Source organism: Chryseobacterium jejuense, assembly GCF_900100075.1.
Lineage (GTDB): Bacteria > Bacteroidota > Bacteroidia > Flavobacteriales > Weeksellaceae > Chryseobacterium > Chryseobacterium jejuense.
On sequence record NZ_FNEG01000010.1, the window covers coordinates 1 to 57,671 of the forward strand.

Below are 57,671 nucleotides of genomic sequence, written 5' to 3' on the forward strand. Positions count from 1 at the left end.
AGTAGGCCGCCGCCAGTTTTTATTTTATTTTTAAAAATCCTTTATCATTACGATAAAGGATTTTTTTTTGCGTTATACCCAACGAATAAAGCAGACCTAATCCACAACTCAAGGATAACTCATCCAATAAGTAATCAGTAATGAGCAATGAGCAATGGGTAATAACAGGGATATTCTCAAACGATACTCATAGACATTTATTCTTAAGTTTTGGCTAAAGCCATTGGATTATTTTTTTATTTGAACGGGCTAAAGCCCGTCCCTATTGAATCCTGAATATGTAAAATAGCAATAGACTTATTTTTATATTCAATTTACCACTCTATCTTTATTCTATTTATAAGAGTTATTCCTTGGTATCATTATGTCTGATAGCCTTACTGCTTTTGTCATTCACTATGTCTAATCTTCGATTTCTGTAAGGATCCAACCCTCGCTATCAAAACTTATTACAACGAAACGGTGAAAAAGCTGAAACGACCGACAATTATTAAAAGCAACCTTTCAACCGTCTAGATTCCTACGGAATGAGAAGAGTAGGGTTATTACAGACTAAGGTATCATACAAATATTCACCATCATTATAGATTATTTATTGCTCATTACTCATTGCTAATAATAGGTCCTTCACTAAATAAATAAATTCCCATCATTCATCAATTATCACTGATCATTCATCATTCATACTCCTTCTAGCCCCGATAGTAACGGTTACCCCACAGCATAGGTTGGTGAGCGGGGCTAAGCTAGGGGAACACTGGCGCGAGGAGTATGAGTGGATAGCGGGATCAAGCTTCTGAAAATATTTTGAGGTAGTATTGCTGCTTTAGGATACTTTATCATTTGAATTAATTTATTATAAACTTTATTCAAATCATTACTTTTTTTTGTTTTTCTAATGGGTAAATTGTGTAACTTAGTCATATTATAATGATTACGAATCTAAAATATACATTCTATGAAAAAACATTTATTCCCTCTATTTTTACTGTTGCTAGGTGTGAATGCACATGCTCAACAAGATTTTTATGCAATTACAGGAAAGGATACTCAGGCTATTCATTTTAATGATTTCCGTGTAATAGATGCAACAAATGGTACTTCAGGTGAGAAGGTTTTTACTGCTGATTCATCTTCAAAGATTATTTCGCAAACCAGAAGAGGATTAGTTGCTGAGGATAAAAATTCTTTTAATAATGCTCAAGCTACGACGATAGCAGCATTGGCATATGATTCATCCAATAACAATTTGGTGTACATACCTATGTTTTCTTCTAATATTTATATTTTAAATCCTCAGACTAAGGAAATTACTTTAGTAGAAAATAATGTTGTGCGGGTAACATCTTGTGATATTAATTCTCATATTACTAGAATGGCGACAGGCTATGATGGGAATATCTATGCGGTTAATAATTCCGGAACACAGCTTTTACAAATCAGTAAAAAGGGTGGACAATATGTGGTTAATGATCTAGGAATCATTAAGGATGATGCTTCAAATGGTAAAAACTCATTTACTACAATAGAAACAGGATTTGGAGGAGATATGGTTGCTGATGCTGATAATAACTTCTATATTTTTGCTGCTTCAGGAAATGTTTTTAAAGTATCTGCTAAAGAATTAAAAGCAAAATTTGTAGGTAAGATTGCCGGAATTCCTGATAACTATTCTGTGAACGGATCTGCTGTGAATGCACAAGGAAAGGTGGTGATTGCAAGTGCTAAAGGTGCTCCTTTATATGAAGTAGATCTTGCTACTTTACAAGCTAAACAACTTCCGGGAGAACAAAACCTGCATATTTATGATTTGGCTAGTAAATACTTTGTGAATGACAGAGTTTCTTCAAATAGTAATACATTAACTAATCTTGATATTTATCCAACCAGAGTTGATGAGCATTTTGTAAATGTTCATGTTAATAATACGAAAGTAAAAGGGAACATCAAATTGAATGTATTCGATATGTCCGGTAAAAATGTAATGAGTGAGACCTTGTCTGTTAAAGATGGTTCACTGGATCAGAAGGTTTATTTCAGAGGATTGATTAATGGTGCTTATATTGTAAGCATAGCAGATGAATCAGGAAAAGTAATACTGAATAAGAAAATTCTTATCACTAAATAATCAGACAAAAAGAGATCTATAAAATTAGAGTTATCATAAAAGCCTTTTCAATCTGATTGAGAAGGTTTTTTAATGATTATTTGATATTCAACAAGTTTTATTTTTCGATATTAAAATGTACTTTTATAAAAAAATATAGATGAAGCTATACTTTAATGTAGGATATATTGTAAAAGCCGGAGAAAATCTGCAGTTGGTGATTCGTGAAGAAGGCACTGCAGCCCATATCCATACGATGTTTTGTGCAGAGAATGGTTTGTGGAAATGTGAAGTAGATTATTTTTCCAGATCTATTTCCTATCAATACAGAGTGGTGAATGAAAAAGGAAATGTTTTAAGAGACGAGTTTGTTCAGCATCATCTTAATTTCCCGCATAACTATAAGGAGTTTATTATTTTTGATGAATGGAATAACAAAAACTTTCCAGAGAATTATTTAAATAATAAAATTCTTTACAACAAGCTACACGACTTTAGCCCGGAGAAATCAATAATTTTAAAAAAGCATACTCATCTATTCAGACTGGAAGCTCCTATTTATAATAAGGATTGGAGAATTGTATTGTTTGGAAATACTGCATCTTTAGGAAATTGGGATTATAACAGAGTAGTTCCTTTACATCAGACTGATTTTGGTCTTTGGGAAGTTTCTGTAGAAATTCCAGAAAATGAATATATCGAATTTAAATATTGTATTTACGATACTAAAGAGAACAGGGTTATAGACGTTGAAACCGGAGAAAACAGATTTACGGTTACTAATCCTTTGCCGGATGTATTACAGATTGTTTCCAATCATTATTTCAGATTTAAGGGGTATCAGATGTACCATGATGCCGGAGTTGCCGTTCCTGTATTTTCTTTAAGAAGTGAAGAAGGATTTGGAGTAGGAGAGTTCTCGGACCTAAAAAAACTGGCAGACTGGACAAAGGAAACGAACCTTGGAATTATCCAGATTCTGCCTATCAATGATACTACCGCTAATTATTCATGGACGGATTCTTATCCCTATGCAGCAGTATCTGTTTATGCTTTACATCCCCAATATATTTCATTAGAAAAACTTGATTTTTCTTTACCGAAGGAATTAGTTAAAGAGTATAAGACTGATAAAGAGGCTTTAAATACTCTTGATCTTATCGATTATGAAAAAATGATCGAAGGGAAATGGAAGTATCTGAAGGCTGTTTTCCATGCAGAAAAAGATAAAATCTATAAGGATAGAAACTTTAAAAAGTTCATTAAGGATAATGAATATTGGCTGGTTCCTTATTCGGCATTTTGTGTCTTAAGGGATAAATATAATACTCCTAATTTCAATGAGTGGAAAACTCATAAAAAATATATCGCAGGAAAGATCTCACAGTTTTTTACTACGAAAAGCAAAGATTATGATCTTTCAATGCTTCATGCCTGGGTGCAGTATCAGCTTCATGTACAATTGAAGGATGCCGTAGATTATACCCACAATCTTGGAGTTTCTTTAAAAGGAGACTTACCTATTGGAATCTACAGATATTCTGTTGAAGCCTGGACTGAACCGGAACTTTTCGGTATGGATTTTCAGGCTGGAGCACCACCGGATCAGTTTACAGAACTTGGTCAAAACTGGGAATTCCCTACCTATAACTGGGAAGCGATGAAGGCAGATGATTACAGATGGTGGAAAAACAGATTCAAAGCATTGGAACAGTATTTTGATGCCATGAGAATCGATCACATTTTAGGGTTCTTTAGAATATGGAGAATGCCTATCTCTGCCGTACAGGGTATTTTAGGGTATTTTTATCCTGCTGTTCCTATTGTTTCTGATGAATTTAAGGCTTGGCAAATTCCGTTTAAATTTGACAGGTATTGTAAGCCATTCATCAACAATGAGATTTTATGGAAATATTTTGCGGCAGATAGTGGAAAGGCTCTTGTATTTATGGACCGTAATGAAGATGGAACCTATTCCTTTAAAGAAGAATATAATACCCAAAGAAAACTGGTAGATTTCTTTAAGAAAAATCCATATGGCCCGCTTGAGGAAAAATTGATTTCCCTTTGTGCCAATGTTTTGTTTTTACCGGAAGAAAGAAACGGAGAAACGGTTTACCACCCAAGATTCAATGTTTATAATACAGAATCGTATCAATATTTACCGGAAGCTGAACAGAAAAGTATTTATGATCTGTACCACGATTATTTCTTTAAAAGACAGGATCATCTTTGGTATGAAAAAGCAATGGAAAAACTTCCGATGATTCTGAATGCCACGAAAATGCTGATTTGTGGAGAAGATTTGGGTATGGTTCCTGCCTGTGTACCGGTTGTAATGGATGAACTGGCTATTATTGCTCTGAAAGTTCAGCGTATGCCTGCAGAGAATATTCCATTCTATGATCCAAGATATGCCAATTATATGAATGTGGTTACTGCTTCTTCACATGACAGCTCAACACTGAGACAATGGTGGAAAGAAGAGCCTGCTTTAACACAGAAATACTTTAATCAACAATTGATTCAGTATGGAAAAGCTCCTGCAGAACTGACCCCTGATTTGGCGGAGATCATCATGAAGCAGCATTTATATAATGAATCTATGCTGGCCATTTTTCCGATTCAGGAATTCCTCGCTACCGATGCAAAACTTACCAATCCTAAAATGGATAATGAAAGGATTAATAACCCTGCTGTTTTCCCACATTATTGGCGTTATAGAATGCATATAAAACTGGAAGATCTTAAAGACCAGAAAGTTTTCAATAATAAAATTGCTCACTGGATAAAAGATAGCGGAAGGATATAAATTTAACATCTGATTATCAGTTGATTATAAATAATTTAAAAGAAGTTTAATCTTAGGATTTAACTTCTTTTTTTTATTTGTATCAAAAAGATAGAATTGAGATATTCTGCTATATATTAACCAATTAACGACTATAGAGATGAAAAAAATATTTTTGGGATTAGCTTTTGGGCTTGGCGTTTTGACGTCTGCTCAACAGTATCCGAATAATGGTTGGGGTGATGATGGTTATTATCAGAATGGAGCAGGCTATTATGGAGACGAGGATGACAGAAATTATTTCCCTGATGATTATTATTATAATTATCCTCAGGACTATTATCCAGGTGATTATTACCAAAGCTACTATAACGATTACAGAAATAGTGTTATCAATATTGATTGGAACGGGTTCTTTGTACAAAATAGATTAAGCCGTTGGCAGGTAGATCAGATCATGAGACTGAATAATCTGTATGCTAGTTTTTCAGCATGGGATAATTTCTACAGATATAATCCGGACAGATGGTATTACGATAGGTTCTACGCGCTAGAAAGAATTATGGGACCAAGAGTCTTTGTAGTGTTTCAAAATAATTATTATAGAGGATCAAGCCCTGTTGTATATTTCCAAAACTACAGAAGAACATATTATGCCCCAAGATATACTGTAATGCCGAGATATAGAAATATTAATATCAATATTTACAGAGTAGACCGTTCAAGGTTCAGAAGAACTGATAATCCTACTTTTGATATTGTAAGAGGCAGCAGCAGACCAGAAAATGGTTTTAGACAAAACAGCTCCGGTGGTTTTAGAGGAAACTCTGATAACAGTGGTTTTAGAGGGAATTCAGATAATGGAGGTTTCAGAAGTAATAATTCCGGTGGTTTTAGAGGAAACTCAGATAACAATGGATCTAGAGGGAATTCAGATAATGGAGGCTTCAGAAATAGTAATTCCGGAGGCTTTAGAGGAAGCTCGGATAATAATGGATCCCGCGGAAGCTCTGATAACGGAGGTTTTAGAAATAATAACGGCGGATTTAGAGGAAGTAATGAAGTAAGAAGAGAAGCGGCTCCTGCTCCATCAAGAGAAAGTAATGGTGGATTCAGAGGAAACAGTGATGGTTTCAGACAACAAAGATCTGAAAATTCTTCACCAAGTCGTGGTAATGGTGGAGGCTTTAGAGGAAGCTTGGTAAGGAATTAATTTTCATATATTATATTTAAGTGGTGTGAAGGACAGGTTTTTGTAATCTGTCCTTTTTTTTGCATTTTATTGATTTATTTTTATTAAAATTTAACATTATTTATGAATGTGTTAATTTAACCTATGATTTAATACTGAATCAAAAAGGTATAATAACAATTAATTAAATTTTAAAAAGATGAAAAAATTAGTTTTAGCAATAGCATTTATCGGAATGGGAAGTTTTGCCATGGCACAACAGACAACTCCACAGGACAAAGAAGCAAGAAGAGCAGAAATGCAGCAGAAAATGCAACAAAGAGAACAGGAGCATCTTGCACAGATGCAAAAAGATCTTAACCTTAATGCTTCACAGGTAGCACAGGTAAAAGCATTACATGAAACAAGAAAAGCCGAAATGAAAGCTGACTTCGCAAAAAATAAAGAAGTAAGACAAGCTAAAATGGAGGAAATGAAGGCCAAAAGAGCACAAATGGATGCTGATATGAAGAAGATCCTTACTCCTGAACAATATGATAAATGGCAGGTTGACAGAAAAGCTAAAATGGAACAGAAAAGGATGGCAATGAAGGATAGAAGAATGATGAAAAAGCCTATGAATACAGCTGCTCCTGAAGTAAAATAACCGTTTATAATTTTGATTTTTTAATGTGTAAAGGATGGGATTTTTTCCATCCTTTTTGTATTAATTTTCCGTAAAACTTTTGATTTCGGGCTTTTATTCCTTATTTTTGAATATAAATTCAATACTTATGGTTAGCGAAAAAATTGCAAAATTAATTAACGAACAAATTGCCCACGAACAATATGCTGCTCATTATTATCTTTCAATGTCTGCTTGGTTTTCAGGAAAAGACCTTGATGGAATTGCGAACTACTTCAGAGTACAGAGCAAAGAAGAATTAATGCACGCAGATAAAATGTTTGATTATCTGAATGACGTAGGCGGAGAAATCATCATTGGAGCAATTCCAAAGCCACCACACGAGTTCGAAAACGCTACAGATATTTTTGAAAAAGCATTGGCACATGAGAAAATTGTAACTAAAAGTATTTTCAATATTGTAAAGAATGCTAATGAAGAAGGAGATTTTGCGACAACATCGTTCATGCAGTGGTTCATCAACGAACAAGTAGAGGAAGAAGCAAGTGCTTCTCAGTATGTAACAAAAATCAAAATGGTTTGCGATAACCCATCTGCATTATACCTTTTTGACCAGGAATTATCTCAGAGAGTATTTACTCCTGATACAACTGCTTAAAACTCAAAAAGTTTTTAACAATATAAAACCGCTATTCCTTGGGATAGCGGTTTTTATTTTTTAGTTGGATTAAAGACATAGAAAAGCAGTTCTTATTGCATGGCTGCTATTGATGGTATATAATGAAAATACTGAAACGATGGACAGGAGATATAATACAAATAAAAAAAGCAGTTTTTTGTTACTTTCTTCCTTATGCCGGACAAAATAAACCTGTATTCCAAACAGGAGAGGATATATCAGAACAACAAATGTAAAGAAAACGAAAAACCAGGTCATCATTGAAGAAAATAGACTCTGGATAGTAAGTATTTCAGGATTTCTGTTGAAATAAACATGAGCTGTTTTATCCCAATAATAGATCCATGTTAAAATAATGAAAATACTGAAGCTTATCCATTGAATTTTGAATAAACTCTTCCAGTTTTTAATAATATAGTTTTTTAACATAATCTTTGGGCTCTGATGTGCCGGATGTTTATTTATTCTGTCTCAATCTTTGTATTCTGATTGCCGCAATAAAAGTGATGGCTCCTATGATAAGGCTTAAAAATGAAGCTTTTGCCAGACTTTCCGTAGGCATATACCTGTGACCATCCTTGGTTATAGGAGGATCAGTATAATCGAGAATATTAAATATGACAGTTCCGGATAAGGCGATCAAAAAGACGCTTATAAGAAATGAGATAAAATAAATTTTCATGGTTAGATCATTAATACTTGTGTTAGTTTTTAAGGGTAGCAATGATTTTACATTTTTCAGTAGTTTTTTTATGACGAAAGATACAATTTAATCTATTGTCTAAGGTGCTTCAATGCGTATTATATTTTGGTTAAGAAAAGTAATATCCTCATTTTGATGTAAGATGTTATATTTTTTGACCAAATAATAGCTCTTTCTGTGATATTGAAAAAATAAGGTCTAAAGATAAATAATCTGCGTTTTCAGAACTTTTTTGCCCAATCTTTCAAGAATATTTTTGTAACCCTGTACCTGTTCTTCATCCTTGCCTTTTTCCTCACCTGTTTTAAAGTCAACAATGATATAACCTTCTTCACTTTTCAGAATACGGTCAGGTCTTGAAATATGGCTTTCTCCATTTTCAGAGATCATAATATCCTTTTCATTGATAACTTCCCACTTTTCATCAAAGAATTCAGAATATGTTTTGACAATTTCCTGTAAAGTAATCTGGATTTCATTCTTTTCTTCCAATGTAATCTGACCTTCCAAAGCGTAGCCTTCCAGTACTTTGTTAATATCTTTTTCAGTATTGATCTTAGATAAGAGCTCGTGTACAAAAAGCCCGATTCTTACTTTCTCATTTCGTACCTGATAGTTTTTTGACGGAGTAGCAATCTTGATGGAAGTACTCTTTTCATTAACGTTTTTCAGATTCTGAATGTTCTTCGTTTTAAAAGATGAAGTCTTGGTTTTTGAATGTTTCTTCAACATTCCCGGTTGTACTTCATACAGATCAAATGAATCTGCATTTTCAGTGTTTTTGGTCTGAATAAATTCTAACAGCTCAAGATTATTCGAAGTTTTATTAGCCTTCTGAAGATAGAAAAATAGCTGTTCAACAGGCCTTGTCGTCGCTACATACTGCAAACATAATCTGTCAATCAGATTTTTATAAGAATTCTTTTTATTGAATTTCTGAATTTCCTCATCATAGACTTCAAGATTCTTACTGAATTGGTTGATGTTAACGGATTTTAAAGCATCACTTTCATTCGTCTCAAACCAGTTGGTAAACTCACTGTCTCTGTTTTTGTTCATCATAGGAATAAAAACAATAGGAAACTCCAATCCCTTAGACTTGTGAATGGTCATAATCTGAATGGCATCTATATTTTCCGAAGCCTGAATGGTATAGGAAGAAGCTTCTTCATCCCAATATTTTAAAAATTCTTTGGTACTTGCACCAGCATTTTGGGTGAAATTGAAAAGCATTTCCAAAAAGTTCAGCAGGAAGTCGGTTTCTTTGTTCTCTACTGAAAACTCATTGATATAATACTCAATAAAATTATAAAGGTTGAATCTCGGAAAGTGATCCTGCTTCAGTTGTAACGAATATTTCTGCTGTATAAACTGAAGAATCTCTTCATGGCCTTCAATATCCAGAATTTCCTTCATTTCCAACGTAAAATCTGCCATGTGAATTTTCCCTAAGGTATTCAGATAATACATCATCATGATAAGGCAAGGCTTATTCTTCGGATTAATTTCCCATCTTAAAAACTCAATAACTGCTTTTAAGGTGTTGGAAAGCTCCAGCGTAAGACCTTTATCAGAAATGGTTTTGATATTGGTTTCCTCGCCATGATAATTGACTTTCAAATTTCCCAGTTTTTGAGAATAGCTGAAAATATCAAAATTTCCACGGCATAGAATTGTAATATCTGAGAACTTAAATCCATTATCCAGACATTCCTGAATATCTTTTCGCATGCTCTCTGATGTATCATCATAAAACTCGTCATTCGTAAGATTTTCGATCAGGTTTACTTTTACACGTCCGTCAATCTTAGATTTAGGAGTCTGCTCAGCATCCGCCCCAAAAATATTTTTATGTTCCTCTTCCAGCTCCAGAGAATGATACTGATACAGCTCATTATTGAATTGTACAATATTTCTGGCACTTCTCCAGTTATCTTTAAGAACCAGAAGATCCGCTTCCTTAGGAGAAAATTCCTTTTTGTTGATGATATCCAGCATCAGTTTACTTTCCCCACCACGGAATCTGTAGATACTCTGTTTAGGATCTCCTACCAGAGTAAAAGAAGTATATTCAGTGGAAACACTATGATCTCTTAACGGAACAAAATTCTGCCACTGCAATTCTGATGTATCCTGAAACTCATCAAAGAAATAATGCTGAAACTGTGCCCCTACTTTTTCATAAATAAAAGCTGATGGCTCGTTTTTAAGATTTTCATTGATAAGAATATTAAATTTTGAAAGAAGAACAAGGTCATTCTCTTCCTCAATCTTCTTCAGCTCATCCTGAATATCCTTATTAACTTTTAAAGGAAGCAAGGCAGATAAAACTTTTTCTTTCTTCTGAGTTTCAATATACAGAAGAATAAGTTTCATTCTGTTTTCAATAAGCTGATCCAGAATTTCTAAAATTTCTGCTTCCTTATGTTTAGATTTTGAAGAAGCTCCTTTCCTGTAATTGTTGATGACAGATTCTTCCTGTGTAGTAGGAAAAGGAAAACCGGCTCTTTTCTGTTGGTAAAAATCAATAACTTTGGTAAAGAAACCTCCGATCCCGTTTTTTCCCTGAGCAAAATCTTCAATCTCAATATTTCTGGATTTGAATAATTCAATAGAAGCAGCAGCAAGTTCAGCAGCCTGTTTTTTATTCAGAACAATCTCTTTACGAAGCGTGTTCTTGATATTTTCATAATTGGCATCATCAAAACTATCATTGTTTTTCAGGTGCTCGTAATGAATATCTTTTACAAATTCCTTTGCCGAATCATAAAGGTTTTTATTAAGATTGATCCTTTCATTGTTTTCAAGGCTGTAATCCACATAATCCATGAAAGAATTAGAGATTGTATCATTTTCACCAATCTGGTCCAGCATTTTATCCACAGCCTCAATCAGAAACGGTTCAGCTTCAATTTCCAGATTGAAATTTTTTGCCAGTCCCAATTCGTAAGAAAAACTTCTCACCAATCTTGAATTAAAACGGTCAATCGTTCCGATATTTAAAGTAGAATAGTTATGAAGAATATAATCCAATAGTCTTTTAGACCGATGATGCAGCTCGTCAATAGTGATTTTTAATCCCTGTTCCTCAAAAGCCTTTTGAATATTTTTAAGGTCAGTATTCTCTGCATAATTACTGGCTGAGAAATTTCCAAGCCAGGACAAAATCCTTTCCTTCATCTCGTTGGCGGCCTTGTTCGTAAAGGTTAAAGCGAGAATATTCCTGATCGATTGCTGTTGATTAGGATAACGGAGACAGATCATCAGAAGTCGCTGAACCAGGGCATATGTTTTCCCGGATCCGGCAGAAGCATTGATAACTGTATAAGAATTTTGCATTGTAAAAAGAGAATTGAGACTGCAAGTTAGCTAAAATTTAAAAGAAAATTTAACAATTCAATCTGCCTATTTAACAGTTTCGGAAGCAAAAGATAGAAAGAAATATTAAAAGGCGTTAACGGTGGTTAAACTTATGCAACAATTTAAAAATAATTTTAGCTTTGCTCTATAAAAAATAACCTGTGAAATTCAAACTACTTCTTTTTCTATCTCTGATTTTCTTCATTCATTCCAATGCCCAAAGTTATATCTTCGGAACAGTGGTTTCTGAGAGTGGTGCTGAAATGCCGGAAGTTAGTGTAGTTAATATCCGGACTGATGAAATGGTACTTTCAAACGGAGATGGTCATTTTATGATTTCAGGAAAAGTAGGAGATGAATTACGATTTATAAAAGCTGGATATGATAGAGTTGTGAAAAAGGTATCTCAGGAAAATGTACAGTCACCTATGAATATCGGCCTTGTTCGGTCAACCATTCAGATTCCTGAAGTAGAAGTTAAGCAGGGACTCACTGGAAATCTGAAAATAGATTCAAAGATCTACAACAAACCTAAAAAGGTAGAAAAACTGTTGGCCGATCTAGGAAAGTATATGGTACAGAAGTCAGATCCGAGAATTCTAGCAGCAAAACCAGGTGAATTTGTACAGCCAATAGGAGAAGGATTTGTAGTTGGAGCTATAAAAGATAAATGGGATGATATTGATCTTATGAAATACATCAGAGCAAGTCTGGGAGACGATTATTTTACCGATCTTAAAATTGAAAAGCCATTGATAGATCATTTCATCTCCTATGTTTTTGCAGGTGGTTTTGAAAGAAAGAAGATTTTAAAATATGGATTCTGTAGTGACGAAGACCTGAACAGATTTCAACGTTTTGTTCTGACAAGAATATCCTCTTACCGTGCTGCAAAAACTCAAAGATAACCAAAATGAAAACGTATAAGAAAAACCTATCCATGAGTTTGCTCTGTGTGTCTACTATGGTATTCTCACAGCAAAAGGTAGCAGGACTCGTTACAGACAATAGTAACGTGAATATCAATCCGGTATTAATCATTAATGTTTCAAAAAACACTTCTGTATTGAGTGATGCTTCAGGAAAATTTGTGATAGATGCTGATGAAAACGATGAAATAAGAGCCATAAAAGAAGGCTATTACCGTGCCAGTAAAAAGATTTCAAAAGAAGACTTCAATACTCCTATACTGATGATCCTCCAAAAAGCAGAGATCCAGATTCCGGAAGTAAAAATAGCCTTTAAACCTACCGGAAATCTTGAAAAAGACAGTAAGCGTCTTAATGAGTCTCAAAAGCTAAGGTCTTTAAAATCGGAGATGTCCAAATATATGAAGAGTCCTTTAACTGAACCATTACCCAATAAAACCATTTCCAAAACCTTTACGGGTCATGATTTTAATGCAGGACAAGTTGATGCTTTAGGGATTATTGGTAAAGCAATAAGCTTGTTTACTAATGCAAATAAGCCCAAAATTACAAAGGCTAACTATATAGAATTTCAAGACTTTATGCTACAGCTTAAAAATGACGTAAATTTAGATTTCCTAAAAAAGTATGGTATGGAGGATGAACAGATTGATGCATTTCTACTATATGCAGAAGAAACAAGAAATCTTTCTAAAAAATTCAGAAAGGATTTCAATAAGAATGTATTAGAGTTTGAACTGAAAACAGCTTTTGTTGAATACCGCAAATTAAATAAGCTTGATGCCAAATAAAATATTGGTATTTTTATAAATAAAAGAATAATTGGATTACAATTTCAAAAATAGAGTAAATGACCATTGGAAAAAAGGATTTATTTTCCTTGTGATGTTGTGCAGTAATCTTTTGTTTTCTCAACAGATGGTAACCGGGCGGATTATTGACGATGAAGGAGAAAACTTGAGTGCCGTCACCATTGTTAATATATCCACAGATAAAAAAGTATACTCCAATTCACAAGGAATATTTTCTATTGAAGCTAATCCCAATGATGAACTGAGGTTTGTAAAAGAAGATTTCAGGAGAGTTTCCAGACGGGTTTTAACAGATGGAGGTAATCCACAATTGTTAATCACTCTTTTTCAGATTCCCAAAGATATCGGAGAAGTGAAAATTGTAAAAAAGCTTTCCGGTGATCTGGAGCAGGATTCCAGGATTGTTGCGAAAGTAGATAAAGGAGAACAGGTAAAACAGGCTGTTGGTCTTCCTGAACCTGTAGGAAAAATGCGGGAGAAACCGGCAGAAGTGAAAAGCGTTCTTTTACCTATATTGCTTGGAAATCTTAATGTACAGGGAGTATATGATTTGATAAGCGGAAAAGCAAGAAAACAGAAAAGAGAATACAGATATGATGATCTCCAAGAACATATTGCCTGGGTGAGAAGCAGGGTAGATGATGATTATTTTGTTAAGGCTGGAATTCCTGCCGATAAAATTTCAGAGTTTATTGAATTTTCATTTTCAGCGAAACCTCAGGTTCGTACCTATGTAAAAGCCAGAAATCTTTCGGGAGTTCTTTTGAGGATGGAAGAAGTGATCCCGGTTTTTATTGAAAGGCTCAATAATAGCCATAAATAGATCAAGTTCAGTTAGTGTTAGTTGTTTCTTTCTAGTGTTAAATAAATCTTAAAATATTGGAATGGAAATTGCTGCAATAATCTCATAATCAAACCAAATTCATGAATTTTATGAATAAAAACGTTATTGCAGTAGCTATAGGAGCTTTGGGGTTTATTCTTGGCCTCAGCTTTTTAGGAAATGCAATTAAAAATAGAAATAAATCTGAAAATACAATCGCTGTAACAGGTTTAGGATCCAAACAGTTTACTTCTGACTTGATTACATGGTCAGGCAGTTTTTCTAAGAATAATTCTGATTTGAAGTCAGCTTATGATGAATTAGCCATGGATAGGAAAGTTATCAATGATTATCTGATTTCAAAAGGAATAAAACAGAATGAGATTGTTTTTTCTTCTGTTGATATTCAGAAGCAGTTCAGGAGTTATAATGACTCCAATGGAAATTATGTACAGGGAGAATTTTCCGGTTATAACCTGACTCAAAATGTATCTATTGAAAGTAAGGAAGTAGGGAAAATTGAAAATCTTTCGAGAAATATCACTGAAATTATCAACCGTGGTATTGAGTTTACCTCTTCTTCACCTTCCTATTTTTACACCAAATTGGCTACTGTAAAACAGGAAATGATAGCCAGTGCAACAAAAGATGCTAAAGAACGTGCTGAAAAAATTGCAGAAAATTCCGGAAGCAGCTTAGGAAATCTTAAAAAAGCAACAATGGGAGTCATTCAGATTACAGCACCCAACTCAAACGAAGATTATTCTTACGGTGGAACATTCAATACTTCTTCCAAAGAAAAAGAAGCGAGTATCACCATAAAATTGGAATACGAAGTAAACTAGATTAATATTATAAGCAAAAAGGATACAACGCATCTGTGGTCAATCTTTTACTTTTAATAAAAAAATAACGCCGGAAATATTCCGGCGTTTTATATTAAGGATAAACAATATCGCAAATTTCAGTTTTAAGTTCCTCCACATTTTCAGGAGAATAATTGGCCAATAGCCATAAGTTCAGAGACTGTTTTCCCTCTCCATAACTTGGTTGTACATAAGTAGTATCAATCAGTTCGAAGTTATTTCTCTGGTAGAAAGAATAACGTCTCTTAGCATCATCATTCTGATCTTCAGGTTCAATTTCTAGGATGATTCTTGGATAATTTTCTAATAAATGCTGCATGATATGAGATCCCAGTTTTTTGCTTCTGAAAGCCTCAAAGACTTCAAAATGTTCTACAAAAACAAAAGAACTCAGCTCCCATAAGATGATGTAGCCTATTGCGTCAGATTCATGCATGATAGACATAAAACTTACTTTCGGATTTGAAAATAAATCCAGAAACTGTTCTTTGTCTCTTTGTTCGTCTACAGGAAAAGTGCTGGTATAAGAAGTATAGATTCCCTGAACTCTATGATCTTCAGCAGAAATAATCGATAAAAATTCCATAATTATAAATCAAAGACGCTTGGTCTTCTTGTGATAAAAATATCTTTAATCCACAAAGTGAATGCCAAACCCAGATAAATCAGAAAGAAAAAGCCGGCTGTAGCAAAGGTAGAGTAGATGAAGAAGATCCTTAATTTGGATACGGGAATTCCCAGCTTGGCACCTGTTCTTGTCAGTACACCAAACCATTCTCTTTCCATTTTATGACGGATATTACTCAGCATTTCAAGATTCTTTTAAAAGTTTAAATCCAATACTGCAAGTTAAGCAATTTTTTTCGGCACATGAATTTTTATAGTGATAAATGAGACTCTGACTTTCCAGAGCATTGGTGATGGGTACCCCAAGATTTTTCCAGTTCTGGATGACTGAGTTTTTTTCAGCCGTAATATTCTGATAGAATCCTATGATCTTATCCACAATTTCTTCACTGTGATATTTATGGTAAGTATATTGTAAAGGAAGAATAGTATTCAGAATGATGATATCAATAAAATCTTTACTTAGCGCTTTAGGTTGTACTTTTGAAATAGTTCCGAAATTAAAATGGCAATCCCAGTATTCAGAAGCTTTTACTGATTTAAAAAGATCATAGAGTTCTTCAATACTTTCTGCATCCATGACTTTTGAAAATAAATTTTGATGTTGATAAAGATTGGCCAGCTGAGACAACCGGATGGTAGGGAAATTGGGTGGCCGTAATCTTAAAAACTTAGGATGAAATATAAGATCCGAAATCTTAAACTTTGCTTTAAGAAAATCAAACTCCCGTTTCCATATTTTCATTTGGCCGTCTACAGGTGTTGTGAGCCATCCTGAAATTCCAAACAACAGAGCTTCAAGCTGCAACGGATTTTGGCGGATTTTATTGATAATACTATAATCTACACTTTCTGAAATCTGTTTGAAAATATGAGCATTCACTTTTAATCCGAAAGAATAGGCAAGGCTGTGAAATAAAACCGCTTCAAAATTATTTTTATATAGGATTAAATTTTGCTCCAACTCAATAGACTTTTCTTCCAGTTTTTTCAGAATATTTCCTTCATGAAAATTCACGGGAATTTTGTCTTTATCGAAAATATTCTCACAGGCGATAAACTGATTTCCATTGATTAATCTTTCATATTTCCAGACTATATTTTCATCAATATAATGTTTCAACTCGAGGGTAGGAACCTTTTGCTGAGTAAGCATACTAATTTCGATGTCATGCTGAAAAACAACATGAAGAATAATGTTCTGGTAATTAGGATCCTGAGAATGATTATGGAAAATCCAGTCTGAAGAGCGGATATGCAGTTCTATATTTCCGGCAAGAATGACACCGTTGATTTTGATTTTAGAATCAAGAAAATCCGGGCCGGCATCTTTGTTCCATTTCCCGAATTGTATAATTTCAACGGAATTTCCTTCAATATCCTTGAAGTCAAAATATTTGAAAACCTTATAGTTCCAAAGATATTGAAGTAATTTTTCCGTCATAGTATGACGATAAATATAATAGAAATATTATACTTTCGTCAACTCCTTTTTAAAATTTTCTATAGTCGTTCTATACATTTTCTCATAGATAGGAAGAATGTTTTTCAAGTCGAACTTTATTGCCTGTTCTTTCGCATTTTCTTTCATTTTAGTTAAAAGTTCTTCATTGCTCAACAGTTTGATTGTATAGTTGCTCATGGCTTCTACATTTCCGATTTCTGCTAAATATCCCGTTTCTCCCTGAATATTTACCTCAGGAATTCCTCCTGCATTCGAACTGATAACCGGAGTATAGGCTGCCATTGCTTCCAAAGCTGCCAGACCAAAACTTTCCTGCTCTGAAGGAAGTAAAAACACATCAGAAAGCTGCAAAATTTTATAAAGATCATTTACTTTCCCCAGAAGGCGGATTTTTGAGATAAGATCCGGATTTTCTTCAAGGAACTGGTTCACCTTTTCCATATCAGGACCTTCACCAATGATGATAAGTTTGGATTTAACTTTCTTCTCAACATTTTTAAAGATCTGTAATACTTCATCCACACGTTTTACAGGACGAAGATTCGATACATGGATCAATATTTTTTCATCAGGATTTGCAAACTGAGTTCTTTGACATTCCGTACAGTCATCAAATTCAGAATTATCAATAAAATTGGTAATCACCTGAATTTCCTTTTTGATGTTGAAAAACTGCAGCGTATCCTTTTTCAGACTTTCAGAAACCGAAGTAATGGCATCTGATTGGTTAATGGAAAACTCTACCGCATGTTTATAACTTGGATGCTGCCCTACAAGGGTAATATCTGTTCCGTGAAGAGTTGTTACCAAAGGAATATCATTATTGTCTTCCTGGAGCATTTGCTTAGCTGTAAAAGCCGCATATGCATAAGGAATGGCATAATGAGCATGCAGCAGATCAAGTTTATATAGATTAACAACCCTGTAGATCATAGAACTTAACGCAATATCATAAGGCTGATACTGGAAAAGCGGATAGGTCTGAACATTTACTCTGTGAAAGAAAATATTCGGATTGGTAATGTCTAATCTTGCAGGAAGAGCAGAGCTGATGAAGTGTACTTCATATCCTTTATTGGCAAGAGACATTCCCAGTTCTGTTGCTACAATTCCGCTTCCACCGTAAGTTGGATAGCAAAGTATGCCTATTTTCATTAGATTATTGTTGTTTTGATGTTGTTTTTATTTTGTATTCATTGGGGAAGCAGGATTTAGGTCTATTCCCATTCCTGGCTTCAGCTGATCGTTAACCAATACAGGAAGCCTACCCCAGATTTTTGTTTTTCCGTTTAAAGCATCCGCAGTTGCATTCATAGAATCGTCATTGTTTTCGTAAGATACCAGAACTGTTGAAACTTTGGATAGATCAATATCTTTTAAAGCATAAGCACTTCCGAATACATTAAGAATGACATTCTGATTTTTAGTAAGATAAGCAAGAACCTTTTTAGATTCTGCAGAGATTTTATACGGTTTATAAGCTGTTGAATTATCCTTGTGGAAACCAACAATTACTGTAGATCCTGCTGGGATTGTATTAATCTCACTTGCCTTTTTAATCATCATATTTGATCCCATTCTACTGGCAAATGTCTGGTAAGGAGCTTCTTCCAAAGGAATATAATAAACTTGCTTTCCGGATAATGGAAGCAGTTTTTTTTCATCCTTTAATAACGTGATAGCATTGGAATAAAGGTTCTGAACCAACGTTTTATGAGAATCATTATTAAGATCAGCATTGATGTTCTCAGGATTCTTAGGAGAGTATTGAGTAAGTCCTAAGAAGTATTTTGTTAAAAGAATTTTCTTTACACTTTCTTCTACTCTGGATTGAGAAATTTCATTGGTATCAATTGCTTTCTGAATCAGTTTTTTCCCTTCTGAAACTCCCTGAGAGAAAAGCATGATATCATTTCCGGCTTTAAATGCCATAGCATCCAGTTCTCCCGGCTTGTATTTGTTAGCAACAGCACCCATATTTAAGGCGTCTGTGATAATTAATCCTTTATAGCCAAGTTTGTCCTTCAATAGCCCTGTGATGATATTTTTAGAAACAGAAGCAGGAATTCCTTTTCCGGATTCTAAGCTTGGAACGTATAAGTGAGCCACCATAACCCCACCAATGCCTTTATCCATTAAAGCTTTAAAGGGAGCCAGTTCTGTTGAGTTAAGTCTTTCAATACTGTGGGAAACCACCGGAAGATCAAGATGTGAATCTGTACTGGTATCTCCGTGGCCAGGGAAATGTTTAATGGCTGCTAAGATATTATTATCCTGAAGTCCATTAGAATAGGATAGGGCAGAACTGATAACATTGTCTACCTCAGAGCCGAAACTTCTGTTACCGATGATAGGATTGTTCGGATTGGTATTTACATCCACCACCGGAGCAAAATCCCAGTTGATTCCCATTCTGTGACAATCTTCAGCAATTTTAGCAGACATCTGATACACTAAATTTTTGTCCTGAATAGCTCCCAAAGTCATGGCCCATGGAAATTTATGTGCCGTTGCAATTCTCTGGAATAACCCCCATTCAGCATCCATTCCAATCATTAAAGGAATTTTGGATTTTTGCTGGAATTCATTCACCAGGTTGATTTCTCTTGCGGCATCATCCTGCATCAGGATTAAACCTCCGATTTTATCATTAGCAACAATGTTTCTTACCTGATTGATATAGTCTTCTCCTTTATTGGTATAAAGAGCAACAATAAAAAGCTGTCCCAGTTTTTCATCCTGTGAAAGATTTTTATACGTTTTTTCAACCCATTGCTGAGCCTTTTTCATGTCTTCTTTCGAAGTGTTTTTTGGCTGATACTGGGCATTCATCCTAGGACTAATCAATGCTGCAATAAAGAGTGAAGTATATAATAATTTCTTCATGACTTTTTGAATAAGAACAAAAATACAATTAAAAAAATTGACAAAAACAAAGATTTTGAAATTTTTGGTATATGATTTGAATACGCAATATAAATAATAACTAAACATTTATAGAAATGAGAAAAATTCTTCCACTTATATTATTAGCCGGTGTCGGATTTCTTACATATAGTTGTGATAACAGCAATAATGATCCGGTTGTGGTGAATCCTGGTCAGGATAATGACACAGTAGGAGTTGCTTTTGATGCTTATCCTTTATTTAAAAAAGTAAAAAATAATTTATATCAATCTCAGCAAACATTCCAAAAACAATTGGTAAGTGCAGATATGGTACTTATTTACATTCAGGTGGACGGGACCAATGATACTCCTGTTTGGAGACTTCTTCCTTATACACGTTATGCGGATGATGGATCACCTGTTGACTACTCATATGACTTTAGTAAAGTTGATGTTCTTTTTAGTGTAAACTCAACATTGGATTTAAGTTTACCTGCAAATTCAGGATTCTATACTAATAAGAGATTCAGAGTTGTAATTATACCTGCTGATATGGCTAAGAGCGCTAAATCTGCTGCTCCAACAGTTGATTATAGTGATTACAATAGTGTAATTAAGCAGTATAAAATTGATGAGTCTAAAATCAAGACTCTTTAATTAAGAAATATCTTTTCAGTTTTTTATAATTAAAAAAGCTTCGGGAGTTAATCTTCCGGGGCTTTTGATTTTTTATAAGAGTTGAATGATGGGAAAGTTCAAAATTATCAGATTGGAAAGTAATAGGCAATAATATCTCTAATGACCTTTTAAAGACTATTAAAGTACTTTTGATGAGGTAGTGGATACATAATAATCATTAACAAGTAACACACTGAAAAATTCAATAGGAAGGAATTAAATGGGTTCATTTAATCATAAAATAGGACACAGGGTTTCAGTCAGATTTTATATTGAAATATATCAGATCTAGTGATCTAATAAAAAAGCTTCAGAATACGTCCTGAAGCTTTTATTTTATCTAGTTATCATTGTCATCGAGTAGATGTCCAAAGAAATCTTTTTTTGTCTGTAAATAGCCTTTACTAATTTCGTTGGCAGGAATTTGTAAAGGAATCCTTGAGTTGAGATGAACATTGCTGTCTACCACATATTTTACTTTCTCAGGATTATTGGTTAAAAGGTTGACATCTTTTACATCCAACAGGTTAAGAATTTCAATGGCTACCCCAAAGTTTCTGTCATCTGCAGGAAGTCCCAGTTCAAGATTAGCTTGTACTGTGTCAAGTCCCTTCTCTTGTAATGAATATGCCTTTAATTTATTGATGATACCAATATTACGGCCTTCCTGACGAAGGTAAATAATAATACCACCGTTTTCGTGGATATATTTCATGGCTGCATCCAATTGCTGGCCGCATTCACATTTTTTTGAATGGAAGACTTCTCCTGTAATACATTCTGAATGGAAACGGACATTAACAGGTTTTGAAAAATCTGTATTGTCTGCGATGATTGCCATGTGAGGCATCCAGTCGTTTTCATTCTCGGAGAAAGCGATCATTCGGAAATTGCCGTGCTCTGTAGGAACGTTGGCTTCCGCCTGAATTTTAATCATTGATAGTTCAATTAGTTTTTAACTTCCTGGTAAAGCATCTTCAATTACAGAAATATTGGTTTTTAAACGCACCAAATATCTGTTAAGAACTTCATCATCATCTTTTTCAAGGCTTTGTCTTTGCTTTTGAATTTTTTTGTATGATTTTTCGAAGCTTTTTAGCGCTCTGCTTTTACCTGCAGAATTATTAGCATCAATAGCATATAAATAATTCTGAAGACTGTATTTCAAACTTGTGATTTCATCATTAAGCCCATTGTTTTTAAACTTAGGGAAAGTAGAGATGATATTTGAAATTTCAGAAGCGTTTATGTTTTCCTTGATATTGATATTAAAACTCTTCTTAGAGCCTCTATCAGAATCAGAGCCTTTTGTATCGCTATAAAAGTTATTTGACAGCGGAGAAAGGTTAAGCTTTTCCGTTGCGCAGGAAGATGTTAATATTAGTAATACTCCAAAAAAAACTAGTCTTTTCATTTTTGTTGCCCTTTTTGATAAAGGATTGGGTTAAGACTTTCATCGTTATACATTTTCATTTGTTTGTATACTTTCATCTTAACGTTACCGTTTTCAATATCAGCAAGCAACTGATTTATAGAAGTTGTTAGATCTTCCTTCTGAATAAGCAGAACATCCAGTTTAGCCTGGCAATTATTTCTGTGTTCTTCAGAGGCGGATTCTCTATTAGCTTCTAATGACATGTGATAAACCTTTAAGGCAAGAATTGATAATCTGTCTACTGCCCAAGCGGGAGTTTCTGTATTTATCTTTGCTTCAGGTTTAGGAGTTATATTTTCAAACTTATTAAGGAACCAGCTGTCAATATATTCTACCAGATCAGTTCTTTTCTGATTGGAGGTATCTATTGTTCTCTTCAGTTGAAGAGCTTCTGCCGGATCAATATTTTCATCTCTAATAATATCTTCCAGATGCCATTGAACGGTATCAATCCAGTTCTTTGCATACAAAATCCGTTCCAAACTATCTTTTTCGAACGGGTTATTAATTAGAGTGTTAACGTCATCAGACACGTGATAGTCTTCAATAGATTGATTGAAGACCTTCCATGCAGTCTCAGTAAATTTCATTAATTCTAAGGAATTTTAGTTGCTTGGAGAATTATTATCTGTAGAAGACGATTTTTTTTCAGAACCTGGTTTGTCTTCTTCTTTTACCGCATCTTTAAATTCTTTGATCCCTGAACCAACTCCTCTCATTAGTTCCGGAATTTTCTTTCCTCCAAAAAGCAATACTAAAAGTATAGCTACGATAAGGATATGTTGCCAAGATAAGGCAAGTATTGTTAGTGTATTCATCTCTTAAAATTTTTGCAAAGTTACACTTTTTTTAATATGAAATCCAACCTAGTGGATCAACTGGCGTACTTCCGTTCCATACTTGGAAATCAAGGGTGTACGCACCATCAAAATCCTGAGCTACAGTTCCTACGGGAGTTCCTGCAGAAACCTGTTGTCCTTTGGAAACACTTACATTTCCTAAGTTGGAATAAATGGTAAAGTAGCTTCCGTGTTTAATGATTACGGTTTTTGTACCATCATTGTTAGCAAGTACTGAAGATACAGATCCCGGATATACAGATTTTGCACGGGTACCTGCTGGTACAGAAAGTTTGATACCGTTATTTTCTTCAGTAATATTTTTGAACACAGGGTGGGGCTGCCTTCCGAAACGGTGAGTGATACGTCCTGCTTTGTCTGTAGGATATCCTAATCTTCCTCTGTTTTCAGCAAAACTGCTTCCTGTGGAGGTAGTAACCCCATAGCTTGTCATAGCCTTAGATTCTGCCGCTTTTTTGTCTTCTTCTTTTCTCTTGGCTAGGGCTAATTCTGCGGCTCTTGCTGCTGCAAGTTTATCTGCTGCTTCTTTAGATTTGGCTGCTGCTTCATCAGATGCTTTTTTAGCAGCTATTTTTCTTGCTTCATCTTTCGCGCTGGCTTCAGCTCTTGCTGCTTCTTCATTACGTTTTCTTTCTTCTTCAGCTCTTCTTGCTGCTAATTCTGCCGCTTTTTTAGCTTCAGCTTCAGCAATTCTTCTTTCTCTTTCCAAAGCTTCAGCTCTTGCTTTAGCTTCAGCTTCAATTCTTGCTTTTTCTCTTTCTGCAGCAAGCTTTGCTAAACGTATTTTTTCTGCTTCTGCTTTTCTTCTGGCTTCTTCTTCCGCTTTTGCGATTCTGATTTCTTCTGCAATAATTGCTCTGATCTGTCCTTCAAGAGCTTTAGACTGAACTTGTTTTTGCTTCAGTTCACCGGTAAGTTTTACTTCGTTCTTTTTAAAATCAGCTACCAGTTGCTCTTTTTGAGCTCTTTCCGCATTAATTGTCGCTAAATCCTTCTGTTGGTTTACCAGAAGGTTTTGTTTCTCTTTTACAGAATTTTGTCTTTGTGTAATGGTTTTTTTGATCTGATTGGCAGCGTCAGTAATTTCAGCTGCTTTTTTATCCTGATAATCTGAATACTGTTTTAAATACTGTACTCTTCGAATACCTTCACCCAGATTTTTAGACGAAAGAATGAAGGTTACTTTATTCTGTACCCCTTTATTTTTATAAGCATTTACCAAGACTTCAGCATAATTCTTTCTCAGAACTGCCAATTCCTTATTCTGACGATTGATCTCAAGCTGCTTCAGATAGATGTCATCTTCAATAAATCTCTTTTCTTTTTGAGTGTTATTGTAGACCTTTTCTCTTAATACTAACTTTTGATTAACGTTGGTAAGGTAGGCTATGGAAAGTTTAGATTCGCTTCTTGTTTTAGCTAAATCTGTATTTATTTGTGCAATTTGTTTTTTAAGTTCGGCATTCTGCTTCTGCAGCTGTTCTTTCTTCTGCTGTCCCTGGTGCAGTCCAAACATAAGAACACCTATTAAAAAGCTAAATTTTTTAATCATTTAATCTCAATTTTCTTATAACTGGATGGTACAGAATAAGGTGTTTCCATCCTCGAAAAGTCAAATTTCGTATTTTCCATTAAAATTTGACTAGATTTTGAACCTTTTATAATTATTTTAACATTTTGCGGAAGACGAATTCCATTGTATTCATTCCAGTCACTGTAAGATATTTCTAACTCATCCGGAGATAAAACATCTTTTAGATTAACGCTCAGTAAATCATAATTGGTGTCGTATTGCAGCTCAATTTTGTACTCTCTGTTTTTTTCATCGGTTACAATTTTTTGGTTTACATTAGAAACCATTTTATAACCTTGTGCATTTTGAGTGAGTATAAACTGAGAATCGTTAATCTTTACAAACGTTCTTCCCAACAGGATTTTCTCCAGTGCTTTGTAATCAATAAAGTTAACATTCAGCAGATTATTAAGATAATCAAAATCAGAATCAATATAAGTTTTGCTGGTTTTATCCTGTCCTTTTATTCCATCTGGAGTTGCAATTCCTCTGGCTACATTCAGGAACAGAGCTCTAAGGTTCATCCAAACCTTTTTATCATTTTCAATATAAACCGTAGCATCTAATGTAGGGATGAAACTTCCTGTTTCTACACGAACTTTACTGTCGATCTTTATTTGTTCGAATTTTGGTGCGATCAATACATGTTCATAAAAGGTAAGTTTATCCCTCACCGGTTGATTTACGTCTTTTGGATTTCTATTATCTTCAGCTGTTTTGATACTGTCCTGAGTATTCTCTGTATCACTTTTTACAGCGTTACGGGTTTTGCAGGAGGATAAAGCAAGAAGCAATAAAAGAAGTGGGATCCAATTTTTCATGTATTTATCTTTTTCGGTTAAAAAAACGGAGCAATATTAAAGCCAAACCACACAAAACATTTTGTGTGGTTTGGTTTTATCTTATTTAAGTTAAAGAATTTCTAATCTTATTTATTTTGAAAGAAAATCTAATACTGAATAATCTCCCAGAGAAATTTCTCTTGCTACTCCAAAATACTGAGCAGAATTACCAATCATAGAATTGGAAAGATTTCCGTGGTTGATTCTTGTATTTTCCTGGATCAGAGAGTTTTCGATATTAGAATTTACAATCGTCGTGTTGTTTCCTAATGAAACTCCAGGTCCTACTTTAGAGTTGGAGATTTTTACATTTTCTCCAATAAAGCATGGTGGAATGATTAATGAATTTTCAATCACTGCTGACGCAGGATAGTTAGCCATTTCAACTGTTTCGTAAGCAAGGATTTTACTATTGGTTTCTACTGTAGCATTTTTGTTACCGCAGTCCATCCAGTCGTTTACTTTACCCAGTGTGAATTTAGCTCCTTTTGATCTTAAGTTTTCCAGAGCTGTAGTCAATTGATATTCTCCACCATTTTTAATATCATTATCCATGATATAGTTGATCTCTTCCATCAGTTTTTCAGCACTGTTGAAGTAGTAAATACCAATAATGGCAAGATCGGAAACAAAGGTCTTAGGCTTTTCAACGAAGTCTGTAATGAAACCATAGTTATCCAGTTTTACCACTCCGAATGCGGATGGATCTTCTACACTTTTTACCCAGATTACTCCATCCGAATTTTTATCCAGTTGGAAATCTGCACGGAAAAGAGTATCAGCAAAAGCAATCACCACATCTCCTGTCATTGATTGTTCAGCACATTTGATGGCATGAGCAGTTCCAAGAGGGTCGTTCTGATAATATATGCTTCCTTTTGCTCCCAGTTTTTCGGCAATCTGAATTAAAGATTTTTCAATCTCAGGACCGAAGTCTCCGATGATAAAAGCTACTTCTTCAATATTTTCTCCTGCAACTTTAGCAATATCTTCCACTAATCTCTGTACGATAGGTTTCCCCGCGATAGGAATAAGTGGTTTTGGAACTGTTAATGTATGTGGACGTAATCTGGAACCACGTCCAGCCATTGGAACAATAATTTTCATAGATGATATAACGATGTTTTTTGTTTAAATGTAATGTATTTTGGGCCAAATATAATAATTAAAGCATTTTTAAATAGTAATACTAATCACATTTAGCAGTTTGTTTAGTTTTTTAAAGCTTAATAGCCATCAAAACTAAGACCAATTTCTAAGCTTTCTTAAGAATTTTGGATATTATGGCTTTTTCTTTAAAGGCTACAAGGCACAAGAACAAGATTAGAAATAAATTTCCTATCAGGTAGTTGGTTCTGAACTCATAAAAAGAAAGTAAGGAAAAAGTAATGGTGAATGCCAGATACATTACTATTTTTCCTGTATTATAATGAATAGGATATTGTTTCTGGCCCCAGATGTAGGAAATAACCATCATAGAGGTGAAAGTTATTAAAGCAGCCATAGCACTTGCCCAGTATCCATATTGAGGGATGAACAGGAAGTTAATTAAAATAGTAATACACGCTCCGATAATTGATATGTATAATCCAACTCTTGTCTGATCCGAAAGCTTATACCATATGGAAAGATTAAGATAGATTCCTAAGAATAAAGCGCCAAGCATTACAAAAGGAATGATTTTAATCCCTTCATAGTAAAGAGGGTTCCCAAGGTATTTTTCTGAAATCCATTGAAGGTTTACCATAAGACCCATATAAATAATACAGCTGCAGATGACGAAAATATCCATCAATACAGCATAGGTTTTATGGGAATCTTTATTTTTGAAACTAGAGAAGAAATAAGGTTCAATCCCCAGTTGATAGGCCTGCCTGAAAACGGTAATAAAGGTTGCGATTTTATACACAGCACCATATACACCAATCTGGTGACGGGCTTCTTCTTCCGGAAGCAAATATTTTAAAAACTGTCTGTCTAAAGTTTGGTTTACAATCCCTGCCAGTCCGGCAATCATAACCGGCCAGGAATAATTCATGATTTTTTTCCATAAGTTGAAATCAAATTTGGAAAAACTGAAACTGAAGAATTCTTTTCCAACAATTAAGAGGGTGATGATACTTTGTATGAGGTTTGCCACAAAAACATATCCGATACCAAAATCAGGATTGTATTTAAAACCGAATATACCTTCAGGATGTTTTGGAAGCCATTTTATGAAAAATAAGACCAATAAAAAGTAGATGGATGAACCTGCTACTTTTGAAAGCATATATTTAAAAGGTTTTCCCTGAAGCCTCAGAATTGCTGATGGAATGGTAGCAAAAGCATCCAGTGAAAGAATGAATAAAAAGATGACCAGAAAGTTTACCTGATCTGGTGTCTCAAAAGCTTGTGCCAGTTGATATCGGAAAACATAACCTAAAATGAGATAAATAAGACCAATGCTGATAATACTTACCGAACATGTTGAAATTAATGTCTTCTTGTCAATGTTTTCTTCCTGTGCAAAACGGAAGAAAGAGGTTTCCATGCCGTGAGTAAGCAATACTGTAATTACACCAGCTATAGAATACCAGTCTACAAAGGGAGATGAAGCCGCAGGTCCAAAAAATGAGGTGACGATTGGAGCAATAATAAATGGGAAAATTCGGACTAATACAGAACTTAGCCCATATACCGCAGTTTGCCCTAATAATTTCTTATACAATTCAAAAAATTTTATGCAAATGTAAATATTTAGAAATTGATTTATTACCAGTGGTATTAAAATTCATTCATAAACCTTAATTTTGCTTTTTAGAGAATTTAAAAGCAAGATGTTATCCATTAATAATTGTATTTATTCATCAGCCTTAATTGATAATTGACCCTTTTTTACCCTCTGATTTCTAATCTAATTTCTAAAAAAGTAAAATGAAGACCCTAATCAAAAATGTAAATATCGTCAACGAAGGTAAAATCTTTGAAAGCGATATTTTAATAGAAAATGACCTAATTTCTAAAGTAGCTTCCGGTATTTCCGAAGATGCAGATCAGATCATTGATGGTTCCGGAAAATATCTTCTTCCGGGTGTGATTGATGACCAAGTGCATTTCCGTGAGCCGGGCCTTACCCATAAAGGAGATATTGAAACCGAATCAAGATCAGCCATTGCTGGTGGAGTGACCAGCTTTATCGATCAACCTAATACCGTACCTAATGCTGTTACTCAGGAGCTACTGGCTGATAAATATGAAATAGCTTCCCAAAAAGCATATGCTAACTATGGCTTTATGATGGGAGGAACGAATGATAACCTTGAGGAAGTTTTGAAAACAAATCCTAGAAATGTTCCGGGAATTAAATTGTTCCTTGGATCATCTACAGGAAATATGTTGGTAGATAATCCGGAAACACTGGAAAATATTTTTAGCAATACAAAAATGCTGATTGCTGTTCATTGTGAAGATGAAGCTACGATCAGAGCCAATACTCAAAAGTATATGGATGAATATGGAGAAGATATTCCGGTGAAGTTTCACCACTTAATCAGAAGCGAGGAGGCTTGCTATAAATCTTCTTCAAAAGCCATTGAACTGGCGCAGAAAACAGGAGCAAGACTTCACGTTTTCCACCTTTCAACCGCTAAGGAAATGGAATTATTCAGAAATGATATTCCATTAAAAGATAAAAAGATTACCGCTGAGGTATGTGTTCATCATCTTACTTTTACCAATGAAGATTATGATACTAAAGGAGGATTAATCAAATGGAATCCGGCTGTAAAAACACAAAAAGATAAAGATGCGCTTTGGGAAGCATTATTGGATGACAGAATTGACGTGATAGCAACAGATCACGCACCTCATACTGCAGAAGAAAAGGATAATGTGTATACAAAATGTCCATCGGGAGCACCTTTGGTTCAGCATTCATTAGTAGTGATGTTGGAAAATTATAAAAACGGTAAAATCTCACTTGAGAAAATTGTTGAGAAAATGTCTCACAATCCAGCTATTCTTTTCAGAGTGGAGAAGAGGGGATTTGTAAAAGAAGGGTATAAAGCAGACCTGGTTTTAGTAGATTTAAATGCAGACTGGACAGTATCCAAAGATAATTTACTATACAAATGTGGCTGGAGCCCATTGGAAGGAATGAACTTCCATTCTAAAGTTACCCATACCTTTGTAAATGGGCACCTTGTTTATGACAATGGAAAAATTGCTGAGGAGAAATTTGGGGAGAGACTGCTTTTTGAAGTGAAAGAGTAAGACTATTATAAAAATTCAATAGAAGCGGGCTTTAGCCCGCTTTTTTTATTTCAGATATTCCATTGGCTTTAGCCAAAACTAATCCTCCTGTAATATTTTTATTTCTCGCAAATCACACAGATTTAAAACCGTAATTATCTGCTCCATATGTGTAATTTGCGAGAGATTATTTAAAATTCTGAAAAAGTCTATTTTTTAGCTTTATTTCCCATATAAAAAGTAAGTTTTCCACCATTCATAATCTCAGAATGTTTCAAGGTGAAATTCTTAATTTCTTTTCCGTTTAAAAGAATCTTTTGAACATATACATTTTGCGGACTTTGATTGATAGCTTCAATTTCAAAAGTTTTTCCATTTTCTAGATTTAAAATCGCATTATCAATGGCTGGGCTTCCGATAGAATAATTTTCTGAACCAGGAGCTACAGGATAAAAGCCTAATGAACTTAAAATATACCACGCACTCATTTGTCCCGTATCATCATTTCCTCCTAATCCATCAGGGGTTGCCTTGTATTGCATTTCAAGAATATGACGAATCTGTGATTGAGTTTTCCAGGGTTGGCCTGCCCAATTATAAAGATAAGCGACATGGTGTGCCGGTTCGTTTCCGTGAACATAGCCGCCAATAATTCCTTCTCTGGTAATATCTTCAGTGTCTGCGAAAAACGAATCTGATAAGTGCATAGAGAACAGCTCATCCAGTTTTGAAGCAAATTTCTTTTTTCCACCCATCATCGTGATCAGTTCATCAGGGTTTTGCGGAACAAAAAAACTATAGTTCCATGAGTTTCCTTCAATGAATCCCTGTCCATGAGTACTTAATACATCAAAATCTTTTTTGAAGCTTCCATCAGTCAGGCGTGGGCGCATAAATCCAATAGTTTTATCAAAATTATTCTTCCAGTTTTCAGAGCGTTTGATGAATTGATTATAGATTTCTATTTCTCCCAGGTGTTTTGCTAATTGCGCAATAGCCCAGTCATCATAGGCATATTCCAGAGTATTAGAAACTGAAGTGCCATTTTTCTCAGCGGGAATATAGCCTAAATCAATATATAGTCCGATGCCTTCATAGTCTCTTTTGTTGGCCGTTTCTACACAAGCTTTAAGGGCTTCTTTCGGATCATCGTTATAATTTCCTTTGATAATGGCATCTGCTACCACACTTACACTGTGATAACCACTCATGCACCAGTTATCATTAGCGTAATGAGACCAGATGGGTAACATTTTCATAGAAAATTGATTATAATGTGCCATCATTGATCTTACCATATCATTATTCCGTTTAGGCTGGATAATATTAAAGAATGGGTGAAGAGCCCTATAAGTATCCCAAAGAGAAAATGTTGTATAGTTGGTGAAATTTTCTGCCTTGTGCGTATTCTGATCTAATCCTTTATATTCTCCGTTTACATCCATATAGGTGGTGGGATTGATGAAGGTATGATACATTGCAGTATAAAAATTGGTCTTTTGAGGATCCGAGCCTTTAATGACAATTTTATTCAATTCCTTATTCCAATCCTCCTGTGCTTTTGTTTTTACTTGGTCAAAAGATAAATTTCCAGTTTCTTTTTCGAGATTTTCCAATGCGTTGGCTTGGCTTACCGGAGAAATGGCAAGTTTAATTTCAATGGCTTCATTCTCATTGGTATCAAAATCAAAATACATCTTCAGATTCTTACCTGCGATTTCAGGGAAATTTTTAGTCTGATCAAATTTTCTCCAAAACCCTTTGTATGCTTGTTTTTCATCATAACTTTTCTGGCCGTAGGATTTGAATGGTTTTGAAAACTTCATCGCAAAATAAACGGTTCTGGTTCTTGCCCAGCCATTGGTTTGTCGGTAACCTGTGATTGTACTGCCATTTTCCACACGAGCGTAGGTCCAGACATTTTTCCCATCATAATTGTAAATTCCAGCCATCAGATCTAAAATGATATGAGACTGGTCAGATTTAGGAAAAGTATATCGATGAACCCCAACTCTAGGAGTAGCCGTTAATTCCGCCAGAATATTATGATCGTCAAGTTTTACCTGATAATATCCGGCTTCTGCCTTTTCATTCTGATGTGAAAACCTGCTTCTGTATCCGTTTTCAGGGTTGGATGCTGTTCCGGGATTAAGCTGAAGTTTCCCTACAGTAGGCATTATCAGAAAATCTCCAAGATCAGAGTGTCCTGTTCCACTGAAATGAGTAGAACTGAAACCTGTAATCGTTTTGTCTTCATAGCGATAACCTGCGCAATATTTGTAAACTTCACCATTGTATTTTCCATTAAGTTCATAAGAAATACTATCGGTTTCAGGGCTTAATTGTATGGCTCCAAAAGGAACGGTAGCACCGGGATAGGTATGACCCATTTTTTCAGTACCGATGAGTGGATTTACATATTGATACAGTTTTTCAAATTTTTGAGCTTTATTATATACACTGAAAAACAGCAATGCTGCAAAAATAGAAGTCCCCGGATTTCTCATAAGCGAATAGATTATTAACAGTTAAAATTAATTAAAAACCAAAGAATAGAGCACTTTCGTTTAAATTTATAGAGTATTTTATTTTTCAGAAAATCGAAAACCTATTCCGTGTAGATTTTCGATAAGTATATTTTCCTCATTCACCAATACCTTTCTCAATCTTGAAATAAATACATCCAGACTTCTTCCCATAAAATAATCATCATCTCCCCAGATGGCCTTCAAAATATCCTGCCTTTTCACAACGGTATTTTTGTGACGGATGAAATAGTGCAGAAGCTCAGACTCTCTTTGAGTAAGAGTAATGGTATCGAGAGCGTTTTGTAAAGTATAATTTTTAGGATCAAAATCATACTTCCCAACTTTATATTTTGGAGGATGGATGCTTGTTTTCTTTGTCCGTTTTAGAAAAACTTCAATTTTCAGAATCAGTTCTTCAATACTGAAAGGCTTTACCAGATAATCATCTGCGCCTATTTTCAACCCTTTAATCCGATCTTCTTTTAAGGCTTTGGCGGAAATGAAAATAATAGGGATTTCGGTATTCTTATCACGGATGTATTGAGCCAGTTCAAATCCGTTGATTCCGGGCATCATGATATCTAAAAGACAAATGTCAAAACCTTGTGTGTCGAATGCTTCCAACGCAGATCTTCCGTCAGGATAACAAGAGATGTCATAATAACACTCCAGACTGTCCTGAATAAGGAACGCTATTGTTTCATCATCCTCTGCATACAAAATTTTAGACTTTTCCATGGCTTGCATATTATGAATTTAAAAGGGTAAAAATAAAGTAATAGTAATTCCTTTATCAGTATTGTTTTCAACTGAAATTTTCCAGTTATGCTGTTGAACGATCTTTTTTACATAGAATAATCCTAGTCCAAAACCGTTTACCTCATCACTTTTCTGAGTATTTATTCTATAAAATTTATCAAAAATATGAGGCATATTTTTAGATGGAATACCAATTCCGTTATCTTTAAATTTTAAATATAACCCTTTTGAATCTTTAGAGGATGAAATGAGAATGGTTGGGGTTGTATCACAATACTTGATGGAATTGTCCAGAATGTTGTACACAATATTGGTGAAGTGAAACTCATCCGCAGTGATGGATGTTGTATTTTCAATCTCTATCCGGATCGTAAGATTTTCATTCTTTTGCATGATTGTATCTGCAATTTCTGTGATGAATGGTAATAAAACGATTCTTTGAAGTTTCAATGATAATCCGGAAGCATCGTTCTTAGCAATATTCAATATCTTTTCGATATGATTGTTCAGTTTATAGCTTTGATCTGTGATAATGGAGGTGTAAGTCTTAAGCTTAGGGTTTTCTTTGATGAGTTCCTGCTTGGTAAGTGCTTCAGAGGCCAAAAGTATGGATGATAAAGGAGTTTTGAACTCATGGGTCATATTATTGATAAAATCTCTTTGAAGTTCTGAGAATTTTTTCTGTTGAATGATCGTATATATGGAATATACATACACCAGAAGAATGATAATAAGGGCAAAGGTAAGTAAATACCAAAAGCGTAATGAATTCACCAGATAAGTGGCTTTATCCGGAAAACGTATAGAAAAATAATAAACCAGATTTTTATGTTTCGGAAACTTTATCACCTTATTGTTAGTGCTTTTTTGATGGGTGGAAATATATTTCCCATAGATCATCCTGTCGCTATGACAATTATAGAGTGCATACACATAATTGGTATTGATTTGAAAACGGGTGAATTCAGTTTTTAAATAATGTTCGAGTACTGTAGGGTGAAAATCATTGTTGATATTTACCACATAATAATCATTGGAGATATTCTGTACCGGACTTTCAGTAAAAGATGTTTTTCCACCGGATAATTTCTCTGCTACTTCCAGCAAAGCGATATTGACGGTCTGATTAAACTTTTTATCTTCAAGATTATATGCCTGCCGGGTCCATAGAAGTTGAGCTACCAAAATTCCGATGATAGCGACAAACCCAAGCGTGATGATAATATTAAGTTTCTTGATCTCCATTTTCAGAAGCAATATTATCCAAAATTATCTATTTATTTTTTGTCATTAACAACTTATTAACAAATGTTTGAGAGCGCTTAACAAGCCGGATCGCTAATCGCCTTTACATTTGCTCTATCAAAAAGATCATTACCAAGTTCCTTTTTAACAATTAACAAAACATTGTACTTATGAAAAATTTAAAAATTACTGCTCTTTTAGCTGTTTTAGCATGTTCTCCTTTTTATGCAGGTATATTTCCTGTTGAAAATACTTCTGTTATGAAAACAATAGCAGACGTTATTAAATGGAAATCCGAGTCTATTGACGTGGGAAATATCCCTCAAGGGAAGCCTAAATTAATCAGATTTGAATTTACCAATACCTCTTCAAAGCCAATTGTAATAGAAAATGTAGCACCATCGTGTGGCTGTACAACAGCAGACTATACAAAAACACCAATCCTTCCAGGAAAAAAAGGATTTGTAGAAGCAAGTTTTAATGCAGCAAGTCCGGGAATGTTTATGAAAACCGTTAACGTTACAACAAGTGACAGCAAAACTCCTAAAACACTTTCATTTAAAGGAGTAGTGGTTTCCTAGTTATTATTTAAAAGTGTATTGAAAACAACCCGCACATTAATTGTAGGGTTGTTTTTTTTTGCTATATGAAGAAGGTGACTTGCTTAGTTTTTCGAAATACTGAAAAGAATAATTATTTATAACATCATTTCTCAGCGTATTTTAAAACTTTGCATTTTAATATTTATTATTTTTAAGAAAAAATAATTTATGAGTCTATATACACAGCCAATGTTGCGCGAAGGTGCACTGAAAGATAAAGTAGCAATTGTAACCGGTGGCGGAAGCGGCCTTGGAAAAGCAATGACCAAATATTTTCTTGAACTGGGAGCCAATGTGGTGATTACTTCCAGAAATCTGGAAAAATTACAGACTACTGCAAAGGAGCTGGAAGCAGAAACAGGTGGTAAGGTTCTTTGTGTAGCTTGTGATGTAAGAAATTGGGATGAGGTGGAAGCAATGAAAGAAGCAACACTAAAAGAATTCGGAAAAATTGATATTCTTCTGAATAACGCAGCAGGAAACTTTATCTCGCCAACAGAAAAACTGACTCATTCTGCATTTGATTCTATTTTAGATATTGTTTTAAAAGGAACCAAAAACTGTACACTTTCTGTAGGAAAACATTGGATAGATTCTAAAACTCCAGGAACTGTTCTGAATATTGTAACGACATATGCGTGGACAGGTTCTGCTTACGTTGTTCCATCTGCTTGCGCAAAAGCAGGGGTATTGGCAATGACCAGATCACTGGCTGTAGAATGGGCGAAATATGGAATCCGTTTCAATGCCATTGCTCCGGGACCTTTCCCAACAAAAGGTGCTTGGGACAGACTTCTTCCGGGAGATCTGCAGGAAAAATTCGATATGAAGAAAAAAGTTCCGTTAAGAAGAGTAGGAGAACATCAGGAACTGGCAAACCTTGCTGCTTATCTTGTTTCTGACTATTCTGCTTATATGAATGGTGAAGTTGTAACTATTGATGGTGGAGAATGGCTTCAGGGAGCTGGAGAGTTCAATATGCTGGAAGCTATTCCAAGTGAAATGTGGGATGCGTTGGAAGCAATGATTAAATCAAAAAAATCAAACTAACTTAATTAATTTCAAAAAAATGCCCGGATTTGTAACATTTCCGGGTATTTTTTTTACTTATGCATTACATTAGTAATAATTTTTCAAATGAATTTAAAACTTCCAACCCTTGTTTCAGCGATTACGGTTTTCTTTTTTTCAGGAACTGTATCAGCACAGGAAACTCCAAAGTATGATTATGTAGAAGCATTTAAGCCATTCTTCTATCCTCAGACAGGTACGGAAACCCGCTCTGCAAGCGGACAACCGGGACATGCCTATTGGCAGAACTCAGCAGATTATCATTTGAATGTCAGTTTGAATGAGAGTAAAAAAGAAATTACAGGTACTGCTGAAATAAAATACACCAATAATAGCCCTGATAAGCTTAGCTTCCTTTGGCTGCAACTTGACCAGAATCTATTTGCAAAAGATTCCCGTGGAAATGCCGTTGTTCCTTTGTCGGGAAGCAGAAACGGAGCTCATGGAGAGAGTTTTGAAGGCGGATACAGCATCAAATCCGTGAAAATTGATGGTAAAGAGGTGAAATATACCATTACAGATACAAGAATGCAGATTGATCTTTCTGGAGAACTTAAAGCAAGAGGAGGAGTCGCGAAAATTACTATTGAATATTCTTTTATCTCACCGGAATATGGATCAGACAGAATGGGAATACAGGATACGAAAAATGGTAAAATATTTACCATAGCACAATGGTATCCAAGAATGTGTGTATATGACGATGTAATGGGATGGAATACGCTTCCGTATGTAGGAGCGTCAGAATTTTATCTTGAATATGGAGATATTACTGCCAACATTACGGTGCCGGCTAACCATTATGTGGTAGCATCAGGTGAGCTTTTGAATGAAAATGAAGTATACACTAAAGAAGAAACAAACAGATGGAATCAGGCCAGAAACAGTGATAAAACGGTCATGATACATCCGGAATCTGAAATCGGTAAAAATAAATCTTCCGGAACGAAAACCTGGAAGTTTAAAATTACACAAGCCCGTGATTTTGCTTGGGCATCATCTGCTGGTTTTATTTTGGATGCAGCGAGAATCAATCTTCCAAATGGTAAAAAATCATTAGCTATTTCTGCTTATCCTGTAGAAAGTGCAGGTGAAAAAGCATGGGGAAGATCTACGGAATATACTAAAGCAGCCATAGAACATTATTCCAATAAATGGTATGGCTACACTTATCCTGCAGCAACTAACGTAGCAGGGAATGAAGGCGGAATGGAGTATCCGGGAATTGTTTTCTGTCATATGGATTCTAAAGGAGAAGAACTTTGGGGTGTTACAGATCATGAGTTTGGGCACAACTGGTTTCCTATGATTGTAGGTTCTAATGAAAGACTATTTGCCTGGATGGATGAAGGATTTAATACATTTATCAACGAACTTTCAACAGAAGCGTTTAATAAAGGAGAATATTACAGAAAAAAGAATCTGGGACAAGCTGGGAGCTATTTCATGAACGATAATCTGGAGCCTGTTATGGTGGGACCGGATAATATGAGAGAAAGAAGTATTGCTGCTTTGGCTTATTACAAACCGGGAGCAGGATTATCTATTTTAAGAGAATCCATTTTAGGTCCTGAGAAATTTGATAAAGCTTTCAGGATTTATATAGATCGCTGGGCGTTCAAACATCCTACTCCGTGGGATTTCTTTCATACTATGGAGAATGTTTCTGGAGAAGAATTAACATGGTTCTGGAGAGGATGGTTTTTCAATAAATGGAAAATTGATCAGGCAGTGAAGAGTGCTAAATATATTGATGGAGATTTTAAAAAAGGTATTCAGATCACTGTTGAAAATATTGGACAGTTACCCATGCCTACCACTGTTCAGTTGAAATTTAAAGATGGGACGGCCAAAAATGTTAAAATACCTATCGAAGTCTGGAAGCGAAATACCGAATGGACTTTCAAAGTAGATTCTAATAAAGAAATAACAGAAGTTAAGTTAGATCCGGATTCCCAAGTTCCTGATAGTAATTTGAATAATAATACTCTGGTATTGTAATCTGCTTACTTTTAAAGTAAATAAATTAACATTATTGTGATACAAATATGACTTCTCTATGATGGAGAAGTCATATTTTTGTCTCAAATTGATAAAATAATTATGAATTTCAGATTTTCAATGATGTTCCTTATGCTTTTTGCATGGGGATTTTCGCAGGACCTTACTGTAATGAGTTTTAATATCAGGCTGAATGTTGCTTCGGACAAGGAAAATGCATGGCCGGAAAGAAAACAGGATGTTACTGATTTATTAACCTACTATCATCCTGATTATTTCGGAGTTCAGGAAGCGCTTCCGGAGCAGATGAAGGATATTAAAAATGGATTGAAGAACTATGATTATATCGGAGTGGGAAGAGATGATGGTAAAGAAAAAGGTGAATTCTCTGCTATTTTTTATGATACCCAAAAACTGGAAGTGATAAAATCAGGGACGTTCTGGTTATCCGAAACTCCTGAAAAACCTTCAAAAGGTTGGGATGCAGCATTGAATAGAATTTGTACCTATGCTGTTTTCAAAGATAAAAAATCAAGAAAGGAATTCCTTGCCATGAATCTTCATTTCGATCATATCGGAAATGTTGCCAGAGTAAAGTCTTCTGAACTGATTTTGAAAAAGATTAAAGAGCTTAATCCGAAGAACCTTCCTGTAACAGTAAGTGGAGATTTTAATCTTACAGATGATACGGAACCGGTTAAAATTCTTTCGCAAAACATGAAGGATACTTTTTATCATTCAGAAACGAAGCATTATGGGCCGGTAGGAACTTTTACGGCTTTCAATGTTAATGAAGCAGCTAAAGAAAGAATCGATTATATTTTTACAAAAGACTTTAAGATAAGATCTCACCGCCATATTAATGACAGAAGAGAAAATCTCCTTTATCCATCGGATCATTTCCCGGTTATCGTGAAACTTTCTTTTTAATAATTAGTTGGTTGGAAAATCAATTTCAAATCCAATTCCTCTAAGGGATTGGATTTTTACTTCCGGATCATTACTGAAATACTTACGCAGTCTGCTGATAAATACATCAAGGCTTCTTCCTGTAAAATAATCATTGGTTTCCCACAGATTATCCAGGATATTATTTCTTGTGATGGTGGAATGGTTGTGCTTTAGGAGGTATAAAAGCAATTCCTGCTCACGAACAGTCATCCGTATATTACCGTTAGGATGGGATAGGAGAAGTTTTTGCGTATCCAGGGCGTATGCTCCGATTTTTACCATTGGTTCTACCATCGGAGGTAAGGTCCTTTTCAAAATGTTTCTGATTCTTAGCACCAGCTCTTCAGGATCGCATGGTTTCGCAATATAATCATCTGCACCTATTTTTAATCCGGTTAACCGGTCAATTTTCTGGTTCTTGGCAGTTAAAAATAAAAGAGGAAAGTTGATGTGCTCTTTTAGTATCATTTTTGCAAGAGAAAAACCGTCAATATTAGGCATCATGACATCCAGAATGCCCATCTGAAAAGGAAAATCGGTAGAAAGAAGGGGTACAATATCCTCAGGATTCTGGTACCAGCTGATGTCAAAATCTTCCAGTTCAAGATATTGTTTAAGGATTGTTCCGAAATCGGAGTCGTCTTCTGCCAGTAGAATTTTAGTTTTCATAAGGAATGGTTATTTTAAAAGTACTTCCATTACCGGGCTGGCTGGAAACATCCACTTTACCGTGATAGGATGTAATAATTTCTTTTACAAAATACAGCCCAAGCCCAAGCCCTTTACTGTTATGGATATTATTGGCCTGGATTCTATAGAACTTTTCAAAAATGTTCTTCAGTTCTTTACTTGCCATACCCTGACCGTTATCGGAAACTTCAATTTTCAGATTCTGAGCAGTATTGCTGATACTAACTGTCACTATGGAAGCTCCATATTTTATACTGTTTTCACAGAGGTTTTTCACCACTGTTTCCATAAGGTTTTTATCAAAAGGAAGCCGTCCGGAAATGGTGTTTTCAAATTTAAAATCTATCTGCGGATAGGTGAACGCAAGATCCTGAATAAAGAAATCCCAGTTTTCAGGTTGTATAGCAGTCATTTCTTCTGGATTTTCATCTTTATGAAGCTGTAGCATAAGGCTTTCTAATCTTACGATTTGTCGGTCAATCAATGGAAGTGTATCCGGATTCCAGCCTTTTTTTAAAGTTTTGGATGCTATTTTTAAAGTGGCTATAGGGGTTTTAAACTCATGGGAAATGTTATCCACAACAGTGTGGAGAACTTCTACCTGTTTTTGTTGTTTGATGAGGTTCTTGATTGTGAAGATATACAGTAGAAGAACACTTGCAAGCAGGATAATACAGCAGATAATTAATAGAATAATCTCTCTGAAAACAAGACTTTTTATATTTTCAATTTCAAGGTCTGTTTGGGTATCAACATGAAATGAATCCATTCCTTTAATCGTGTTTTTTCCTGTTGATTCTTGAGTAGAAGATGTTCTCCATGTTCCAATGCTGGTAATGGATGGTTTTCTTACCTTGTCTTTTGTTTCATAAAAAATAACCGGTTGCTGTATTAGTTTGATACTGTCTGGAAGGTGAAGAAGCTTAATATATTGAATTCTTACACAGATTATATATCCGTCTTTTTTTCGGCGCTCGTTGATGTAAGCCGTTAAATTTTTACCAGAATATTTTTTTTCATCCACCAAGTATTTTAAAAAATCTTGTTTACTGAGCTTTTTGTTATAGTATTTGATAATATTCTTTTGCAGAGAATCATCTTTTGAATCTTTAGCTGAATGATTATTCACCACCTGATCTGTATACACTGAGATATCCTTATCTACGGATCTGTATATTTCTCTTTCTTTAACCTGGTAGGTTTTATACATAAAATAGACCTGAATTCCCAACAAAAAGATGAAGAGCGTAGTGAAAATATATATTAGTTTTTTGTTATTAGATTTCATTGAAACAAAGATAAAACTTTCAGTATTGCACCGAAATTGAATTTTTATCATTAACCTTTCATTAACCATATAATTTGTACGGTTTTTCTTATTTTTAAAGAACTAATAAACTATTTCATGAAAAAGAAGATTTCCCTCTTAGTAGTGCTGATGGGGATTATAATAAACGCACAGACTCATCGGTTCATCTACGAGCTTCAGTACAGGCCGGACCCCAATGATGTAACGTATGATAAAGAAGAAATGGTACTGGACATTAATGCAGAAGAAGTGAAATTCTATGAATCTGAATTTCTGATAAACGATTCTCTTAATATTCTTCATGGAGGAATGTCATCACAGCATACCAGTTTATCTGAGCAGACCATTATTCGGAAAAAGAACTCCAATAAAAATAAAAACTATTTTCAGATCAGAATGATGCCCTATTATTATGTTTTTGAAACTGAAGATAATATTCAGTGGAAAATAGAGGGCGATACTAAAAAGATTAATACTTATAATCTGCAGAAAGCAACAGCGAGATTCGGTGGTCGAAACTGGACTGCATGGTTTACTCCGGATATTAATATTCCCGAAGGACCTTATAAATTTAGAGGATTACCTGGGTTGGTTCTGTATGTAGAAGATGATAAGAAAGATTATATCTATTCTTTCTCCAGAAATATTAACTTGCCCAAAACATATGATACAAAAGCTTTTCTCGAAAGACATTATTCTTTAGATCCTATTACTATTGATTTTAAGAAATGGGTAAAACTCAACCTTGAATTTTATAACGATCCTTATGCAAGAATGAGAACAGAGTTTCAACCGGATTGGAATGTGAGAATTGAAGGCAAGCAAATTAAAAGTAAAGAAGAATTTGCGGGTCTTACCAAGCAAACACAGATGAGTATAAAAAAATATTATAATCCGATAGAACTGGATAAAGCAATTCCTTATCCATAAAAAAATAGCTCCTATTGATTTTAACAGCCTGAATTTTATAATTCAGGCTGTTTCATTTTAAAGCAAAAAAGGTGTTAACCCATCATTAACCTTTCGTTAACCGAAATTCTCCCACTCAATATGGAATTTTGTCCTGTAAAACAAGGTTTGGTACTGTCTTACCTTATTTTAAAAAATGTAATCATGAACAAAACTCTTCTTTTTCTGTGTCTTCCCATAATGATGATGGCTCAAAAACAAAAAATTGCAGGAACGGTAATGAATACCGAAAATGAAAAACTTTCAGCAGTACATATAGTTCTGTATAATTCCAAAAATGAATTAATCAAAGAGTTAAAAACCGATGGGGTTGGAGGTTTCATTCTGGAAGGAATTAAAGAACAAAATGTAAAGTTGGTAGTGAAGAACAATGGATATTCTTTATTTGAAAAGAACGTGGATCTTCAAAAACCTGAAGCATTACAAATTATTCTCAGAAAGGAAACTCAGGAAATAGAAGGTGTTGTGATGACTCAGCGGAAACCATTGGTGAAAAGAAAGGTGGACCGTCTGGAATTTAATGTGGAAAACAGTAATATTTCATCACTCAATGCCTGGGAAATCTTAAAGAATACACCCAGTGTAACGGTAAATAATAATGTATTAACGGTGAAAGGAAGTACAGGAATTTTGGTCACTATTAATGATAAAAAAGTAATGCTTACTGGCGATGAACTTAAAAACCTTCTGGAAAACACGCAGGGAGATGAAGTGAAATCAATAGAAGTAATTACCAATCCACCTGCAAAATATGAAGCTTCGGGAAGTGCAGTGCTGAATATAGTCATGAAAAAGAATAAGATTGAAGGCTATCGTGGGATTCTCTCTTCAAAATATGTTCAGACTCAGTATGCAAAAGCAGTTTTCGGACTGTCGCAATATTACAAGAAGGATAAGCTATCCATTATGGCAAGCTATTATAAAGGGATGGGAACTTATTTCCGTGAAGGATATGATTATGTTCGTTATCCCGAAAGTGAAACCACATGGATAAGCACGATGAACAGGAAGGATAAAAACACTAACCAGAATACCCTGAATTTTAATGTGGAATATGAGCTGGACAGTTTAACCAGCTTAAGCCTCAACTATTCAGGGTATTTTTCTCCAAAGTCTCATGGAGTCTACGATGTACCTACATTAATTTATAACAGCCAGAATGTTGTAGAGTCTCATTACAGAACACTAAACGATCATGAATCAAGCTCCATCAATAATTCCGTAAGTTTTCAGATAGATCGGAAACTGAATAAAAAAAGCAATTTATCCTGGATTAATTATTTTACCAGTAATAATTCCAGCAAATACCAGAATGTAACTACCGATCTGGATTTCGCAGGTCAGCCTGCAAGGAAAGATAATTTTCTAACTCAGAATAAGGCGGATGTTCAGTTGTATTCCACCCAATTGGATTATCAATGGAAAGGCGAAAAGCTGGAAGTAGAATCCGGGGCAAAATATAGCTTTGTAAAAACAAACAGCAAGCTTGATTTCTCTGATAATGAAAATGGGTCTATGGAATTCAGGCCTGAAAAAAGCAGTGATTTTGACTATAAAGAATACAATTTTGCTCTGTATTCATCGCTATCCTACAATATTGGAAAATGGAACTTTAAGGGAGGGCTTCGTGCAGAAATGACAGACCTTGAAGGAATTGTTTCTGAGCCCTATAACTTGAATAAAAATAATTACTGGAACTTTTTCCCCACCTTTTATGTTCAATATACCACAGAAAATAAACATGAGTTTGGGTTTTCTTATGGGAAAAGAATTAGTAGGCCTTCTTACTCATGGTTGAATCCTGCAAAATCTTATTACAATCTGTTTTCCTACTTTCAGGGAGATCCTCAATTAAAAGCTACAATTATTCATAATCTTAATCTTACCTACTCCTGGAAAGATTGGAATTTGGATCTCTACTACCGTAAAGAATTATATCCTTCTATGGAAATTTCGTATCAGGTACCAGAAACCAATAACGTGGTTTATCATTTTACAAATATTGAAAAAGGGCAGGCATTTGGGCTAAGTTTGTATAAAAGCTTCCAGATAAAGCCTTGGTGGAATATTGTTCTGTCCGAAAATCTGGAGCATAACGAGAATTATTTCAATGGTGTAGATGGTATTTTGCATCAGAATAAAGTCTGGAATTGGATGTCTAATATTTCTACCAGTTTTACTTTGGATAAAAACAGTGACTGGAAAATGGAAATGGGCCATCGGTATTTTTCTGCCGGAATACAAGGCCCTTTTAGAATTTCCAGCAATTGGTCTGCTTATTTTGTGATGAATAGAAAGTTCTTCAATAAAAAATTGGAGGCAGCATTCGTTGTAAATGATATTTTCAAAACAACACGTCAGAAAATTGTTACCAAATATGCTAATCAGGATAATTATTTCCTGGATTATACAGATACTCAAGGATTCAACTTATCATTAAAATACAATTTTGGAAATCAATCTGTAAAGAATGCCAAAACAATCAAAAAAACATCTGAACAGGACAGGCTTTAACTTGGGTTTTGTTTAAGGAAACTAAAATTGAACGCTTGAAAAGTTACTTTTAAAAAGAGAAGACAGTTGTTGTTTATGGTTTTCATAACTTCCATCCTCCAGCTTCAATCTCCTGACTTTCCAGAATATTTTAAATTAAAAACTTATTACTATAAAACATTATTATAAAAGAAATTCTCGACTGATGTTACATTTTCGTTATTTTTGATACTTATCTAAAAAAGAGATTATTATGAAGAGAATTTTTTCCGGAATGCTGGTGGTTGTTTCATTATTGCAACTTTCTGCTCAGGAATTGTATATGCCGAGAAATATTAAAAGAGCTTATGAAAAAGGAACCCGTGATATTTCTGGTGCACCGGGCAAAAGCTACTGGCAGAATAAAGGAATTTACAATGTAGATGTAAAAGTAGATGCCAATACAAAGACTGTTTCCGGAAAAGAAACAATTGTTTATAGCAATAACAGTCCTGATAATCTCAATGAATTAGCGATAAGATTTGTTAATAATCTACATAAGCCACAGTCTCCAAGATCTGGATCGGTTTCTAAAGATTTTTTATCCGCAGGGCTTAAGATCAAATCATTCATTGTAAATGGTGAAAAATATGACATCAATAGTGATGATTGGGGAACTGTTGAAAAAGTAAAATTAAAATCACCCTTAAAATCAAAGTCAAAATCTGAAGTTAAGGTAGAGTGGGAATATCCGCTTTCCGTACAGAGTGGAAGAGAAGGGCAGATTGATCCGGAAACATTCTATGTAGCTTATTCTTTCCCCAGAATTTCTGTGTATGATGATTATAACGGATGGGATATGCTTCCACATTCCGACAGACAGGAGTTTTATAATGATTTTAATGACTATAGTTTTGCCATTACAGCACCGAAAAATTATGTGGTGTGGGCAACCGGAGATTTCCTGAATCCGGAGGCAGTTCTTCAGCCTGAGTATTTAAAAAGATATAAAGCTTCATTGAAAAGTGATAAGCTGATGCATATTGCTACAGAACAGGAAATGAGGTCTGGAAAAGTTACCCAGCAAAATAAATGGAATGTGTGGAAGTTTAAAGCCAACCATATCACTGATTTCTGTTTTGCATTGAGCAATCATTATGTATGGGATGCTGCCAGTGTACAGCTGAAAACAAAAAGAGCCAGTGTTCAGGCTGGATATAAAGCTGGAGCAAAAGATTTTGAACATTATGTAGACTGGATGCGTTATAACCTGGATTGGTTTTCCAAAAACTGGCCGGGAGTAGAATATCCTTATAATGTAATGACAGCTATTCAGGGATATGCAGATATGGAATATCCAATGATGATTAATGATACCAGTATTCCGGATGACCTTCAGGATGCCAGACTTACTGCAGATCATGAAATTGCACATACTTATTTCCCTTTCTATATGGGAGTTAATGAAACGAGATATGCTTTCATGGATGAAGGATGGGCAACTACCTTAGAATATTTGATTGGAATTGATGAAAATGGGGAAGAGAAAGCGAAAGATTTTTATAAAAACTTCCGTGTAAAAAAATGGATCAATGATCCGTCAGCAGAACAGGATCAGCCGATCATTACAATGAGTACGCAGGTAAGTGGTTCCGGGTACGGAAACAATTCGTATGTAAAATCATCCTTGTCTTATCTTGCATTAAAGGATTATCTGGGTGATGAATTATTCAAAAAAGCATTACATCATTATATGGATAACTGGAACGGGAAACATCCGGTGCCATGGGATTATTTCAACTCTATGAATACAGGTTCCGGAAAAAATCTGAACTGGTTTTTCCAGAATTGGTTTTATACCAATAATTATATCGATTTAAAAGTGGCCGGAGCTTCTCAAATGAATGATTTGCTTACAGTGAATGTAGCAAATGTAGGTGGGTTTGCAATTCCGTTTGATGCGGTACTTTCATATGAAGATGGAACTACAGAGAAATTGCATTTTTCACCATCTGTTTGGGAAAAAGATCAAAAATTAACTGATCTAGTGATTCCGATTAAGAAAAAAGTAAAATCTGTAAAGCTGGACGGAGATCTCTTTATGGATTATACTCCGGAAAATAACAGTAAAACTTTATAAAAGTAAAAGCCTTCAGACTCTGAAGGCTTTTTTATTTTAAAAATAGGCAGTTAATCTTAGACCTAAAGTAATATAATTGATTTTTTCTTTAGCAATCAGGTTGTTCAGCTCCTGATCCAGCTCAGCACTTTCCTTGAGTTCATCGCTGAAGTGATATCGGATTGTAGAATTGATCTGGTTGTAATCTGTATAGAAAGTAAGACCTAGCCCCGGATTGAACTTATAAGTCATAGAAGCTCCTGTATTCCAACGGAAAGCCGGTTTTGGTTTGTATCTCGCGATCTGAAGCTCGTGGTTAGGAGCGTCTATTTCATTTCCTTTTACAAATACCTTTCCACTTGCAGTGGCAGCATACCCGCCGGTTAGTTTTAAAGTAAGTTGCCATTTATCTGAGAACTCATGAGAAAAATAAGGTCCAATTCCTGCGGACAAGAAGCCCATAGATTGGGTTTTAATTTCATGGTCACCAAAATCCTGTCCGTCATCAAGCGTTATTCTTTGAGATTTAATGGGGAAACTGCTGAAGGATACATCTGCACCAACACCCCATTTTTTTGAAAAGAAATAAGCCCCTTCCAATCCACCTTCAAAGCCGATTTGTTTTTTATCATCCAATTCCGATTCTTTCAGAAAGTTGGTGGTACCTAGTGCTGTACCCATTTTAAGAGACAGAAAAGAAGGATAGTCATTTCCTTGTATTCTTGATAAAATGCTTAAATTATCTCCTTTATTCTTATAAATTTTATCAATAAAAAAGTACCCAAGTTCTGTTGCTATGATCCCAATACCGGCACCGGCAAGGATATCTGGTACCCAGTGTCTGTTATTTAAATTTCGTCCAAGTCCTGTAAGGGTTGCAGAACCATATCCTGCAATACTATAGGCTGGGTTTACCATTCCATATTCTTTGTGTAGAAAGCTGGCATTGGTAAAGGCCATGGCAGCATGTCCTGACGGGAAAGAATTATTTTTAGACCCATCCGGGCGTTCAACTTTTGTAGTATATTTAATAGAGTTAACCAGAATTCCCATAATTACAAGACTGGCACCATAAGATAAAGTTGCTCTTCCAAGATTGTTTCTTCCCTTTACACCACCCAATTTCAAGCCGTAAACAGCTACAGCAGGAGCATATTGAAGATAATCATCATATTTCATTTTGAAGTTGGGAAGGTATCGGTTTCTTACCTCACGGATATTCTCTTTCTCTCCCCATGTAGCTGCAGCTGCCGTAAAAAGGATGGCAGGAGCTACAGATTTTTTTACCCATTCTTTCTTAAAAAAAGGAGTAGGCTCTTTTATGGGGGAGCTTGTACTGATTAAAGCAAGATCTTGCTGAAGATTGCGAGACTGAATGGTATCTTGTGCTTTATAACTGCAAAAATGTAATAAAATCCCTAACGTTAGGACCGATTTTTTCATCGCCGTGTCTTTATTTTTAAAATCTCGTAAAAATATAAAAAAAATCTATCCCAAAAATTGAGATAGACTATTTTAATGTTTTTATAATATTTCAATTGATTTTGTTGATTATCTTAACCCAGCTCTTGGCCCAGTTGCAGATACTACAGCTTGCATTCTTGTTTTTTGATTAGCAGAGAACATAACCATTGATTTGTCGTCTACATAATCCATATAGTTCATAAACATTTGAGAACGACTCACGCCTCCACAAACTCTGTTTAACGGATAGGTTGGATTTCCGTAGTTAGGGCCAGGAGAAGTTGGAGTGTCATTAGAATAATCTGTCTGACAGCCTGCATTAGAAGACCCCCAAAGGTGTGGAAGGTTTAGATAGTGTCCTACTTCATGCGTTACCGTTCTTCCTAAGTTGAACGGAGCAGAAGCACCTGTTTTTCCTATATATTGATAACCTATTACAAGACCATCATACCATTGTCCTGCGTGTTCTGGATAATAAGCGTAGCCTAAAGTTCCAGGTTGGCTATTTTCGTCAAGTATTGAATTCACTACCCAGATATTCATGTTTTTATTTACATCAGTAGCATCAATACCTCCTGTACTCGCTTTTTTCATCTCTTCAAGATCAGATCTCCAACCTGTTTTTGTACTCTGTTTACGATTAGTAGCTACTAATTTGAAACGGATTTTTACATCACCAGCGGCTGAAGGCTGAAATGCGGAAGGGATTTTAGTAATGTCGGAATTGGTAGCACCATAATCAGCATTCAGTACAGCAATTTGCTCTGCGATTCTTGCATCAGAAACATTTTGAGTAGAAGTATTATAGATGACGTTAAAAACAACAGGGATTTCAACAGTTCCATCTGCGAGTACCTTTCCCACTTTAAGATTTTCTGTAAATTTTTCAGTTCCGAGTTCAATATCGGCTACTTTTTGTTGAAGTGCAGGATTTTTCAGAAGCATTGCTTGTCTTATTTCTTCTGATGGACAGCTTCTTTGTGTAACAGTTAATGCATTAGGAGAAGCTTCTGAATTCATAGGTGAATCATTTTGGTTGGTCACGCTGTCATTGTTACAGGCAGACATTAAACCCAGAGCGAGAGCTCCAAATAAGAATTTTTTCATATCGTTATAATATAATTGTGGTTGAGGATGTGAAATTATATTATTTAAAATTGATATGCAAATTATTTGGTGAAATATTTAATAAATAATCATTTAAAGTTTGTTTTACTTGCGTATATAGTAATATAATTTGATTTGTTTTGAATTTTAATCAATTCTGTGTATTTGTTTTATATTTCACCTTTAAGTGTGTTTTGTGTTGAAAATATTTTTATATTTTTTTAATATTTGTAGAAAATTTTTAACAATGAGTAGGCTCGTGACATTATTGTAAAAAATAACAAAAGTTGCAGATTTCTTATTATCCTTAATTTGGATAGTACGTTGATAAATATAACTTCTGGTGCTTTAATTATTGTTCTGTTTTTGAAATTTAAGAGGAGGGTAGAAGCAAAAAAAAATCTATCTCAATTGTTGAGATAGATTTTAAATATATTAAATGGATTTTAATTTTAATAAACTCTTAATCCTGATCTTGCTCCGGAAGCTGCAACTACAGACTGCATTCTTGTTTTTTGCCCTGCAGAGAACATAAACATGGCAGCATCATTTACATAATCCATATAATTCATAAACATTACAGATCTATTTTTACCACTGCAACGATTATAAAGAGGGTAGGAAGGGGTACCATAATTTTCTGCAGTCTGTGTAGGAGTATCTGCTACTAAATCGTCACCACATTTTGCATCTCCCCAAATATGTCTTAGGTTTAGATAGTGTCCAACTTCGTGAGTGGCTGTTCTTCCCAGGTTGAAGTTGGTGGCAGCTCCTGTTTTTCCAAAATATGGAGCAGGAATAACAACACCATCATTCCATAATCCTGCAGATTCAGGGAAAGTAGCGTATCCAAGAATAGTTCTTCCATCACTGCTTACTACTTTGCCTACAATCCAGATATTAAGATAGTTGGCAGGGCTGGTTGCATCTATTCCGCCATTAGCTGACTTTTTCATGGTATCTCTTACCCAACTTGTTGTAGTTGTAGATTTTCTTACTGTATTGGCTAATCTGAATTTTATTTTTACATCTCCTGCTTTTACAGTCTGAAATTCTGTTGGTATCTTAGTAATATCAGTATTAGTACCTCCGTAATCTGCATTTAATACAGCAATTTGCTCGGCAACTCTAGCATCTGAAAGATTTTCGGCAGCATTACTGTATAATATGTTCACTACTACTGGGATTTCCACACTGCCATCAGTAAGGACTTTGCCTAATTTGAGATTTTGGGAAAAGCTTTCTGTATTGGCTTCTAATTCAGTGTATTTCTGTCTCAGTTCAGGGTTGTTTTGTAGTGTTTCCTGTCTTATTTCTTCTGAAGCACATCCTCTTTTTAGTGTTAGGTTGGTTGAAAGTGTCGGTTCGGTTGCTGGTGTTTCATTCTGATTGGTCATGCTGTCATTATTACAGGCAGACATTAAGCTTAGAGCAAGAGCTCCAAATAATAGTTTTTTCATATCGCTTTTTTATTTTGAGGATGTGAAATTATATTATTTAAAAATAATATCCAAATGAAATTGTAATTTATTTACATTATTTATATTTAATTATTGAATTAATTGATTAATATTCTGTTTAATCTGTTTTTTATTGAATTTTAATCAATTTTAATATTTTGTTTACTGTGTTTACTGTTTAAATGTATTCTATGGGGAAAACAGTGATGTTTTTTCTGTTTTTATAGAATTTTTTTTACTCTGAATTAATTCGCAAAGCCATTTTTAATTGCAAAAACAGCCAGGCCTACACGGGTTTTTAAATCCAGTTTTTCACATAACTGGTCACGGTAGCTCTCCACTGTTCTGGGGCTGCAGCACATTCTGTCTGCAATTTCTTTATAACTCAGTTCTGTTACGGTGTATTTGAGGAATTCTTTTTCCCGGTCTGAGATTCTTACAGTAGTTTCAATATCAGTTTTATTGAGATTGGAGAATATAATCTTTGATGCCCATTCAGGATAAAAGAAACCATCTGTATTTAATCTAGTAAGTGCTATTTCCAGATCTTTTGGATGGGTGTTTTTTAAAAGATATCCTTTTGCTCCATTTTTAATCATTTTAATAACACTGTTATCATCACCCTGCATGCTGAGTGCCATTACTTTGATTTCCGGATGATTTTTGGTAACCCAGGCAGCAGTTTCAAAACCATCCATAATCGGCATACTGACGTCCATAAGAATGATTTCAGGAATTGTGTTTCCTTCTTCAAATTTTTGAATCAGATCTTTGCCGCTTTCGCAAACGTAGATAACTTCAAACTCACTGAAGTTTCCAATAATCCCTTCAAGAGCTTTTGCAATAAGTATATGGTCGTCAACAATTACAATTGTTTTTTTCATGGTTGTTTTTTTAAGATAATATTGAGTTGGGTACCTATGTTTTTCTCACTCTCAAGAAGGAAATCAGCACCAATAATTTCCGCTCTGTTTTTCATATTGGTAAGACCAATTCCGTTGGATTTTGTCTGGGTTCTGTCGAATCCGATACCGTCATCACGGATGGTGAGTTCCCAAAGTGTGTTTTCGGAAGTGTTTAAACTGATGAAAATATTTTTGCAGTGTGAGTGTTTTATGCTGTTTTGGATAAACTCCTGAGTGATTCTGAGCAATAGATTTTTATGGACAAAACCTAGATCCAGATATTCAAAATTATGTTCAAAACTGATAAGACATTTCTTCAGTGAATTGGTATTATCAACCTCTTCCTGAATTAAAGTTACAATTTCCTTCTGGCTGATATTATCATCTGTTAATGTCTTTGAAAGGCTACGCAAATCCTGCAGAGACTGGTTGATGATCTGAGAAACCTGGTCAATTCTCTCACTGGCTTCAGGAACTTTGTTCTCATAAAGCATTTGTTGAACGTATAAACTCACCAAAGTTAACTTTTGTCCGATATTATCATGCAGCTCTCTTCCAATTTGCTGCATAGTGGCCTGTTGGATCTCGAGCTGTGTAGAAAGGAGTTCCCTTTGATGAATCTCGTTTTTCATTTCTATCTCATTAAGGTATTCTTTCTTGCGCTGCCTGTAGTTTCTGATATAGATAGCCACAGCAACGGCAAACATTACAAAGAATGTATTAAAAAGAATGATCGTAATTATTAATTCTGCTTTCCCCATATAAATGAACTTGCGAATAAAAGATACATTACAGTTCCGGAAACCTGAAAATAAGCAAAATATAGATCCCAAATATCTCTATATTCCCAAAGAAGAGACATGAAAGTGAAAAACGGGAGTGTTCCTATATAAAAAAGAGTAATCCCCAGATTGATATAAAACATTTTGTTGGTACTGAACTTTAAGATCTCTGTTGAGTTGACCTGTTGGTAATATTCCATGACTACAAGAATCATCAAAAACAAGCAGCCTAAAGTATAATTAAGAGAATATACAATCTTGTTTCCTTCGAAAAATAAAGCCTGCGGAATAAATGCAGCAAAATATAACAGAGAAAAGATATAGAACAACTTTGTTTTCTTCAGAGACTTTATAGCATAAAGCCAATAAAAGAAGATAAACTGTAATGGCATTACAAAATAGTTGTAAAAGATAACCCTATCAATTCGGAGTTCCTTTTCTGTCCATTTCACAGAAGATTCACACAGAAAAATGGCAATAAGATACAAGGCGAAAAGTTTCCAATGTAGTTTTTGTACACGGTTGAAATAAATAATGGATACTAAAGCAGCGATAGCCTCTCCAGTATACATAAATTGTGAGAAAAACCTTTGGAATTCAGTCATTGTTTATCATAAAGTTCTTTTAATTAATACTAGAGCGTTCCTATCTTAGTTCCCGGAGGAGATAAAATTCCGCTGTTTTCTCCAAGGCCTTCAGGGGGTGGATTTTTTCCACGAGCATAGAGCGCAGTGCTTACCGGTTTTCCGTTTGATTGTTGTAAAGAATGAAAGTCGTAATTAAAAATTTCGCCTTCTTTACTCTCTTTTTTCATAGTAGGAATCATTACAAGGGTATGTCTTTCGGAATACTCTTGTGGAACAGGGTGGCTTTCCATGATATCCCAATTCTCGATTTTCGGGTATGCGGCATAATAAAACCTGATTCCCAAATCTTCCTGAGTGCATTCAGGGTTTATTTTACTGGCCTCCTGTTCTATCTGATTGATGAAGTTTTTCAGCTTTGGAAGATCAAACCAGATGCAATGGGCATCAGTTATTCCCATCGTTTCGTTGATGGCAATCATTTGGTTCTGGCGATAATTGTCAATAAGAGCTTTAATCAGATCATTTGACATTACTCCTGATCCCGAAGGGTCATGTTCATTAGTAGATTCTGTTTTCATACCTTAGTTTTATAATGGAATATCCTTATTTCTGCAAATTTCGTAAAAAAATACGGGAGAAAGCTGAGTTGGGAATAAGGAATTACACTGTTATTTTTACCGTATTTTTACGGATTGTGTACTAATGAAAAAAAGATAAAGTTAAAATCAGATGATTAGGCATAAAAAAACGGAGAAAAATTCTCCGTTTATAGTTAAATACAGCCCCATTTTTTAGGATCCTTGCAAATCATTCCTGCCGTACAGCAAAGACCTGTGGGGCAGTTCCAGTTTTCATCACATTCAATGATTGGAGAAAGGATTCCGCCATCGATTTTCTTTAATTCTGTTCTTTTTAACTTTTTCATACTGATTTAGTTTAAGTTATTAATTTGTTTGAAGGTTAAAAGTAATAATATTTCACATTAAAAAGATATAAATTGTAAAAAGTATTTATTGATTAGAGCTTATTCTATAATTGTAGCCTCTTCAGAACTGACTTATTTAAGGAGTATCAAATGGTTTATACAAAAAAAATAAGTGCCGCAGATTTCTCTACAGCACTCATTTACAAAAATTAATGTATATGAAAAAAAACTACTTTATTCTTTTATTGTTCAGTAGGTCTGAATACTAGTCCAGTTTCTACAAAGTAATCCAGGGTAATTCTGTCACCATCATTTACATTTCCTGCAAGGATTTCTTTAGACAGTTTATTTAATACTTCCTGTTGGATCACTCTTTTTAAAGGTCTTGCTCCGAATGCCGGATCATATCCTTTGTTCATCAGATAATCTACTGCGTCCTGAGTGAAAGTCATGATGATGTTACGTTTTGCTAACATCTCATTAAATCCTCTCAATTGAAACTGAACGATTTTTCCAATCTCTTTCTTTTTCAATGGTTGGAAGAGAACAATCTCATCAATTCTGTTCAGGAATTCCGGACGTAACGTTTGCTTCAGTAAATCAAAAACTTCATCTTTGGTTTTATCCACAATCTCTTCCTGGTTTTCCTCAGTTAGATTTTCAAAATTCTCCTGAATCAGGTGTGAGCCTAAATTCGAAGTCATAATGATGATAGAATTTTTGAAATTCACAACACGGCCTTTATTATCCGTTAAACGTCCATCATCCAAAACCTGTAGCAAAGTGTTGAAAACATCAGGGTGTGCTTTTTCAACCTCATCTAAAAGGACTACAGAATAAGGTCTTCTTCTTACTGCTTCAGTCAACTGCCCACCTTCATCATATCCAACATATCCCGGAGGAGCTCCTACCAATCTGGAAACACTGTGACGTTCCTGATATTCACTCATATCAATTCTGGTCATGTTATTTTCATCATCAAACAAGAACTCTGCCAATGCTTTTGCAAGCTCAGTTTTACCAACACCGGTTGTTCCTAAGAATAAGAATGATCCAATTGGTTTTTTGTCATCACTCAACCCGGCTCTGTTTCTTCTGATGGCATCCGCTACAGCTTCAATGGCTTCATCCTGGCCTACAACTCTGTGGTGGAGTTCAGCCTCCAGATTCAATAACTTATCTCTTTCAGACTGTAATAACTTGGTTACAGGAATACCTGTCCATTTTGCAATGACTTCGGAGATATTTTCAGAGGTTACTTCCTCCTTAATGAGCTCATTCTGATGATTTTGCATTTCAAGTTCAACTTTAGCAAGCTCATCTTCTTTTTCACGAAGTTTTCCGTATTGGATTTCCGCTACTTTGGCATAATCTCCTGCTCTGGAAGCTCTTTCTGCTTCTAATTTCAGAGATTCAATATCTTTTTTGATCTGAGTAAGATCTTCACTTTTCTGTTTTTCTTTCAGCCATTTGGCATTAATCTCATTTCTCTGTTCAGAAATCTTTGAGATGTCTTCTTTTAAATGATCTATTTTAGTTTGGTTGCCTTCTCTTGAAATAGCAGCCAGCTCAATTTCCAGCTGCATTAATTTTCTGTCTAAAACATCCAGCTCTTCCGGTTTAGAATTAATTTCCATTCTCAGCTTAGCAGAAGCTTCATCAATAAGGTCAATGGCTTTATCCGGTAAAAATCTGTCTGAAATATATCTTTGAGACATTTCCACGGCTGCAATAATCGCTTCATCTTTGATTCTTACTTTATGGTGAGCTTCATATTTATCTTTAATTCCACGAAGGATAGAGATTGCAGATTCAGTATCCGGTTCTTCTACCATTACTTTCTGGAAACGTCTTTCCAACGCTTTATCTTTTTCAAAATACTTTTGGTATTCATTTAAAGTGGTTGCACCAATAGCTCTTAACTCACCTCTGGCAAGGGCTGGTTTCAAAATGTTGGCAGCATCCATAGCACCTTCGCCACCTCCTGCACCTACTAAAGTGTGGATCTCATCAATGAAAAGAATGATTTGTCCATCAGATTTGCTTACTTCATTTACTACGGATTTTAAACGTTCTTCAAATTCACCTTTGTATTTGGCTCCAGCGATCAAAGTTCCCATATCCAATGAATATAATGTCTTATCCACCAGATTTTCAGGAACGTCACCACTGATGATTCTGTGAGCAATTCCTTCAGCAATAGCCGTTTTACCTACACCCGGTTCTCCAATAAGGATAGGATTGTTTTTTGTTCTTCTGGAAAGAATCTGTAATACTCTTCTGATCTCTTCATCACGCCCGATTACGGGATCCAGTTTTCCTTCGGCTGCTAACTCGTTGAAGTTTTTAGCATATTTATTTAAGGATTGATAAGTCTCTTCTGAACTTGCAGAAGTAGCTTTGCTTCCTTTTCTTAATTCTTTAATGGCTCCTTCCAGTAATTTCTTGGTAACACCCATATCTTTCAACATTTGAGAAACTTCAGAGCTGGTTTCAATAAGGGATAACCATAAATGTTCAATGGTTACATATTCGTCACCCATTTTTTTAGCAATGTTGGGTGCATCCAGCAATACTTTATTGGCTGATTGTGAAAGATAGATATTTCCTCCCTGTACTTTTGGAAGCTTTTCTAAATTCTCACGGTTTCGCTCTCTTACTAAATTAGCATCTGCTTCAGATTTCTTTAATAGGAAAGGCGATATATTTTCATCCACCTGAAAGATTCCTTCAAGGAGGTGTTGTGGTTCAATACTTTGGTTGCCAAATTCCATCGCAACTTGTTGTGCTGCCTGGATGGCTTCTTGTGATTTTACAGTATATTGGTTTAAGTTCATATTTTCTATATTTTTGGTAATGATTCGTTTAAAGTTTGGTTTAAAAAAACATCAAGAAACTAAATTTTAAGGCTTAGTTTCTTAATGCCTATCAATTATTTAATCATTTAATCGATGACTGTATCGCAAAAACTGTTCAATTATTAAATTTACAAAAAATATGGACAAAATTTCCGGATTATGTATTTTTAACGATAATTTAACTTGACAAAATTTCCGATTCTTTAAAATTTTCTTTGAAATTGATGAACAAATAGTCAGTTCCGAATACAATCAAGAGAGACAAGTCTGGTAATAAAACTGAAAAAATATTATTTGAAAGGTAATTCTTTTATAAAATCTGCCGTGTATTCTAGTTGTATCATAGTTCCTGAACTTTGTTCTTTCCTGCTCTATCTTTTTTTTCTTGAGTTATATACAAGTAAATCAAAAAATATTGGGTTGAATCACTTAGAATATTTTAGCATAATAAACTAACAAATATTCGCTGTAATTGAGAAGATAATGCACCACTGATAGTCTGTTTTTACAATATTTTAGAAAATAAGGAATATCATTCAGGATAATTATTGTGTTATATCCTAAATTTTTAACATCAAAATCAATTTTTTTTTAAATTAATGAATAGTAAATTGGAGATAATGGTGATAATTCTCTTTTTTGGGTACTTGTTTTGTCACCGTCAGGTGATGTTTTTGGCTAAATTTCAGTTTTTTTTTCTATTTTAAAACAAACATTATTTGGCTTAACTTATTGTTTTTCAGCATATTGTTATTTATAATAATTATAAATTATAGCTTTTTAACCTGTGTAATTTTTTTCGTCACATTTTTTTTTACTTTTAGTTCACTTAGTTTAACCATGAAATAGTGTACTTTATATGAGAATGTTAATAATTTTGTCATTTATTTTTATTTCTGGGAATTTTATTTCTCAAATAAGGTTGAATGGACAAATTTTCGATGAAAATGATAAATCTATTGAGCTGGCAGAAGTTTTATTAATGACTAAGGATTCTGTTGCAATAACAAGTACTTTGACAAATGAGAGCGGAAGTTTTACCATAAAAAATAAAGATACAGGACAGTATATTTTAAGGGTAAAATATTTTAAAAATACATTGCTGAATTTAAATATAACATTGAATGGTAATACTGATCTTGGAAAGATTAAAGTAAAGGGAAATAATTTTCTTATTGATAAGGTGGTTCTTGAAGGAAAGAAAAAACTGATTGAAAGAAAAGTGGACCGATTAGTTTTTAATGTAGAAAATTCTGTCTCCGCAGCTGGGGGAGATGCTTTAGATGCATTGATGGTTACTCCTGGAATTAGGATACAGAATGATCAGATCTCTATTATTGGTAAAAGTGGCTTGTCAGTAATGGTTAATGATCGATTGA

At 34.7% G+C, this 57,671-nt stretch carries 49 protein-coding genes (1 of these 49 running past the window's edge); 19 read left to right on the forward strand and 30 right to left on the reverse strand.

Annotation, left to right across the window (positions count from 1 at the left end):
- The first annotated feature begins 958 nt into the window (after positions 1-958).
- The 5 genes from BLS98_RS22065 (at position 959) to BLS98_RS22085 (ending at position 7,373) form a co-directional block, all read left to right on the forward strand.
- Positions 959-2,128, forward strand: a complete 1,170-nt coding sequence (locus BLS98_RS22065; RefSeq protein WP_089739538.1) for a T9SS type A sorting domain-containing protein — start codon at positions 959-961, stop codon at positions 2,126-2,128.
- 139 nt (positions 2,129-2,267) lie between these two features.
- On the forward strand, positions 2,268-4,919 hold the full coding sequence (locus tag BLS98_RS22070; RefSeq protein ID WP_089739540.1) for a 4-alpha-glucanotransferase: 2,652 nt from the start codon (positions 2,268-2,270) through the stop codon (positions 4,917-4,919).
- A 139-nt stretch (positions 4,920-5,058) separates the two neighbouring features.
- Entirely contained in the window at positions 5,059-6,111 is a 1,053-nt protein-coding gene (locus BLS98_RS22075; protein ID WP_089739542.1) for a hypothetical protein, read from the forward strand.
- Between the two features lie 178 nt (positions 6,112-6,289).
- On the forward strand, positions 6,290-6,736 hold the full coding sequence (locus tag BLS98_RS22080; protein WP_089739544.1) for a hypothetical protein: 447 nt from the start codon (positions 6,290-6,292) through the stop codon (positions 6,734-6,736).
- 127 nt (positions 6,737-6,863) lie between these two features.
- On the forward strand, positions 6,864-7,373 hold the full coding sequence (locus BLS98_RS22085) for a ferritin (protein ID WP_045492407.1): 510 nt from the start codon (positions 6,864-6,866) through the stop codon (positions 7,371-7,373).
- 69 nt (positions 7,374-7,442) lie between these two features.
- Here the strand turns inward: BLS98_RS22085 and BLS98_RS22090 are convergent, their stop codons facing one another.
- From BLS98_RS22090 to BLS98_RS22100, 3 genes are all read right to left on the reverse strand, one after another.
- On the reverse strand, positions 7,443-7,823 hold the full coding sequence (locus tag BLS98_RS22090) for a hypothetical protein (protein WP_089739546.1): 381 nt from the start codon (positions 7,821-7,823) through the stop codon (positions 7,443-7,445).
- A 28-nt stretch (positions 7,824-7,851) separates the two neighbouring features.
- Positions 7,852-8,076, reverse strand: coding sequence for a hypothetical protein (locus tag BLS98_RS22095; RefSeq protein ID WP_139166171.1), 225 nt, complete (start codon positions 8,074-8,076; stop codon positions 7,852-7,854).
- Between the two features lie 219 nt (positions 8,077-8,295).
- Positions 8,296-11,436: a UvrD-helicase domain-containing protein gene (locus BLS98_RS22100; protein WP_089739550.1), complete on the reverse strand. Its 3,141-nt coding sequence runs from the start codon at positions 11,434-11,436 to the stop codon at positions 8,296-8,298.
- Positions 11,437-11,618: 182 nt separating this feature from the next.
- On the opposite strand from BLS98_RS22100, the gene BLS98_RS22105 reads away from it, so the two are divergent.
- The 4 genes from BLS98_RS22105 (at position 11,619) to BLS98_RS22120 (ending at position 14,866) form a co-directional block, all read left to right on the forward strand.
- The gene (locus tag BLS98_RS22105) at positions 11,619-12,365 is read left to right on the forward strand and encodes a carboxypeptidase-like regulatory domain-containing protein (protein ID WP_089739551.1); all 747 of its coding nucleotides are present in this window, start codon (positions 11,619-11,621) and stop codon (positions 12,363-12,365) included.
- 32 nt (positions 12,366-12,397) lie between these two features.
- Positions 12,398-13,177: a hypothetical protein gene (locus BLS98_RS22110; protein WP_228425451.1), complete on the forward strand. Its 780-nt coding sequence runs from the start codon at positions 12,398-12,400 to the stop codon at positions 13,175-13,177.
- Between the two features lie 31 nt (positions 13,178-13,208).
- Positions 13,209-14,021 carry a carboxypeptidase-like regulatory domain-containing protein gene (locus tag BLS98_RS22115; RefSeq protein ID WP_228425449.1) on the forward strand — a complete coding sequence of 271 codons (813 nt, stop codon included), beginning with the start codon at positions 13,209-13,211 and terminating at the stop codon, positions 14,019-14,021.
- 110 nt (positions 14,022-14,131) lie between these two features.
- On the forward strand, positions 14,132-14,866 hold the full coding sequence (locus BLS98_RS22120; RefSeq protein ID WP_089739748.1) for an SIMPL domain-containing protein: 735 nt from the start codon (positions 14,132-14,134) through the stop codon (positions 14,864-14,866).
- 94 nt (positions 14,867-14,960) lie between these two features.
- Here BLS98_RS22120 and BLS98_RS22125 read toward each other — a convergent pair whose 3' ends face one another.
- The 5 genes from BLS98_RS22125 to BLS98_RS22145 are packed head-to-tail and all read right to left on the reverse strand — an operon-like array spanning position 14,961 to position 19,865.
- Complete coding sequence (locus BLS98_RS22125; protein WP_089739556.1) at positions 14,961-15,473, reverse strand: GNAT family N-acetyltransferase; 513 nt, start codon at positions 15,471-15,473, stop codon at positions 14,961-14,963.
- A gap of 2 nt (positions 15,474-15,475) precedes the next feature.
- Positions 15,476-15,697, reverse strand: a complete 222-nt coding sequence (locus BLS98_RS22130; protein WP_034695702.1) for a PspC family transcriptional regulator — start codon at positions 15,695-15,697, stop codon at positions 15,476-15,478.
- 1 nt (position 15,698) lies between these two features.
- Positions 15,699-16,958 carry a DUF2851 family protein gene (locus BLS98_RS22135; RefSeq protein ID WP_089739558.1) on the reverse strand — a complete coding sequence of 420 codons (1,260 nt, stop codon included), beginning with the start codon at positions 16,956-16,958 and terminating at the stop codon, positions 15,699-15,701.
- A 27-nt stretch (positions 16,959-16,985) separates the two neighbouring features.
- Positions 16,986-18,134: an N-acetyl-alpha-D-glucosaminyl L-malate synthase BshA gene (gene bshA / locus BLS98_RS22140; RefSeq protein WP_089739560.1), complete on the reverse strand. Its 1,149-nt coding sequence runs from the start codon at positions 18,132-18,134 to the stop codon at positions 16,986-16,988.
- A gap of 27 nt (positions 18,135-18,161) precedes the next feature.
- Positions 18,162-19,865, reverse strand: a complete 1,704-nt coding sequence (locus BLS98_RS22145) for a glycoside hydrolase family 3 protein (RefSeq protein ID WP_089739562.1) — start codon at positions 19,863-19,865, stop codon at positions 18,162-18,164.
- Between the two features lie 116 nt (positions 19,866-19,981).
- Here BLS98_RS22145 and BLS98_RS22150 point away from each other — a divergent pair, with 116 nt between their 5' ends.
- Positions 19,982-20,524 (forward strand): hypothetical protein, encoded by a 543-nt coding sequence (locus BLS98_RS22150; protein ID WP_089739564.1) that lies wholly within the window; start codon positions 19,982-19,984, stop codon positions 20,522-20,524.
- A 361-nt stretch (positions 20,525-20,885) separates the two neighbouring features.
- Here the strand turns inward: BLS98_RS22150 and ribA are convergent, their stop codons facing one another.
- The 8 genes from ribA to BLS98_RS22190 all read right to left on the reverse strand — a co-directional run bounded on the left by ribA (position 20,886) and on the right by BLS98_RS22190 (position 27,965).
- Positions 20,886-21,482, reverse strand: a complete 597-nt coding sequence (gene ribA / locus BLS98_RS22155; RefSeq protein ID WP_089739566.1) for a GTP cyclohydrolase II — start codon at positions 21,480-21,482, stop codon at positions 20,886-20,888.
- Positions 21,483-21,500: 18 nt separating this feature from the next.
- Positions 21,501-21,959: a hypothetical protein gene (locus tag BLS98_RS22160; protein WP_045492438.1), complete on the reverse strand. Its 459-nt coding sequence runs from the start codon at positions 21,957-21,959 to the stop codon at positions 21,501-21,503.
- Entirely contained in the window at positions 21,956-22,570 is a 615-nt protein-coding gene (locus tag BLS98_RS22165) for a DUF4254 domain-containing protein (RefSeq protein WP_089739568.1), read from the reverse strand. Before BLS98_RS22165 ends, BLS98_RS22160 begins: the two co-directional genes overlap by 4 nt.
- 15 nt (positions 22,571-22,585) lie before the next feature.
- Complete coding sequence (locus BLS98_RS22170) at positions 22,586-22,798, reverse strand: twin-arginine translocase TatA/TatE family subunit (protein ID WP_089739570.1); 213 nt, start codon at positions 22,796-22,798, stop codon at positions 22,586-22,588.
- Between the two features lie 31 nt (positions 22,799-22,829).
- Entirely contained in the window at positions 22,830-24,392 is a 1,563-nt protein-coding gene (locus BLS98_RS22175) for a murein hydrolase activator EnvC family protein (protein ID WP_089739572.1), read from the reverse strand.
- Positions 24,389-25,234 (reverse strand): lipoprotein insertase outer membrane protein LolB1, encoded by an 846-nt coding sequence (locus tag BLS98_RS22180; protein ID WP_089739575.1) that lies wholly within the window; start codon positions 25,232-25,234, stop codon positions 24,389-24,391. The genes BLS98_RS22175 and BLS98_RS22180 overlap by 4 nt, the downstream gene beginning before the upstream one ends.
- A gap of 111 nt (positions 25,235-25,345) precedes the next feature.
- Positions 25,346-26,362 (reverse strand): sugar phosphate nucleotidyltransferase, encoded by a 1,017-nt coding sequence (locus BLS98_RS22185; RefSeq protein WP_089739577.1) that lies wholly within the window; start codon positions 26,360-26,362, stop codon positions 25,346-25,348.
- A 148-nt stretch (positions 26,363-26,510) separates the two neighbouring features.
- Positions 26,511-27,965 (reverse strand): lipopolysaccharide biosynthesis protein, encoded by a 1,455-nt coding sequence (locus BLS98_RS22190; RefSeq protein WP_089739579.1) that lies wholly within the window; start codon positions 27,963-27,965, stop codon positions 26,511-26,513.
- Between the two features lie 206 nt (positions 27,966-28,171).
- On the opposite strand from BLS98_RS22190, the gene BLS98_RS22195 reads away from it, so the two are divergent.
- On the forward strand, positions 28,172-29,509 hold the full coding sequence (locus BLS98_RS22195) for a dihydroorotase (protein WP_089739581.1): 1,338 nt from the start codon (positions 28,172-28,174) through the stop codon (positions 29,507-29,509).
- Between the two features lie 188 nt (positions 29,510-29,697).
- On the opposite strand, the gene BLS98_RS22200 is transcribed toward BLS98_RS22195, so the two are convergent.
- The 3 genes from BLS98_RS22200 to BLS98_RS22210 all read right to left on the reverse strand — a co-directional run bounded on the left by BLS98_RS22200 (position 29,698) and on the right by BLS98_RS22210 (position 34,020).
- The gene (locus tag BLS98_RS22200) at positions 29,698-31,995 is read right to left on the reverse strand and encodes a GH92 family glycosyl hydrolase (protein ID WP_089739583.1); all 2,298 of its coding nucleotides are present in this window, start codon (positions 31,993-31,995) and stop codon (positions 29,698-29,700) included.
- 78 nt (positions 31,996-32,073) lie between these two features.
- Complete coding sequence (locus BLS98_RS22205) at positions 32,074-32,754, reverse strand: response regulator transcription factor (protein ID WP_089739751.1); 681 nt, start codon at positions 32,752-32,754, stop codon at positions 32,074-32,076.
- A gap of 18 nt (positions 32,755-32,772) precedes the next feature.
- Positions 32,773-34,020, reverse strand: coding sequence for a sensor histidine kinase (locus BLS98_RS22210; RefSeq protein WP_089739585.1), 1,248 nt, complete (start codon positions 34,018-34,020; stop codon positions 32,773-32,775).
- 170 nt (positions 34,021-34,190) lie between these two features.
- Between BLS98_RS22210 and BLS98_RS22215 the strand changes: the two genes are divergently transcribed.
- The 4 genes from BLS98_RS22215 (at position 34,191) to BLS98_RS22230 (ending at position 38,624) form a co-directional block, all read left to right on the forward strand.
- Positions 34,191-34,601, forward strand: a complete 411-nt coding sequence (locus BLS98_RS22215) for a DUF1573 domain-containing protein (protein WP_089739587.1) — start codon at positions 34,191-34,193, stop codon at positions 34,599-34,601.
- Positions 34,602-34,790: 189 nt separating this feature from the next.
- Positions 34,791-35,672, forward strand: a complete 882-nt coding sequence (locus BLS98_RS22220; protein WP_089739590.1) for an SDR family oxidoreductase — start codon at positions 34,791-34,793, stop codon at positions 35,670-35,672.
- 87 nt (positions 35,673-35,759) lie between these two features.
- Positions 35,760-37,694, forward strand: a complete 1,935-nt coding sequence (locus tag BLS98_RS22225; RefSeq protein WP_089739592.1) for a M1 family metallopeptidase — start codon at positions 35,760-35,762, stop codon at positions 37,692-37,694.
- Positions 37,695-37,796: 102 nt separating this feature from the next.
- Complete coding sequence (locus tag BLS98_RS22230; RefSeq protein WP_089739595.1) at positions 37,797-38,624, forward strand: endonuclease/exonuclease/phosphatase family protein; 828 nt, start codon at positions 37,797-37,799, stop codon at positions 38,622-38,624.
- A 3-nt stretch (positions 38,625-38,627) separates the two neighbouring features.
- On the opposite strand, the gene BLS98_RS22235 is transcribed toward BLS98_RS22230, so the two are convergent.
- Together BLS98_RS22235 and BLS98_RS22240 are read right to left on the reverse strand one after the other, a co-directional pair.
- Entirely contained in the window at positions 38,628-39,314 is a 687-nt protein-coding gene (locus tag BLS98_RS22235) for a response regulator transcription factor (RefSeq protein ID WP_089739597.1), read from the reverse strand.
- Positions 39,304-40,623 (reverse strand): sensor histidine kinase, encoded by a 1,320-nt coding sequence (locus BLS98_RS22240; protein ID WP_167356271.1) that lies wholly within the window; start codon positions 40,621-40,623, stop codon positions 39,304-39,306. Before BLS98_RS22240 ends, BLS98_RS22235 begins: the two co-directional genes overlap by 11 nt.
- A gap of 117 nt (positions 40,624-40,740) precedes the next feature.
- On the opposite strand from BLS98_RS22240, the gene BLS98_RS22245 reads away from it, so the two are divergent.
- The 3 genes from BLS98_RS22245 to BLS98_RS22255 all read left to right on the forward strand — a co-directional run bounded on the left by BLS98_RS22245 (position 40,741) and on the right by BLS98_RS22255 (position 46,225).
- Positions 40,741-41,574, forward strand: a complete 834-nt coding sequence (locus tag BLS98_RS22245) for a GLPGLI family protein (protein WP_089739601.1) — start codon at positions 40,741-40,743, stop codon at positions 41,572-41,574.
- A 183-nt stretch (positions 41,575-41,757) separates the two neighbouring features.
- Positions 41,758-44,127 carry a TonB-dependent receptor gene (locus tag BLS98_RS22250; protein ID WP_089739752.1) on the forward strand — a complete coding sequence of 790 codons (2,370 nt, stop codon included), beginning with the start codon at positions 41,758-41,760 and terminating at the stop codon, positions 44,125-44,127.
- Positions 44,128-44,359: 232 nt separating this feature from the next.
- Positions 44,360-46,225 (forward strand): M1 family metallopeptidase, encoded by a 1,866-nt coding sequence (locus tag BLS98_RS22255; RefSeq protein ID WP_089739603.1) that lies wholly within the window; start codon positions 44,360-44,362, stop codon positions 46,223-46,225.
- Between the two features lie 36 nt (positions 46,226-46,261).
- Here BLS98_RS22255 and BLS98_RS22260 read toward each other — a convergent pair whose 3' ends face one another.
- From BLS98_RS22260 to clpB, 9 genes are all read right to left on the reverse strand, one after another.
- Positions 46,262-47,647, reverse strand: a complete 1,386-nt coding sequence (locus tag BLS98_RS22260; RefSeq protein WP_089739605.1) for a phosphatase PAP2 family protein — start codon at positions 47,645-47,647, stop codon at positions 46,262-46,264.
- A gap of 108 nt (positions 47,648-47,755) precedes the next feature.
- A complete protein-coding gene (locus BLS98_RS22265) occupies positions 47,756-48,775 on the reverse strand; it encodes a zinc metalloprotease (RefSeq protein ID WP_089739607.1) in 1,020 nt (339 codons plus the stop codon).
- Between the two features lie 452 nt (positions 48,776-49,227).
- Complete coding sequence (locus BLS98_RS22270) at positions 49,228-50,235, reverse strand: zinc metalloprotease (protein WP_089739610.1); 1,008 nt, start codon at positions 50,233-50,235, stop codon at positions 49,228-49,230.
- A 245-nt stretch (positions 50,236-50,480) separates the two neighbouring features.
- Positions 50,481-51,119 carry a response regulator transcription factor gene (locus BLS98_RS22275; protein WP_089739612.1) on the reverse strand — a complete coding sequence of 213 codons (639 nt, stop codon included), beginning with the start codon at positions 51,117-51,119 and terminating at the stop codon, positions 50,481-50,483.
- Positions 51,116-51,901, reverse strand: a complete 786-nt coding sequence (locus BLS98_RS22280) for a sensor histidine kinase (protein WP_089739615.1) — start codon at positions 51,899-51,901, stop codon at positions 51,116-51,118. Before BLS98_RS22280 ends, BLS98_RS22275 begins: the two co-directional genes overlap by 4 nt.
- Positions 51,883-52,527, reverse strand: a complete 645-nt coding sequence (locus BLS98_RS22285) for a hypothetical protein (protein ID WP_089739616.1) — start codon at positions 52,525-52,527, stop codon at positions 51,883-51,885. Before BLS98_RS22285 ends, BLS98_RS22280 begins: the two co-directional genes overlap by 19 nt.
- 29 nt (positions 52,528-52,556) lie before the next feature.
- Positions 52,557-53,087, reverse strand: a complete 531-nt coding sequence (locus BLS98_RS22290) for a hypothetical protein (RefSeq protein ID WP_089739618.1) — start codon at positions 53,085-53,087, stop codon at positions 52,557-52,559.
- A 194-nt stretch (positions 53,088-53,281) separates the two neighbouring features.
- Entirely contained in the window at positions 53,282-53,434 is a 153-nt protein-coding gene (locus BLS98_RS23465; RefSeq protein ID WP_167356272.1) for a hypothetical protein, read from the reverse strand.
- 242 nt (positions 53,435-53,676) lie between these two features.
- Complete coding sequence (clpB, locus tag BLS98_RS22295; RefSeq protein WP_089739620.1) at positions 53,677-56,271, reverse strand: ATP-dependent chaperone ClpB; 2,595 nt, start codon at positions 56,269-56,271, stop codon at positions 53,677-53,679.
- 943 nt (positions 56,272-57,214) lie between these two features.
- On the opposite strand from clpB, the gene BLS98_RS22300 reads away from it, so the two are divergent.
- A protein-coding gene (locus BLS98_RS22300; RefSeq protein ID WP_167356273.1) for a TonB-dependent receptor domain-containing protein crosses the window boundary here: on the forward strand, positions 57,215-57,671 show its start. Its footprint extends 1,862 nt past the window's final position; 457 of the gene's 2,319 nt are visible here — the first part of the coding sequence; it begins with the start codon at positions 57,215-57,217; the stop codon falls past the right edge of the window.

Coding starts and splice junctions, on each gene's coding strand:
- BLS98_RS22065 (WP_089739538.1), top strand. CDS start 959: ATGAAAAAACATTTATTCCCTCTATTTTTACTGTTGCTAGGTGTGAAT.
- BLS98_RS22070 (WP_089739540.1), top strand. CDS start 2,268: ATGAAGCTATACTTTAATGTAGGATATATTGTAAAAGCCGGAGAAAAT.
- BLS98_RS22075 (WP_089739542.1), top strand. CDS start 5,059: ATGAAAAAAATATTTTTGGGATTAGCTTTTGGGCTTGGCGTTTTGACG.
- BLS98_RS22080 (WP_089739544.1), top strand. CDS start 6,290: ATGAAAAAATTAGTTTTAGCAATAGCATTTATCGGAATGGGAAGTTTT.
- BLS98_RS22085 (WP_045492407.1), top strand. CDS start 6,864: ATGGTTAGCGAAAAAATTGCAAAATTAATTAACGAACAAATTGCCCAC.
- BLS98_RS22090 (WP_089739546.1), bottom strand. CDS start 7,823: ATGTTAAAAAACTATATTATTAAAAACTGGAAGAGTTTATTCAAAATT.
- BLS98_RS22095 (WP_139166171.1), bottom strand. CDS start 8,076: ATGAAAATTTATTTTATCTCATTTCTTATAAGCGTCTTTTTGATCGCC.
- BLS98_RS22100 (WP_089739550.1), bottom strand. CDS start 11,436: ATGCAAAATTCTTATACAGTTATCAATGCTTCTGCCGGATCCGGGAAA.
- BLS98_RS22110 (WP_228425451.1), top strand. CDS start 12,398: ATGAGTTTGCTCTGTGTGTCTACTATGGTATTCTCACAGCAAAAGGTA.
- BLS98_RS22120 (WP_089739748.1), top strand. CDS start 14,132: ATGAATAAAAACGTTATTGCAGTAGCTATAGGAGCTTTGGGGTTTATT.
- BLS98_RS22125 (WP_089739556.1), bottom strand. CDS start 15,473: ATGGAATTTTTATCGATTATTTCTGCTGAAGATCATAGAGTTCAGGGA.
- BLS98_RS22130 (WP_034695702.1), bottom strand. CDS start 15,697: ATGCTGAGTAATATCCGTCATAAAATGGAAAGAGAATGGTTTGGTGTA.
- BLS98_RS22135 (WP_089739558.1), bottom strand. CDS start 16,958: ATGACGGAAAAATTACTTCAATATCTTTGGAACTATAAGGTTTTCAAA.
- bshA (WP_089739560.1), bottom strand. CDS start 18,134: ATGAAAATAGGCATACTTTGCTATCCAACTTACGGTGGAAGCGGAATT.
- BLS98_RS22145 (WP_089739562.1), bottom strand. CDS start 19,865: ATGAAGAAATTATTATATACTTCACTCTTTATTGCAGCATTGATTAGT.
- BLS98_RS22150 (WP_089739564.1), top strand. CDS start 19,982: ATGAGAAAAATTCTTCCACTTATATTATTAGCCGGTGTCGGATTTCTT.
- ribA (WP_089739566.1), bottom strand. CDS start 21,482: ATGATTAAAATTCAGGCGGAAGCCAACGTTCCTACAGAGCACGGCAAT.
- BLS98_RS22160 (WP_045492438.1), bottom strand. CDS start 21,959: ATGAAAAGACTAGTTTTTTTTGGAGTATTACTAATATTAACATCTTCC.
- BLS98_RS22165 (WP_089739568.1), bottom strand. CDS start 22,570: ATGAAATTTACTGAGACTGCATGGAAGGTCTTCAATCAATCTATTGAA.
- BLS98_RS22170 (WP_089739570.1), bottom strand. CDS start 22,798: ATGAATACACTAACAATACTTGCCTTATCTTGGCAACATATCCTTATC.
- BLS98_RS22175 (WP_089739572.1), bottom strand. CDS start 24,392: ATGATTAAAAAATTTAGCTTTTTAATAGGTGTTCTTATGTTTGGACTG.
- BLS98_RS22180 (WP_089739575.1), bottom strand. CDS start 25,234: ATGAAAAATTGGATCCCACTTCTTTTATTGCTTCTTGCTTTATCCTCC.
- BLS98_RS22185 (WP_089739577.1), bottom strand. CDS start 26,362: ATGAAAATTATTGTTCCAATGGCTGGACGTGGTTCCAGATTACGTCCA.
- BLS98_RS22195 (WP_089739581.1), top strand. CDS start 28,172: ATGAAGACCCTAATCAAAAATGTAAATATCGTCAACGAAGGTAAAATC.
- BLS98_RS22200 (WP_089739583.1), bottom strand. CDS start 31,995: ATGAGAAATCCGGGGACTTCTATTTTTGCAGCATTGCTGTTTTTCAGT.
- BLS98_RS22205 (WP_089739751.1), bottom strand. CDS start 32,754: ATGGAAAAGTCTAAAATTTTGTATGCAGAGGATGATGAAACAATAGCG.
- BLS98_RS22210 (WP_089739585.1), bottom strand. CDS start 34,020: ATGGAGATCAAGAAACTTAATATTATCATCACGCTTGGGTTTGTCGCT.
- BLS98_RS22215 (WP_089739587.1), top strand. CDS start 34,191: ATGAAAAATTTAAAAATTACTGCTCTTTTAGCTGTTTTAGCATGTTCT.
- BLS98_RS22220 (WP_089739590.1), top strand. CDS start 34,791: ATGAGTCTATATACACAGCCAATGTTGCGCGAAGGTGCACTGAAAGAT.
- BLS98_RS22225 (WP_089739592.1), top strand. CDS start 35,760: ATGAATTTAAAACTTCCAACCCTTGTTTCAGCGATTACGGTTTTCTTT.
- BLS98_RS22230 (WP_089739595.1), top strand. CDS start 37,797: ATGAATTTCAGATTTTCAATGATGTTCCTTATGCTTTTTGCATGGGGA.
- BLS98_RS22235 (WP_089739597.1), bottom strand. CDS start 39,314: ATGAAAACTAAAATTCTACTGGCAGAAGACGACTCCGATTTCGGAACA.
- BLS98_RS22240 (WP_167356271.1), bottom strand. CDS start 40,623: ATGAAATCTAATAACAAAAAACTAATATATATTTTCACTACGCTCTTC.
- BLS98_RS22245 (WP_089739601.1), top strand. CDS start 40,741: ATGAAAAAGAAGATTTCCCTCTTAGTAGTGCTGATGGGGATTATAATA.
- BLS98_RS22250 (WP_089739752.1), top strand. CDS start 41,758: ATGAACAAAACTCTTCTTTTTCTGTGTCTTCCCATAATGATGATGGCT.
- BLS98_RS22255 (WP_089739603.1), top strand. CDS start 44,360: ATGAAGAGAATTTTTTCCGGAATGCTGGTGGTTGTTTCATTATTGCAA.
- BLS98_RS22260 (WP_089739605.1), bottom strand. CDS start 47,647: ATGAAAAAATCGGTCCTAACGTTAGGGATTTTATTACATTTTTGCAGT.
- BLS98_RS22265 (WP_089739607.1), bottom strand. CDS start 48,775: ATGAAAAAATTCTTATTTGGAGCTCTCGCTCTGGGTTTAATGTCTGCC.
- BLS98_RS22270 (WP_089739610.1), bottom strand. CDS start 50,235: ATGAAAAAACTATTATTTGGAGCTCTTGCTCTAAGCTTAATGTCTGCC.
- BLS98_RS22275 (WP_089739612.1), bottom strand. CDS start 51,119: ATGAAAAAAACAATTGTAATTGTTGACGACCATATACTTATTGCAAAA.
- BLS98_RS22280 (WP_089739615.1), bottom strand. CDS start 51,901: ATGGGGAAAGCAGAATTAATAATTACGATCATTCTTTTTAATACATTC.
- BLS98_RS22285 (WP_089739616.1), bottom strand. CDS start 52,527: ATGACTGAATTCCAAAGGTTTTTCTCACAATTTATGTATACTGGAGAG.
- BLS98_RS22290 (WP_089739618.1), bottom strand. CDS start 53,087: ATGAAAACAGAATCTACTAATGAACATGACCCTTCGGGATCAGGAGTA.
- BLS98_RS23465 (WP_167356272.1), bottom strand. CDS start 53,434: ATGAAAAAGTTAAAAAGAACAGAATTAAAGAAAATCGATGGCGGAATC.
- clpB (WP_089739620.1), bottom strand. CDS start 56,271: ATGAACTTAAACCAATATACTGTAAAATCACAAGAAGCCATCCAGGCA.